Origin of the sequence: Actinokineospora bangkokensis, from assembly GCF_001940455.1 — a bacterium.
Taxonomy (GTDB): domain Bacteria; phylum Actinomycetota; class Actinomycetes; order Mycobacteriales; family Pseudonocardiaceae; genus Actinokineospora; species Actinokineospora bangkokensis.
In genome coordinates this window covers 1-43,410 of sequence record NZ_MKQR01000003.1, presented here as the reverse complement: position 1 = coordinate 43,410, position 43,410 = coordinate 1, and the positions used below count along the sequence as shown (strand labels likewise).

42 protein-coding genes and 1 tRNA gene are annotated in these 43,410 nt (G+C 72.0%); 22 read left to right on the top strand and 21 right to left on the bottom strand.

The window, feature by feature from the left end; genetic code table 11:
• Positions 1-221: 221 nt before the first annotated feature.
• The 4 genes from qcrB to ctaE form a co-directional block, all read right to left on the bottom strand.
• Complete coding sequence (qcrB, locus tag BJP25_RS01785; RefSeq protein ID WP_075972996.1) at positions 222-1,904, bottom strand: cytochrome bc1 complex cytochrome b subunit; 1,683 nt, start codon at positions 1,902-1,904, stop codon at positions 222-224.
• Positions 1,901-3,037, bottom strand: coding sequence for a cytochrome bc1 complex Rieske iron-sulfur subunit (gene qcrA / locus BJP25_RS01780; protein WP_075972995.1), 1,137 nt, complete (start codon positions 3,035-3,037; stop codon positions 1,901-1,903). Before qcrA ends, qcrB begins: the two co-directional genes overlap by 4 nt.
• Complete coding sequence (qcrC, locus tag BJP25_RS01775; protein WP_075972994.1) at positions 3,034-3,831, bottom strand: cytochrome bc1 complex diheme cytochrome c subunit; 798 nt, start codon at positions 3,829-3,831, stop codon at positions 3,034-3,036. Before qcrC ends, qcrA begins: the two co-directional genes overlap by 4 nt.
• A 61-nt stretch (positions 3,832-3,892) precedes the next feature.
• Positions 3,893-4,519 (bottom strand): aa3-type cytochrome oxidase subunit III, encoded by a 627-nt coding sequence (gene ctaE / locus BJP25_RS01770; RefSeq protein WP_075972993.1) that lies wholly within the window; start codon positions 4,517-4,519, stop codon positions 3,893-3,895.
• Positions 4,520-4,625: 106 nt separating this feature from the next.
• On the opposite strand from ctaE, the gene BJP25_RS01765 reads away from it, so the two are divergent.
• From BJP25_RS01765 to trpD, 3 genes are read left to right on the top strand one after another with little or no spacing between them, the layout of a single operon-like run.
• A complete protein-coding gene (locus BJP25_RS01765) occupies positions 4,626-5,054 on the top strand; it encodes a hypothetical protein (RefSeq protein ID WP_075972992.1) in 429 nt (142 codons plus the stop codon).
• Between the two features lie 50 nt (positions 5,055-5,104).
• Positions 5,105-5,515: a response regulator gene (locus BJP25_RS01760; protein WP_075972991.1), complete on the top strand. Its 411-nt coding sequence runs from the start codon at positions 5,105-5,107 to the stop codon at positions 5,513-5,515.
• A complete protein-coding gene (gene trpD / locus BJP25_RS01755) occupies positions 5,515-6,567 on the top strand; it encodes an anthranilate phosphoribosyltransferase (RefSeq protein WP_075972990.1) in 1,053 nt (350 codons plus the stop codon). The genes BJP25_RS01760 and trpD overlap by 1 nt, the downstream gene beginning before the upstream one ends.
• 64 nt (positions 6,568-6,631) lie before the next feature.
• Here trpD and BJP25_RS01750 read toward each other — a convergent pair whose 3' ends face one another.
• Both BJP25_RS01750 and ctaC read right to left on the bottom strand, forming a co-directional pair.
• Complete coding sequence (locus BJP25_RS01750; protein ID WP_075972989.1) at positions 6,632-7,033, bottom strand: cytochrome c oxidase subunit 4; 402 nt, start codon at positions 7,031-7,033, stop codon at positions 6,632-6,634.
• 35 nt (positions 7,034-7,068) lie between these two features.
• Positions 7,069-7,965, bottom strand: a complete 897-nt coding sequence (ctaC, locus tag BJP25_RS01745) for an aa3-type cytochrome oxidase subunit II (RefSeq protein ID WP_198943310.1) — start codon at positions 7,963-7,965, stop codon at positions 7,069-7,071.
• Positions 7,966-8,343: 378 nt separating this feature from the next.
• Here ctaC and asnB point away from each other — a divergent pair, with 378 nt between their 5' ends.
• Positions 8,344-10,272: an asparagine synthase (glutamine-hydrolyzing) gene (gene asnB, locus BJP25_RS01740; RefSeq protein ID WP_075972988.1), complete on the top strand. Its 1,929-nt coding sequence runs from the start codon at positions 8,344-8,346 to the stop codon at positions 10,270-10,272.
• Positions 10,273-10,398: 126 nt separating this feature from the next.
• On the opposite strand, the gene BJP25_RS01735 is transcribed toward asnB, so the two are convergent.
• Both BJP25_RS01735 and BJP25_RS01730 read right to left on the bottom strand, forming a co-directional pair.
• Positions 10,399-10,662: a helix-turn-helix domain-containing protein gene (locus BJP25_RS01735; protein WP_075972987.1), complete on the bottom strand. Its 264-nt coding sequence runs from the start codon at positions 10,660-10,662 to the stop codon at positions 10,399-10,401.
• A gap of 63 nt (positions 10,663-10,725) precedes the next feature.
• A complete protein-coding gene (locus tag BJP25_RS01730; RefSeq protein WP_075972986.1) occupies positions 10,726-11,655 on the bottom strand; it encodes a carbohydrate kinase family protein in 930 nt (309 codons plus the stop codon).
• Between the two features lie 256 nt (positions 11,656-11,911).
• Between BJP25_RS01730 and BJP25_RS34480 the strand changes: the two genes are divergently transcribed.
• Positions 11,912-12,082 (top strand): hypothetical protein, encoded by a 171-nt coding sequence (locus BJP25_RS34480; RefSeq protein WP_198943309.1) that lies wholly within the window; start codon positions 11,912-11,914, stop codon positions 12,080-12,082.
• An 81-nt stretch (positions 12,083-12,163) separates the two neighbouring features.
• Here BJP25_RS34480 and BJP25_RS01725 read toward each other — a convergent pair whose 3' ends face one another.
• On the bottom strand, positions 12,164-12,526 hold the full coding sequence (locus tag BJP25_RS01725) for a HesB/IscA family protein (protein WP_075972985.1): 363 nt from the start codon (positions 12,524-12,526) through the stop codon (positions 12,164-12,166).
• A 161-nt stretch (positions 12,527-12,687) separates the two neighbouring features.
• A complete protein-coding gene (locus tag BJP25_RS01720; protein ID WP_075972984.1) occupies positions 12,688-13,722 on the bottom strand; it encodes a glycerate kinase family protein in 1,035 nt (344 codons plus the stop codon).
• Positions 13,723-13,787: 65 nt separating this feature from the next.
• On the opposite strand from BJP25_RS01720, the gene BJP25_RS01715 reads away from it, so the two are divergent.
• The gene (locus BJP25_RS01715; protein ID WP_075972983.1) at positions 13,788-14,435 is read left to right on the top strand and encodes a DUF3043 domain-containing protein; all 648 of its coding nucleotides are present in this window, start codon (positions 13,788-13,790) and stop codon (positions 14,433-14,435) included.
• A gap of 47 nt (positions 14,436-14,482) precedes the next feature.
• A complete protein-coding gene (locus BJP25_RS01710; protein WP_075972982.1) occupies positions 14,483-15,472 on the top strand; it encodes an aldo/keto reductase family protein in 990 nt (329 codons plus the stop codon).
• A 57-nt stretch (positions 15,473-15,529) separates the two neighbouring features.
• Here BJP25_RS01710 and BJP25_RS01705 read toward each other — a convergent pair whose 3' ends face one another.
• Entirely contained in the window at positions 15,530-15,727 is a 198-nt protein-coding gene (locus BJP25_RS01705; RefSeq protein WP_075972981.1) for a hypothetical protein, read from the bottom strand.
• A gap of 24 nt (positions 15,728-15,751) precedes the next feature.
• On the opposite strand from BJP25_RS01705, the gene BJP25_RS01700 reads away from it, so the two are divergent.
• From BJP25_RS01700 to BJP25_RS01690, 3 genes are read left to right on the top strand one after another with little or no spacing between them, the layout of a single operon-like run.
• On the top strand, positions 15,752-16,288 hold the full coding sequence (locus tag BJP25_RS01700; RefSeq protein ID WP_075972980.1) for a bifunctional adenosylcobinamide kinase/adenosylcobinamide-phosphate guanylyltransferase: 537 nt from the start codon (positions 15,752-15,754) through the stop codon (positions 16,286-16,288).
• 31 nt (positions 16,289-16,319) lie between these two features.
• On the top strand, positions 16,320-17,408 hold the full coding sequence (gene cobT, locus BJP25_RS01695; protein WP_075972979.1) for a nicotinate-nucleotide--dimethylbenzimidazole phosphoribosyltransferase: 1,089 nt from the start codon (positions 16,320-16,322) through the stop codon (positions 17,406-17,408).
• A gap of 1 nt (position 17,409) precedes the next feature.
• Positions 17,410-18,111 carry an adenosylcobinamide-GDP ribazoletransferase gene (locus BJP25_RS01690; RefSeq protein ID WP_075972978.1) on the top strand — a complete coding sequence of 234 codons (702 nt, stop codon included), beginning with the start codon at positions 17,410-17,412 and terminating at the stop codon, positions 18,109-18,111.
• Positions 18,112-18,253: 142 nt separating this feature from the next.
• Here BJP25_RS01690 and BJP25_RS01685 read toward each other — a convergent pair whose 3' ends face one another.
• The gene (locus BJP25_RS01685; RefSeq protein ID WP_075972977.1) at positions 18,254-19,336 is read right to left on the bottom strand and encodes a branched-chain amino acid aminotransferase; all 1,083 of its coding nucleotides are present in this window, start codon (positions 19,334-19,336) and stop codon (positions 18,254-18,256) included.
• Between the two features lie 69 nt (positions 19,337-19,405).
• Positions 19,406-20,587, bottom strand: coding sequence for a hypothetical protein (locus BJP25_RS01680; protein WP_075972976.1), 1,182 nt, complete (start codon positions 20,585-20,587; stop codon positions 19,406-19,408).
• A gap of 177 nt (positions 20,588-20,764) precedes the next feature.
• Between BJP25_RS01680 and BJP25_RS01675 the strand changes: the two genes are divergently transcribed.
• Positions 20,765-22,279, top strand: a complete 1,515-nt coding sequence (locus tag BJP25_RS01675) for a leucyl aminopeptidase (RefSeq protein ID WP_075972975.1) — start codon at positions 20,765-20,767, stop codon at positions 22,277-22,279.
• Positions 22,280-22,612: 333 nt separating this feature from the next.
• Here BJP25_RS01675 and BJP25_RS01670 read toward each other — a convergent pair whose 3' ends face one another.
• Positions 22,613-22,942 carry an oxidoreductase gene (locus BJP25_RS01670; RefSeq protein ID WP_075972974.1) on the bottom strand — a complete coding sequence of 110 codons (330 nt, stop codon included), beginning with the start codon at positions 22,940-22,942 and terminating at the stop codon, positions 22,613-22,615.
• 206 nt (positions 22,943-23,148) lie between these two features.
• Here BJP25_RS01670 and lpdA point away from each other — a divergent pair, with 206 nt between their 5' ends.
• The 5 genes from lpdA (at position 23,149) to lipB (ending at position 28,874) form a co-directional block, all read left to right on the top strand.
• Entirely contained in the window at positions 23,149-24,522 is a 1,374-nt protein-coding gene (gene lpdA, locus BJP25_RS01665) for a dihydrolipoyl dehydrogenase (RefSeq protein ID WP_075972973.1), read from the top strand.
• 104 nt (positions 24,523-24,626) lie between these two features.
• A complete protein-coding gene (gene sucB / locus BJP25_RS01660; RefSeq protein WP_075972972.1) occupies positions 24,627-26,432 on the top strand; it encodes a 2-oxoglutarate dehydrogenase, E2 component, dihydrolipoamide succinyltransferase in 1,806 nt (601 codons plus the stop codon).
• A 166-nt stretch (positions 26,433-26,598) separates the two neighbouring features.
• Positions 26,599-27,483 (top strand): TIGR01777 family oxidoreductase, encoded by an 885-nt coding sequence (locus tag BJP25_RS01655; RefSeq protein WP_075972971.1) that lies wholly within the window; start codon positions 26,599-26,601, stop codon positions 27,481-27,483.
• A complete protein-coding gene (locus BJP25_RS01650) occupies positions 27,480-28,127 on the top strand; it encodes a phosphatase PAP2 family protein (protein ID WP_075972970.1) in 648 nt (215 codons plus the stop codon). Before BJP25_RS01655 ends, BJP25_RS01650 begins: the two co-directional genes overlap by 4 nt.
• Before the next feature lie 9 nt (positions 28,128-28,136).
• Complete coding sequence (lipB, locus tag BJP25_RS01645; protein WP_075972969.1) at positions 28,137-28,874, top strand: lipoyl(octanoyl) transferase LipB; 738 nt, start codon at positions 28,137-28,139, stop codon at positions 28,872-28,874.
• A 47-nt stretch (positions 28,875-28,921) separates the two neighbouring features.
• Here lipB and BJP25_RS31975 read toward each other — a convergent pair.
• The 3 genes from BJP25_RS31975 to BJP25_RS01625 all read right to left on the bottom strand — a co-directional run bounded on the left by BJP25_RS31975 (position 28,922) and on the right by BJP25_RS01625 (position 31,614).
• Positions 28,922-29,801, bottom strand: a protein-coding gene (locus tag BJP25_RS31975; protein ID WP_143218829.1) for an IS5 family transposase whose coding sequence is annotated in 2 segments (ribosomal slippage) — positions 28,922-29,435 and positions 29,434-29,801 — 882 coding nt in all. Because the reading frame shifts where the segments join, the coding sequence is not laid out codon by codon here.
• A 50-nt stretch (positions 29,802-29,851) separates the two neighbouring features.
• Complete coding sequence (locus tag BJP25_RS01630) at positions 29,852-30,937, bottom strand: hypothetical protein (protein ID WP_075972968.1); 1,086 nt, start codon at positions 30,935-30,937, stop codon at positions 29,852-29,854.
• A 77-nt stretch (positions 30,938-31,014) separates the two neighbouring features.
• Positions 31,015-31,614 (bottom strand): TetR/AcrR family transcriptional regulator, encoded by a 600-nt coding sequence (locus tag BJP25_RS01625; RefSeq protein ID WP_075972967.1) that lies wholly within the window; start codon positions 31,612-31,614, stop codon positions 31,015-31,017.
• A 131-nt stretch (positions 31,615-31,745) separates the two neighbouring features.
• Between BJP25_RS01625 and BJP25_RS01620 the strand changes: the two genes are divergently transcribed.
• The 5 genes from BJP25_RS01620 (at position 31,746) to BJP25_RS01600 (ending at position 37,934) form a co-directional block, all read left to right on the top strand.
• The gene (locus BJP25_RS01620) at positions 31,746-32,270 is read left to right on the top strand and encodes a hypothetical protein (RefSeq protein WP_075972966.1); all 525 of its coding nucleotides are present in this window, start codon (positions 31,746-31,748) and stop codon (positions 32,268-32,270) included.
• An 84-nt stretch (positions 32,271-32,354) separates the two neighbouring features.
• The gene (locus BJP25_RS01615) at positions 32,355-33,275 is read left to right on the top strand and encodes an oxidoreductase (protein WP_075972965.1); all 921 of its coding nucleotides are present in this window, start codon (positions 32,355-32,357) and stop codon (positions 33,273-33,275) included.
• A 36-nt stretch (positions 33,276-33,311) separates the two neighbouring features.
• The gene (gene lipA, locus BJP25_RS01610; protein WP_075972964.1) at positions 33,312-34,313 is read left to right on the top strand and encodes a lipoyl synthase; all 1,002 of its coding nucleotides are present in this window, start codon (positions 33,312-33,314) and stop codon (positions 34,311-34,313) included.
• Between the two features lie 187 nt (positions 34,314-34,500).
• Positions 34,501-35,169, top strand: coding sequence for a DedA family protein (locus BJP25_RS01605; protein ID WP_075972963.1), 669 nt, complete (start codon positions 34,501-34,503; stop codon positions 35,167-35,169).
• Between the two features lie 236 nt (positions 35,170-35,405).
• The gene (locus BJP25_RS01600) at positions 35,406-37,934 is read left to right on the top strand and encodes a BsuBI/PstI family type II restriction endonuclease (protein ID WP_198943308.1); all 2,529 of its coding nucleotides are present in this window, start codon (positions 35,406-35,408) and stop codon (positions 37,932-37,934) included.
• A 199-nt stretch (positions 37,935-38,133) separates the two neighbouring features.
• Here the strand turns inward: BJP25_RS01600 and BJP25_RS01595 are convergent.
• The 3 genes from BJP25_RS01595 to BJP25_RS01585 all read right to left on the bottom strand — a co-directional run bounded on the left by BJP25_RS01595 (position 38,134) and on the right by BJP25_RS01585 (position 39,194).
• Positions 38,134-38,205 (bottom strand) — tRNA-Val (locus tag BJP25_RS01595).
• A 7-nt stretch (positions 38,206-38,212) separates the two neighbouring features.
• Positions 38,213-38,671: a peroxiredoxin gene (locus BJP25_RS01590; RefSeq protein ID WP_075972962.1), complete on the bottom strand. Its 459-nt coding sequence runs from the start codon at positions 38,669-38,671 to the stop codon at positions 38,213-38,215.
• 91 nt (positions 38,672-38,762) lie between these two features.
• Entirely contained in the window at positions 38,763-39,194 is a 432-nt protein-coding gene (locus BJP25_RS01585) for a DUF3052 domain-containing protein (RefSeq protein WP_075972961.1), read from the bottom strand.
• A 288-nt stretch (positions 39,195-39,482) separates the two neighbouring features.
• On the opposite strand from BJP25_RS01585, the gene aceE reads away from it, so the two are divergent.
• Complete coding sequence (gene aceE / locus BJP25_RS01580; RefSeq protein ID WP_075972960.1) at positions 39,483-42,251, top strand: pyruvate dehydrogenase (acetyl-transferring), homodimeric type; 2,769 nt, start codon at positions 39,483-39,485, stop codon at positions 42,249-42,251.
• A 66-nt stretch (positions 42,252-42,317) separates the two neighbouring features.
• On the opposite strand, the gene pnuC is transcribed toward aceE, so the two are convergent.
• Positions 42,318-42,953: a nicotinamide riboside transporter PnuC gene (gene pnuC, locus BJP25_RS01575; protein WP_075972959.1), complete on the bottom strand. Its 636-nt coding sequence runs from the start codon at positions 42,951-42,953 to the stop codon at positions 42,318-42,320.
• Positions 42,954-43,410 lie beyond the last annotated feature (457 nt).

Below are 43,410 nucleotides of genomic sequence, written 5' to 3'. Positions count from 1 at the left end.
CGACCGCCGAGGGGTTCACCACGGGGGCGGGGGCCGGGGGCGGCTGCTGCTCCTCGCACGCCGCCGCGGTGACGACGAGGAGGGTGAGCGCCGCCGTGCTCGCCGTCCTGCGCACCCTGGCCCCGATCACCGCGGCAGGCTACCGCACGGCGGCCGGGACCCCCAGGGACGCCGCAGGGGCGGCACCCGTTCGGGTGCCGCCCCTGCGGAGGTCGATCTGGTCAGGCCGGGCCGATGGAGCCGGTCTGGTCGCTGGTGGCGGTGTGCTGCCCCGCCTCGCTCGGACCGGACTCGATCTCGGCGTGGTCGCCGTGCTGGGCCGCGCGGGCCCTGGCCAGCGCCGCGGTCTCCTCCGGGGGGTCCGGGGTGAGCCAGGAGCCCTGCACCGGGGCGCCCGCCGAGCCGAGCTTGTTCATCTTCTTCGGCACCGAGGTGCCCTGGTACTCCAGCGGGATGGGGTGGCCGTGGTCGTCGACCGGGCCCAGCGGCTGGTGCACCTCGATGAACTCGCCGTGCGGGAGGCGCTTGATGATGCCGGTCTCGACGCCGTGCTCCAGCACCTCGCGGTCCGAGCGCTGGAGGCCCAGGCAGATCCGGTAGGTGATGTAGTAGGCGATCGGGGGCAGGATCAGCAGGCCGATGCGGCCCATCCAGGTGGTCGCGTTCAGCGAGATGTTGAACTTGTCCGCCAGGACGTCGTTGGCCGCCGACAGCAGCGACACCATGAAGTAGGTGATCGCCATCATGCCCAGGCTGGTGCGGACGGGGACGTCGCGCGGGCGCTGGAGCAGGTTGTGGTGGGCGTAGTCCTTGGTGAACTTGCGCTCGACCCACGGGTAGACCATCGCCACGCCGCCCAGCAGGGGCAGGCCCAGGATGAACGGGAAGAACGCGGCCGGGATGGTGTACGGGCCGAGGTAGACCTCCCAGGAGGGCCACAGCCGGATCAGGCCGTCGGTCCAGCCCATGTACCAGTCCGGCACCGTGCCCGCCGAGATGTGCGCGGCGTTGAACGGCCCGAAGTTCCAGTACGGGTTGATCTGGAAGAGGCCGCCCATGACGGCGGTGACGCCGACGACGACGGCCATGAACGCGCCGCCCTTGACCGCGAACACCGGCATGATGCGCACGCCGACGACGTTGGTCTCCTTGCGCCGCACGCCCGGGAACTGGGTGTGCTTCTGGTACCAGACCAGCGCCAGGTGGGCGCCGATCAGCGCCAGCAGGATGGCCGGGACCAGCAGGATGTGGATCGAGTACAGCCTGGGGATGATGTCCTGGCCGGGGAACTCGCTGCCGAACAGCAGCCAGTGCACCCAGGTGCCCAGCACCGGGATGGACAGGATCAGGCCGGACATGATCCGCAGGCCCGCGCCGGAGAGCAGGTCGTCGGGCAGCGAGTAGCCCGCGAAGCCCTCCAGGGCGCCCAGCAGGAACAGGTTGACGCCGATGACCCAGTTGACCTCGCGCGGGCGGCGGAACGCGCCGGTGAAGAACACGCGGAACATGTGGGTGACCATGGCGGCCATGAACAGCAGCGCCGCCCAGTGGTGCATCTGCCGGGCGAACAGGCCGCCGCGCACGTCGAAGGCGATGTTGAGCGCGGACTCGTAGGCCCGCGACATCTCCAGGCCGCGCAGGTTGTCGAACGACCCGTTGTAGACGACCTCCTCCATGGAGGGGTCGAAGAACAGCGCCAGGTAGGTACCGGTCAGCAGCAGGACGATGAAGCTGTAGAGGGCGATCTCACCGAGCAGGAACGACCAGTGCGTCGGGAAGACCTTGTTGAGCTGCTTGCGCAGGCCCGCGGCCGGGTGGTACCGGTCGTCCGCCCACTTCGCAGCGCCCCCCGCCGCGCGCAGCGCGGCGTTGTTGGGCTTCGTTGGCGATGTGATGGCACTCATGACTTCCGCTCCCAGAAGGCAGGCCCGACGGGCTCGATGAAGTCCCTCTTGGCATAAAGGTAACCCGTCTCCTCATCGACCGCGATGGGGAGCTGGGCCAGCTTGCGGGTCGCCGGACCGAAGATGGGCTTGGCGTACGTGAGCGCATCGAATTGCGACTGGTGGCACGGGCAGAGAATCCTGTTCGTGCGCTGCTCGTACAGTGAGGTGGGGCACCCCAGGTGGCTGCAGATCTTCGTGTACGCGTAGTAGTCGCCGTAGTTGAAGTCCTCCTGGCCCTCGTGCTTGACGACGCGCGCGGCGTCCTCGGGGCGCAGGCGGATGAGCATCACCGGGTTGTCGGAGCGCTTGAGCGCGGCCGACAGGGCCTCGTGGTTGTCGCGCTCGGACTCGCGGAACGGGAACACCGTCTCCATGGCGCCCGCGTCGAGGTCCTCGGGCTTGACCAGCACGACGGCCTCGGGGTCACCGGTGGCGCGGCGCAGGAACACGCGCTCGCCGTCGGTGGACATCCAGCCGGTGTGCCAGAGCGAGTCCTTCGAGTCGGTCTGCGCCCACGGGTCGCGGACCAGGCCGCCGAGGGCGAACACGCCCAGGCCCAGGCCCATCGCGCCCGCGCCGAGCCCGGCGCTGCGCTTGATCAGCGAGCGGCGGCCGATGGTGGAGCGGACACCGGCGTCGGCCAGGTGGGCGACGAAGGTGGCCTGGTCGACCGGGTCCGACCCGCCGTCGTGGCGCTGCTGGACCGAGACCTCGTGCGGGATGAACTTCTTGGTGTAGAGCAGCGCGCCGACGCCGATGCTGGCGATCGACAGGCCCAGGGTCGCGCCGAGCACCGGGGTGTACAGCGAGTACCAGAAGTGGCCGGGCTGGTCGGGGGCGACGTACTCCGACGGCCACGCCACGAACGCGACCACGAACGCCAGGCCCGCCAGCGCGGCGAGCAGGAACCAGAACGCCACCAGCCGCTCGGCGCGCTTCTCCGCGCGGGTGCCCTTGACCGGCCACGGGTCCGGGTACTCCACGATCTCGACGCCGTCGAGCTTGCCGCCGAGCTTGACCAGGTCCTCGCGGGACATCTCAGCGAGCTCGGCCTCGCTGGGGAGCTTGTGCTCCTGGTCGGACGAACTCATGCCTTTGCCCCAATCCAGAGGGTCACGCCGACCAGCGCGGCGATGCCCACGATGAATGCGATCAGGCCCTCCGACTGCGGCCCCAGCCCGCCGATGGCGTTGCCGCCGGGGTTGTTGTTGCCGTCGGTGACCGACTTGACGTACGCGACGATGTCCTTCTTCTCCTCCGGCGAGAGCTGCCGGTCGGAGAACTTGGGCATGTTCTGCGGGCCGGTGAGCATGGCCGCGTAGATCTCGGTCTCGGTGACGCCGTCGAGCGCGGGCGCGTACTTGCCGGAGGACAGCGCGCCGCCGCGGCCGGTGAAGTTGTGGCAGCTGGCGCAGTTGAGGCGGAACAGCTCGCCGCCGCGGGCGGGGTTGTCGCCGATGAGCTCGCTGGCCGGGCCGCTGGGGAGCTGGACGCCACCACCGTGTGACTGCACGAAGGCGCTGACGGCGTCGACCTCCTCCGGGGTCAGCTTCGGGGGCTTGCGCTGGGCCTGGGCCTCCTGGCGGACCGCGGGCATGCGCCCGGTCGCGGTCTGGAAGTACACCGAGGCCTGGCCGATGCCGACCAGCGCGGGGCCGCGGTCCTTGACCCCTTCGAGGTTGGCGCCGTGGCAGGAGATGCAGGTGTTGTTGTAGACCTGCTCGCCCTTGCGGACCAGCGCCGCGTCGTCCTGGGCCTGGGCCACCGGGGGCTGCGGCGCGAGCGCGGAGTAGGCGAAGCCCACCGACAGGAGACCGAAGCCCAGGGCCAGGAGTCCGGCCAGGCGCCTGCGGAACTTGCCACGACTGCGTGGTTTCTTGGTCATTGAACGGCAACCCTTGCTGTCAGTGCGGGCTCGGCGGAGCTGTGGTGGGGGGCCCGGTCCGTCATGGCACGAGGTAGATGACCGCGAACAGGCCGATCCAGACGACGTCGACGAAGTGCCAGTAGTACGAGACCACGATGGCCGAGGTGGCCTGGGCGGGCGTGAACTTGCTCAGCCGGGTGCGGATGAGCAGGAAGACGAACGCGATGAGCCCGCCGATGACGTGCAGGCCGTGGAAGCCGGTGGTCAGGAAGAACACCGTGCCGAACGGCCCGGACGGGATGGTCAGGCCCTCGTTGACCAGCGTGTAGTACTCGTAGGCCTGCCCGCCGACGAAGATGGCGCCCATGATCAGCGTCAGCACGTACCAGCGCCGCAGCCCGAAGACGTCACCGCGCTCGGCGGCGAAGACGCCGAGCTGGCAGGTGAACGACGACGCGACCAGGATGATGGTGAACGGCAGCGCGTAGGGGACGTTCAGGTGGAACGCCTCGCCGCCCTCCTCCAGCGGCGGCGGCCAAGGGCCGGTGTTCTGCGCCTTGACGGTGAAGAACATGGCGAAGAGCCCCGCGAAGAACATGAGCTCACTGGACAGCCAGACGATGGTGCCCACGCTGACCATGTTCGGCCGGTTCAGCGAGTGCACGCGCTGGCCAATGGAGGGCGCTGCAGCAGTCACGCGTCGCATTATGTCCTGCGGTAACCCACCACGCCCGGGCGGGGCGCGCATGGAGCGCGTCACACCGCCGTCACGCGCGCGATATGCGCGCGGATGCGCAATTCAGGAGGTGCTGATGTCCCTTCTCGACCGGGTCCGGGCGCTGTTCGGCCGCGCCCAGCCCGAGCCGCTCTCACCCGACGACCCCGCGCTGGTGGTCGTGGCGGAGAACTTCGACCCGTCACGGGCCGCGTCCACCGTCCTGGCCGATTCCCCCGGCTGGGCGTCCACCGACCAGGTGGTGCTGCGGCACGTGCTGCTCCTGCCCGCCGACCGGGTCGACGAGGCGGCAGGGTTGATCGGTCAAGACGGCTACGAGCTGCGTGGACCGGTGGCCGGGCAGGACGGCCCCCTGCCGGGCTACCACGCCGTGCGCACCCAGGTGGTGACCCCGCTGGACTGCTCCCGGGAGCACTCGCGGATGGCGAGCCTGGCCCAGCGGCTCGGCGGCGACGCCCCGGGCTGGCAGCTGATGCAGCCCCGGCCCGAACCCCCGGCGGGGTGAAACCGATAACATCGCGGCGTCCCGATCGACCGAGCGTGAGGACGCCGAGCATGAGCACTCAGCCGCTGAAGATCCTGGTGTTCAGCCACCGGCCCGAGGTGCGGGAGAGCATCGTCACAGCCGTGGGCCGCCGCCCCGCCGCCGACGTCGGCCGGGTCGCCTACCTGGAGGTCGGCACGGTCTCCGAGGTGCTCATGGCGATGGACGAGGGTGGCGTCGACCTGGCGATCCTCGACGGCGAGGCGCAGCCGACCGGCGGCATCGGGCTGTGCCGCCAGCTCAAGGACGAGATCACCGACTGCCCGCCGATCGTCATCGCGGTGCGCCGCCGCGACGACCGGTGGCTGGCCACCTGGTCGCGCGCCGAGGGCGTGCTGGTGCACCCGCTCGACCCGCTGACCGCCGCGGAGACCGTCGCCGACGTCCTGCGGTCGCAGCGCCTGCCCGCCACCCGCGGCTGATGCCCGCCCCCACCTGGCCCGGCCTGCTCAACCGCCTCATCGACGGCACCGACCTCAGCACGCCGGACACCGCGTGGGCGATGGGCGAGATCATGTCCGGCACCGCCACCCCGGCCCAGATCGCCGGGTTCGCGGTGGCCCTGCGGGCCAAGGGCGAGACGCCCGAGGAGATCGCGGGCATGGCCGAGGGCATGCTCGCGCACGCCCGGCTGGTGGACGTGCCCGGCCGCGCGGTGGACGTCGTGGGCACCGGGGGCGACCAGGCGCACACGGTCAACATCTCCACCATGGCCGCCCTGACGACCGCCGCGGCGGGCGTGCCGGTGGTCAAGCACGGCAACCGCGCGTCGTCGTCGCAGTGCGGCACCGCGGACGTGCTGGAGGAGCTGGGCGTGGCGATCGAGCTGCCGCCCGCCGCGGTGGCCGCGTGCGTGCGCGAGGTCGGCATCGGCTTCTGCTTCGCGCCGGTCTTCCACCCCGCCTACCGGGTCACCGGTCCCCCGCGGCGCGAGCTGGGCATCCCGACGGCGTTCAACGTCCTGGGCCCGCTCACCAACCCCGCGCGGACGTCTGCGGGCCTGGTGGGGTGCGCGAACCCGCGGATGGCGCCCACCGTCGCCGCGGTGTTCGCCGGGCGCGGGGCGAGCGTGCTGGTGGTGCGCGGGGACGACAACCTCGACGAGATCACCACCACGACCACGACGCGGGCCTGGGTGGTCTCCGGCGGCGCGGTGCGCGAGGACGTCATCGACCCGGCCCGGCTGGGCATCGCCCCGGCCACCCCCGCCGACCTGCGCGGCGCGGACGCGGCCTTCAACGCCCAGGTCGTGCGCGACCTGGTGGCGGGCAAGCCCGGCCCGGTGCGCGACGCGGTGCTGCTCAACGCCGCGGGCGCGATCGCGGCCCACCGCGGGTTCACCCACGACCTGCACGCCGACCTGGAGCAGGGCTTGGCGCAGGCCGCCGGGGCCCTGGACTCGGGTGCCGCGGCGGCCCTGCTGGAGCGCTGGACCGCGGTGTCGCAGCGGCTCAAGCGGGCCACCCCCGCCTGACCCCCGGAACGCGACGAGGCCCCCGCTGCGGTGCAGCGGGGGCCTCGGTCGTCAGGGGAGCGCGTCAGTCGGTGCTGCTCGGGCGGGTGTGGTACTCGAACACCAGGCCGCCGACGGTGAACAGGATCAGCACGATCGCGATCACCAGCAGCCACACCTGCCAGAACGCCGTGGCGAACCCGGCCAGCGCCGCGGCGGCGGCCAGGCCGACCGGCCAGTACGAGCCCGGGGAGAAGAAGCCCAGCTCACCGGCGCCGTCGGAGATCTCCGCGTCCGGGTTGTCCTCCGGGCGCTGCTCCAGGCGGCGGGCGATGAAATGGAAGTACGAGCCGACGATCAGCGACAGGCCGCCGGTGAGGATGAGCGCGACCGTGCCGACCGCCTCGCCCGCCCACAGCCCGTAGACGATCGCCGACAGGAAGAAGAACCCGGTCGTCACGTCGAAGAGCCTGGCTTCGACCTTCATGCTGTCCTCGCAATCAGCGGTGGTGCCGCACGGTCTCAGTTGGACGCGGTGCGCAGGGTGCGGTCGGTGTTGAACGGCGTCGTGGTGACCGCGGTGGGCGTGCACAGCTCGCCGCAGTTCAGCTCGGACAGCGCCTCGGCGGCGGTGTAGGCCTTGCCGGTCTGCTTGTTCGTCTGCTCGCGCAGGTCGACGTACTTGTCGAACAGGTCACCCGGCAGCGCGCGGACCTCGAAGTTCATCCCCGAGTGGTAGGTGCCGCACAGCTCGGCGCAGCGGCCGACGAACGACCCCGGCTTGTCGATGCTGTTCTGGAAGGTGCTGTCCTGCTCGTTCTTCTCCGGGTGCGGGAAGACGTCGCGCTTGAACAGGAACTCCGGCACGAAGAAGGAGTGGATGACGTCCCGGGAGCGCAGGTTGTACTGGATGGTGCGCTCGGTCGGCAGCACCAGCAGCGGGATCTCGGCGGAGCTGCCGACGGTCTTGATGCGCTGCGGGTCGTCCTGGGCCCACTGGCGGGTCTGGCCGCTGGCCGGGTCCTTGATGGCGGCGTAGTCGAACTGCCAGTTCCACTGGAACGCCAGCACGTCCACGGTGACATCCGGGTCGGACTTCTCCTCCTGGATGTAGTTCTGCGTGGTGGCGGTGAAGTAGAACAGCACGACCACGATCACGACCGGGATGCCGGTGTAGATCAGCTCCAGGAAGTGGTTGTACTGGAACTGCTTGGGCAGCGCGTCCCCGCGCTTGCGGTGGGCCACCACCGGCCACAGGATCAGCGCCCAGGTGATGACGCCGATGACCAGCGCGGCGATGACCGACCAGGTCCAGAACTCCCGCATCGCGTCGGCCTGCGGGGTCACGCCCTCGGGCCAGCCGAAGCGCAGCACCTCGTTGGTGGAGCACCCGGAGGCGCCCAGCACGACCAGCGCCATCAGCCCTGCGACCTTGGCCAGCCGTCCCGGCGTGCGGTTCCCGTGCCCTGCGGCACCGGAGGCAGGTGTGCCCACTGCGCGACTCCTCCTGAAGGCGATCTCCCGGTGGCCCCACCCCGGCGCGGGTGCCGCCACCTGGGCAGCGGTGGTCCGCACTCGTCGTGGAGCCAAGCGGGAGCCTAGCCCAGCGACCCGGGCCACACCCTGCGAGGGGTGAGCGGATGTCGGTCACACCCCGGCGTGGGCACGACCTTGTCACGGGGGCGCAACCGCGCCCGGCATACTGGCGTCTTCCGGGACGAGCCGGAGCCTCCCCGCCCGACCCCCTGCCTCGGTTCGTCCCCTGCCCCAGTGCGACACGAGAGGTGCGCGAGAAGCGTGTGCGGTCTGCTTGGCCTTGTCTGCCCCTCCGAGATGGACGCCGCCGCCGCCCGCGCCGCGGTGGGCGCGGCGATGCGCTGCCAGCGCCACCGCGGCCCGGACGAGAGCGGCACCTGGACCGGTGGTGAGGCCGTCTTCGGCCACAACCGCCTGTCGCTGATCGACCTGGAGAGCTCGCACCAGCCGCTGGTGTGGGGCCCGCCGGAGAACCCGCAGCGCTACTCGCTGCTGTTCAACGGCGAGATCTACAACTACCTGGAGCTGCGGGCCGAGCTGGCCGAGCGGCACGGGGCCCGGTTCTTCACCGACGGCGACTCCGAGACCATCGTGGCGGCCTACCACCACCTCGGCGAGGCCTCGGTGACCCGGCTGCGCGGCATGTTCGCGTTCCTCATCTGGGACTCCCAGCGCGGCACGCTGTTCGGCGCGCGCGACCAGTTCGGCATCAAGCCGCTGTTCTACGCGGCGGGCCCGGGCGGGGTGGCGTTCTCCAGCGAGAAGAAGTCCATCCTGGAGCTGGCACCGGTGATCGGGGTGCGCCAGGAGCTCGACCGCAAGTCGCTCCAGCACTACCTGACCCTGCAGTACGTGCCGGAGCCCGCGACCATGCACACCCAGGTGCACCGGGTCGAGTCCGGGCACGCGTTCACCCTGGTCCCGGGCGAGCGGCCGGTGTTCAAGCGGTACTGGACGCCGCGGTTCAACCCCACCCCGGTGCACGGCCCGGCCGACGCCGAGGCGCTCTACGGCCGGATCGTGGACGTGATGGCCGACTCGGTCGCCAAGCACATGCGCGCCGACGTCACGGTCGGCTCGTTCCTCTCCGGCGGCATCGACTCCACCGCGATCGCCGCGCTGGCCCGCAGGCACAACCCGGACCTGGTGACCTTCACCACCGGGTTCGAGCGGCAGGGCTACTCCGAGGTCGACGTGGCGGCCGAGTCCGCGGCCGCGATCGGCGTCAAGCACGTGGTCAAGACGGTGTCGCCGCAGGAGATGATGGACGCCCTGCCGCTGATCACCTGGTACCTCGACGACCCGGTGGCCGACCCGGCGCTGGTGCCGCTGTGGTTCATCGCCCGCGAGGCCCGCAAGCACGTCAAGGTCGTGCTCTCCGGCGAGGGCGCCGACGAGCTGTTCGGCGGCTACACGATCTACCGCGAGCCGCTGTCGCTGGCGCCGTTCGAGCGGGTGCCCGGGTCGCTGCGCAAGTTCATGGGCAAGGTCTCCACCCGCATCCCCGAGGGCACCCGCGGCAAGGACCTGCTGCGCCGCGGCTCGCTGTCGCTGGAGGAGCGCTACTACGGCAACGCGCGCATCTTCCGCGACGACCAGCTCCAGCAGGTGCTGCGCACCTTCGACCCGTCGGTCTCGCACCGCGACGTCACCGCCCCGGCCTACCGCGAGTCGGTCGACCTCGACCCGGTCACCCGGATGCAGCACGTGGACCTGTTCACCTGGCTGCGCGGCGACATCCTGGTCAAGGCCGACAAGGTCACCATGGCCAACTCCCTGGAGCTGCGGGTCCCCTTCCTCGACCCCGAGGTCTTCCGCGTCGCGGCCACCGTGCCGCTGGAGCAGAAGATCACCAAGGAGACGACGAAGTACGCCCTGCGCCAGGCGCTGCGCCGGGTGGTCCCCGCGCACGTGCTCAACCGCCGCAAGCTCGGCTTCCCGGTCCCGATCCGCCTCTGGCTCAAGGACGAGATGTTCGACTGGGCGCGCGACATCATCGTCGCCTCCCAGACCGACGCCCTGATCGACAAGAACGCCGTCCTGCGGCTGCTGGAGGACCACCGCGCGGGCGCGCTCGACCACTCGCGGCGGATCTGGGCGCTGCTGGTGTTCATGCTCTGGCACGGGATCTTCATCGAGCGGCGGATCTCGCCGCGCGTGCCGGAGCCGCACTACCCGGTCCGGCTGTAGTCCTCCCGGCCGCGCCCCGGTGCGCCGGGTGCGCCGGCTGGATCACGAGAACGAGTGAAGGACGGGTGCGAGGAGGCTTGCTCCTCGCACCCGTTCTTCTCGTTGGGGTCCCCGTTCAGCGGGGTGTCAGGCCGACAGGCGGGAGTCGGTGTCGCTGGTCCGCGCGACGAGGTCCTCCAGGGGGAGGTCGACGGCGCAGGCGATGGCGGCGACGGTGAAGAAGGCGGGGGTGGGGATGCGGCCCCGCTCGATCTTGCGGAGGGTCTCCACCGAGATGCCCGCGGCCGCGGCCACCTCGGCCATGCTGCGGTCGGCGCGGGCCGTGCGCAGCAGGGCGCCCAGCAGTTCGCCGCGTTCGCGTTCGTGCTGGGTGAGGGGTTGGCGGACCATGGGGCGATGGTACCCCGCCCGGGGCGGGTGGCCTGCTGGTCGACGGCAGGCCACCCGGGTGCCTCAGGGGAGGATGGCGTCGATCTCGGCGGCGGCCTCGGGGCCGAAGGCGGCGGCGAGGCGGGTGAGGGCGGCGGCCTTGTCGAACTTCCACTCCTGGGGGCCGTCGGCCTCCAGGACGAGGGTGGCGATGAGGGAGCCGAGCTGGGCGGAGCGCTCGTGCGACAGGCCCTGGCTGAAGGCGGCGAGGAAGCCCGCGCGCAGGCCGTCGCCGACGCCGGTGGGGTCGAGCTTGCTGGTCTCGGGGACGGCGGCGACGGTGACGACCGAGCCGTCGCGGCCGTGGATCTCCACGCCCTTGGCGCCCAGGGTGGTGACCCGGTAGGCGACGTGCTCGAGGACGTCGGCGTCGGACCAGCCGGTCTTCTTGCGCAGCAGCTCCCACTCGTAGTCGTTGGTGAACAGGTACTGCGCGCCCTCGACGAACTGGCGGATCTGGGCGCCGTCCATCCTGGCCATCTGCTGGGAGGGGTCGCAGGCGAAGGTGATGCCGCGCTGGCGGCACTCGTCGGCGTGGCGGACCATCGCCTCCGGGTCGTCCGGGCCGATGAGCATCAGGTCGATGCCCACCCGGTCGGCGATCGGACCCAGCTCGATGAGCCGGGACTCCGACATCGCGCCCGCGTAGAACGAGGCGATCTGGTTCAGCTCGTCGTCGGTGGTGCAGACGAAGCGGGCGGTGTGCCGGGTCTCCGACAGGTGCACCCCCGAGCAGTCGACCCCGTGGCGCTCCAGCCAGGACCGGTAGTCGGCGAAGTCGCCGCCCGCGGCGCCCACCAGCACCGGGCGGCAGCCCAGCACGCCCATGCCGAAGGCGATGTTGGCCCCGATCCCGCCCCGCCGCACGACCAGGTCGTCGACGAGGAAGCTCAGCGACACCTTGTGCAGCTGGTCGGCGACCAGCTGCTCGGCGAACTTCCCGGGGAAGTGCATCAGGTTGTCGTTGGCGATACTTCCGGACACTGCGACGGGCACGCGGCCTCTCCCTGCGTGGGCCCGGTCGACGGCCCGTCGACCAGGTCTGGTTTGCCTGCTTCGGTCACCTGATCGATCAACCAGGCGGAGGGGATTCGACCAGCCGCGGGACCGGGTCGGCAACCGCTGGTGGGGTCAGTCGACCGCGAACCGCGGGAAGACTACCGATCGGTACCCCTGGGAAGTGACCTTGATTACGTTTACCGTCGAGGGCATGAGCACCCCCGAAGCCGACACCATGGCCGAGCTGATCGCCGACTGCGCCGACGTGCCCAGCCGCCTGACCAGCGTCCCCGTCACCGTGCCGACCGCGCGCGCGGCCGCGGCGTGGCGGGTCACCGAGGCCAACGCCGCCCAGGTCACCGACCTGGACGAGTACGTCTGACCCGATCACGCCGCGAGGGCCACGACCTGCCGGTCGTGGCCCTCGCGCGGGTCCGGGGCCTGCTCGGCGCCGGGCTGCGGCTCAGTGGAACGAGTCGCCGCAGGCGCAGCTGCCGCCCGCGTTGGGGTTGTCGATGGTGAACCCCTGCTTCTCGATGGTGTCCACGAAGTCGATGGTGGCGCCGTCCACGTACGGGGCGGACATCCGGTCCACGGCGACCTTGAGGCCGCCGAAGTCGCGGAACAGGTCGCCGTCGAGCGTGCGCTCGTCGAAGAACAGCTGGTAGCGCAGGCCCGCGCAGCCACCGGGCTGCACGGCGATGCGCAGGTGCATGTCGTCGCGGCCCTCCTGGTCCAGCAGCGCCTTCGCCTTGCTGGCTGCCGCGGCGGACAGCTGCACGCCGTGGGTCGCCGCGTCGGTGCCGTTCTCCTGGGCGGTCGTCATGGTTCTCCCTTGGCTGGTCCTACGCCGGTGTTGGCGTGCCCCGCCGGATGGCGGGACCTGCTAACCGGGGCAACGGGCGTAGGCGCGGATTTCTTCCCACACCCATGGTGACACAACCACGCGGCGATGTGACCCGTCCCGCCCGTCGGACCTGCGGCTGATCACCGCCACTGCCGGGCGACGTGCTCGGCCAGCGCGGACAGCGCGCGGGCGGGCTCGGCCACGGCCGCCTCGACCGACCCGGCGTGGTCGGCGACCGCGTGCGCCTCCGCGACCCCGATCGAGGCGGCCCTCCTGCGCCCGACAGCGACCTGACCTGCGAGGACGATGCACGGCACCGCCCGCTCGGCGGCTGCGGCGGCCACCGCGGTGATCAGCTTCCCGCGCAGGGACTGCCAGTCGAAGCTGCCTTCCCCGGTGACCACCAGCCCCGCGCCGGCCACCGAGTCCGCGAGCCGGGTGGCGCGGGCCACCAGCGCGGACCCGGACGTGCTGGTCGCCCCCAGCGCGAGCAGCGCGAAGCCGAGCCCACCGGCGGCCCCCGCGCCGGGCTCGTCCCGGGGGTCGCGGCCGGTGCGGGCGGCCAGGTCATCGGCGTGTGCGGCGAGCCTGCGCTCCAGCCGGGCGACGGCGGCCGCGTCGGCGCCCTTCTGCGGCCCGAACACCGCCGCGGCGCCGTGCGCGCCGAGCAGGGGGTTCTCCACGTCGGCGGCGGCGACCAGCCGCACACCGCCCAGGTCGACGCCCGCCAGCGCCTCGACCAGCCCCGCTCCCCCGTCGGTGGTCGCGGAACCGCCCAGGCCGATGACGACCTCGCGCGCACCGGCGGCCACCGCCGCGGCGACGAGTTCCCCGACACCCCGCGTGGTCGTCGACTCGCACACGCGGGGGCGCAGCTCGGCGTGCACCAGGTGCAGGCCCGCCGCCTCCGCGGACTCGACGTAGGCGGTCTCCCCCACCAGCAGCCAGCGCGCCCGCACGGGCTCGCCCGTGGGGCCGGTGACCGGGGAAACCCGCAGGTCACCGCCCAGGGCGGTGTGCAGGACGTCGACGAAACCGGGGCCGCCGTCGGCCAGCGGCCGCAGCAGCAGCTCGTGCGCGGGGGCCCCGCGGCGCCAGCCCGCGGCGATCGCCGCCGCCGCCTCGGGCGCGCTGAGCGTGCCGCCGAACCCGTCCGGAGCGATCACGACCCGCATGCCGGGAGCCTATTCACCCAGGACCGGGGGCGAGGACCGCACCGGGTTTGTCCTACGCTGTCCTGGTGAGGTTCCTTCGCCGCAGCGCCGACAGCCCCGACACCGAGCAGGTGGAGGAGTCCGCCGTCACCGTGGAGGAGCTGGCCAGGGGCCGCACCGCGGGCAAGGGCCGCCCCACCCCCAAGCGCCGCGAGGCCGAGGGCCGCAGGCGCGGCCCGGTCGCCCCGCCGCCGAAGACCACGCGCGAGGCCATGCGCCGCGCCCGCGGGTCGAAGGAGGAGCGCGCCGAGCTGGCGGCCAAGCGCAAGGCCCAGCGCGTCGAGCAGCGCCAGCGGATGAACGAGGGCGACGACCGCTACCTCATGCCGCGCGACCGCGGCCCGGTGAAGGCCTACGTGCGCGACCTGGTGGACTCCAAGCGCAACCTCATGGGCCTGTTCATGCCGCTGGCCGTGCTGGTGTTCGTCTCGATGCTGCTGCCGTCGCTGGCCGCCCAGCAGATCGCCCAGCTCATCTGCATGGTGATGCTGCTGATCATGGTCGTCGAGGGCGTGCTCAACGGCCGCCGGGTGGCCAAGGCCACGCGGGCGAAGTTCCCCAAGGAGAACATCCGGGGCGCCTCGGTGGGCTGGTACGCGTTCATGCGCGCCGCCCAGCCGCGCAGGCTGCGCGTGCCCAAGCCGCGGGTCGGCCCCGGCGCCGTCGTCGCCTGACCGGTCGCCGGGCGCGCTCCTGCCCGCCCCGGCCTAGGCTCGGTGGCATGGAATTCCGCCGCCTGGGCCGCAGTGGCCTCACCATCTCCGAGATCTCCTACGGCAACTGGCTGACCCACGGCTCGCAGGTCGAGGAGGACGCCGCGCACGCGTGCGTGCGGGCCGCCCTCGACGCGGGCATCACCACCTTCGACACCGCCGACGTCTACGCCAACACCAAGGCCGAGGCCGTGCTCGGCCGCGCGCTCAAGGGCGAGCGGCGCGAGGGCCTGGAGATCTTCACCAAGGTCTTCTGGCCGACCGGGCCCGGCGCGCACAACGACAAGGGCCTGGGCCGCAAGCACATCCTGGAGTCCATCAACGGCTCGCTGTCGCGGCTGGGCACCGACTACGTCGACCTCTACCAGGCGCACCGGTTCGACCGGCACACGCCGCTGGAGGAGACGATGCTGGCCTTCGCCGACCTCGTCCGCCAGGGCAAGGTGCTCTACGTCGGGGTCTCGGAGTGGACCGCCGACCAGATCACCCGCGGCGCCGCGCTGGCCCGCGAGCTCAAGGTGCCGTTCATCTCCAACCAGCCGCAGTACTCGATGCTGTGGCGGGTCATCGAGAAGCAGGTCGTGCCCGCCTCCGAGCGCGAGGGCCTGGGCCAGATCGTGTGGTCCCCGATCGCGCAGGGCGTGCTGACCGGCAAGTACGCGCCGGGTGCCGAGCCGCCCGCGGGCTCGCGCGCCACCGACGAGACCGGCGGCAAGAACATGATCAGCCGCTGGATGCAGGACGACGTGCTCACCGCCGTGCAGAAGCTCAAGCCGCTGGCCGAGCAGGCTGGCCTGTCGATGGCGCAGCTCGCGGTGGCGTGGGTGTTGCAGAACCCGAACGTGTCCTCGGCCATCATCGGCGCCTCGCGGCCCGAGCAGGTGCACGACAACGTCGGCGCGGCGGGCAAGAAGCTCGACGCCGACCTGCTGGAGGCGATCGACAAGGCCCTGGAGGGCGTCGTCATCTCCGACCCGTCGCTGACCGTCAGCCCGTGACGCGCGGGGGCGCGCCCGCGCACCGCGGGCGCGCCCCGGCCGACCGGCCGGGGGAGGTCACTGCGCGCTGAGGGGCATCGGGCCGTAGACCTCGGTGCCGTCCTCCAGCAGCGTCACCTGCACGACCCCCGCGTGGTGCAGGTCGGGCCACACCGAGCTGAACCACTCCTCGGCCTCGGACTGGTCGTCGAACCGCTCTGCCGGGCCGTCGACGGGCTGGCCGTCGCCGTCCTCGTAGCGCCAGGTGAAGGTCACGCCCAGGACGGTAGCGTCCCCCGCATGCGCACGCTGGTCCTCGGGGGCGCGCGGTCGGGCAAGTCCGCGCACGCCGAAGGGCTCCTCGACGACGGGCCCGCCACCTACCTCGCCACCGCCCGCCGCCTGCCCGGCGATTCCGACTGGGACGCCCGCATCCAGGCCCACGTCGACCGCCGCCCGCCCGCGTGGCGCACGCTGGAGGTCCCCGACACCGCCTCGGTGGTCGGCGCGCTGGCCCGTGCGGGCGCGGGCGACCCGCCGCTGCTGCTCGACGACGTGGCGACCTGGCTCACCGGCGCCCTGGACGACGCGGGCGCCTGGGACGAGCGCGCCCCGCGGGTGTCCACCGCGCCCGAGCGGGCCCGGCTGGTCGAGGCCGTGGCGGGGTGCCGGGCGCGGCTGGTGGTGGTGTCCGCCGAGGTCGGGCTGGGTGTGGTGCCCGCGACGCGCTCTGGCAGGCTCTTCCGCGACGAGCTCGGCGCGGTGAACGCGGACCTGGCCGCGGTGTGCGACGAGGTGCTGCTGCTGGTGGCCGGGCTGCCGCTGCGCCTGAAGTGATGCCCGCGCCTGGAGTGATGGAGGTACCCCGGTGAGCACCGATTTCCCGCACGTCGAAGCGCCCGACGCGGACGCGCGGGCGGCGGCGCGGGCGCGGCAGGGGCGGCTGACCAAGCCCGCGGGCTCGCTGGGCCGGTTGGAGGAGCTGGGCGTGTGGGTGGCGGCCTGCCAGGGGCAGTGCCCGCCGGTGCCGTTCACCCGCCCGCGGGTGGTGGTGTTCGCGGGCGACCACGGCGTCGCGGCGCACGGCGTCTCGGCCTACCCCAGCGAGGTCACCGGGCAGATGGTGGCGAACTTCGTCGCGGGCGGTGCGGCGGTGAACGTGCTCGCCGGGGTCGCGGGCGCCACCGTGCGGGTGGTGGACCTGTCCGTCGACTCCGACGGCGCGGGTCTGCCCCCGCAGGTCACCGCGCACAAGGTGCGGCGCTCGTCCGGGTCCATCGACCGGGAGGACGCCCTCACCGAGGACGAGGCCCGCGCCGCGCTGGCGGCCGGGCGCGCGATCGCCGACGACGAGGTCGACAGCGGCGCGGACCTGCTGGTCGCGGGGGACATGGGCATCGGCAACACCACCCCGTCCGCGGTCCTGGTGGCCGCCCTCACCGGCGCGGAGCCGGTGGCGGTGGTCGGCCGCGGCACCGGTGTCGACGACCAGGGCTGGATGCGCAAGGCGGTCGCCGTCCGCGACGCGCTGCGCCGGGCCCGCCGGGTCTCCGGCGACCCGCTGGCGCTGCTGCGCACGACCGCGGGCGCGGACATCGCGGCGATGGCCGGGTTCCTCGCCCAGGCCGCGGTGCGCAAGACCCCGGTGGTGCTCGACGGCGTGGTGTCGGGGGCGGCCGCCCTCGTGGCCGAGGAGCTGGCGCCGGGGGCGTCGGCGTGGTGGGTCGCCGGGCACCGCTCGGTGGAGCCCGCGCACACCCTGGCCCTGGAGCAGCTGGACCTCGAACCGCTGCTGGAGATGGGCTTCCGGCTCGGGGAGGGCTCGGGCGCGGTGGCGGCGCTGCCGCTGGTGCTCATGGCGACCCGGGTGCTGGCCGAGATGGCGACCTTCGAGGGCGCGGGGGTCAGCGAGCGGGCCGCGGACGGGGAGCAGGCCGCGGCCGAGGCCACCGGCTGACGTGCGGCTGGCGTTCTCCTGGCTGACCGTCCTGCCGCTGCACGTCGCCTCGGTCGACGGGCGCGCGGCGGGGCGGGCGATCTCCTGGGCCCCCGTGGTGGGGGTCGTGCTCGGCTTCGCCGCCGCGGGCACCCTGCTGCTCCCCCTGCCGCCGCTGCTGGCGGGGGTGCTGGCGTTCGCCGTGCTGGCGGTGCTCACCCGCGGGATGCACCTCGACGGCGTGGCCGACACCGCTGACGGGCTGGGCTGCTACGGGCCGCCGGAGCGGGCGCTGGAGGTCATGAAGCGCGGCGACGTGGGCCCGTTCGGCGTGGTGGCGCTGCTGGTGGTGGCCGGGGTGCAGGTCACGGCCTTCGCCGCCGTCCCGTGGCAGGCCGCGGTGGTGGCGGTCGCCGCGGGGCGGGCCGCGTTCGCCGGGTGCTGCGCGCGCGGTGTGCGGGCCGCTCGGCCGGAGGGGCTGGGCGCGCTGGTCGCGCAGACGCAGCCGTGGTGGGTGCCCACGGTGTGGGGTGTGCTGATCGCGGCGGGCGGGTGGTGGTCCGTCGGTGTCCGGGTCGCGATCGGGGTGGCCGTCGCCGCCGTGCTGGTGGCCGCGCTGGTGTGGCACACGCGCAGGCGCTTCGGCGGGATCACCGGGGACGTCCTGGGCGCGGCCTGCGAGATCGCCACCTGCACCGTGCTGATCGCCTGCTGCTGGGGTTAGGGCCTGTCCTCGAAGCCTGCTCCGTGCGAGTCGTGATCAGAACGGACGTCGCTGCGCGGGGCTGTGAGGACAGGCCCGGCGAACGGCGCCGCCCGGCGGCCCGCGTCGTGGGCGGGCTGCCGGGCGGCGGTGGTGCCGGGGGTCAGAGGGTGGTCATCCAACCCCGGGTGTCCTCGGCGTGGCCGTACTGGAGCGCGGTCAGCGCCTCGCGCAGCGCGCTGGTCACCGGGCCGGTGGCGCCGCCGGAGACGGAGAACTCGCCCCCGGCGTGCTTGACGTGGCCGACCGGGGTGATCACCGCGGCGGTGCCGCAGGCGAACACCTCGCTCAGCTCACCGGTCTCGGCCTTCTTCTCCCACTCCTCGGTGGAGACGGGGCGCTCCTCGACCTCGAAGCCGTGGTCGGCGGCCAGGGTCAGCAGGGAGTCCCGGGTGATGCCCGGGAGCAGGGCGCCGGACAGGGCCGGGGTCACGACCTTGTCGCCCATCACGAAGAACAGGTTCATCCCGCCCATCTCCTCGACCCAGCGGCGCTCGGCCGCGTCGAGCCAGACCACCTGCTCGCAGCCCTGCTCGGCGGCCTGGGCCTGGGCGAGCAGCGAGGCGGCGTAGTTGCCCGCGAACTTCGCCGCGCCGGTGCCGCCGGGGGCGGCCCGGATGTACTCGGTGGAGAGCCAGACGGTGACCGGCTTGACCCCGGAGGCGAAGTAGGCCCCCGCGGGCGAGGCGATCAGCAGGTACAGGTACTCCGCCGCGGGGCGCACGCCCAGCCCGACCTCGGTGGAGATCATGAACGGGCGCAGGTAGAGCGACTCCTCCGGCCGGGTGGGGACCCAGCGGCGGTCGACCGCCAGCAGTTCGTGCAGCGAGTCGACGAACAGCTCGTCGGGGAGTTCGGCCATGGCCATGCGGCGGGCCGAGGCGCGGAAGCGCTCGGCGTTGGCGCGCGGGCGGAAGGTCTTCACCGAGCCGTCGGGCTGGTGGTAGGCCTTGAGCCCCTCGAAGATGGCCTGGCCGTAGTGCAGCACCATGGTGGCCGGGTCGAGGGGCAGGGGCTGGTAGGGCTGGACCCGCGCGTCGTGCCAGCCCTTGTCGGTGGTGTGGCGGATGGTCACCATGTGGTCGGTGAAGTACCGCCCGAAGCCGGGATCGGCGAGTACCTCCGCGACCCGCTCCGGGGTCGCCGGCGACGGGTGCGGGGTGCTCTGGAACGGCGTGGTCGTCATGGGGCGAAACGGTATCCGGGTTTCGGCCGCGAAACCATCGGCATCCCGAAGCTCGGACCTCCGACTACCTCAGGTCACCGGCCGCCTGCCCAGCGCCCACCACGCGACCCCGCCGAGCAGCGCGACCCCGGCCGCGGCGGCCAGCCCGACCAGCGAGGTGTTCACCCCGACGACGACGCTGAGCACGATGCCGCAGCAGCCCGTGCGGACCCAAGTGGACCGTTGCGCACGGGTCAGCGAGCGGGCGGCGGCGTTGAGCAGGGCAGCGTGGCCGAGCAGCAGGCAGGCCGCGACCTCGGCGGCGAGGGCGGTCGGCAGCGCCACCACCAGGGCGGCGCAGGCCACCACGAGCGCGGCGAGGTGGTGGCGGGGGCGTCCGGGCAGCTCACCGTGCGCGGCCAGCTGCGCCGCGGCCGAGCCCGCGCCGACCAGCAGCGCGCGGACGGCCAGCAGGGCGCCGAGCGCCAAGCCCGCGGTGAGCGCCGGGTCGAGGCCCGCGCCGTCGGCGGCGACGAGGGCGTCGCGCAGGGGGGCGGTCGACAGCGCCGCGCGCGGCCCGCCCAGTTGGTGCAGCACGGTGAACACCGCGGCGCCCATGAGCACCAGCACCCCGAGCACCGACCCCGCGGCCGCGCGGGCGCTCGGGCTGCCACCGGTCCCGGTGAACCCGAGGGTCAGCACCCCGGCGGCGACGAGCACGCCGGTGGGGTCGTCGACACCGGGCACGCCGGCCGGGGCTGCCACGGCGGGCAGGGCCGGGGCGATGCCGAGCCCCACCACGACGAACCCGACGACTGTGAGGATGGCCACAACCCGGGCTGCGGTGCCGGTGCTCGGCGGCAGCTCCACCCTGGCCACCAGGGAGACCGCGGCGACCAGCAGGACGACCCCGGCCCCGTACAGCGGACGGGGTGGCCAGAGGTAGGCGCCCGCGGCCCCGGCGACGGCCGCGGCGGCGACCACCCGGCCCGCGAGCGCGAACACCTCGGCGATGCGGCCCGGCCCGCCGCCGAAGCGGGCCCGGACGTGCGCATCCTCGCCGGTCGCGGGGAACCGGGCGTGGAGGTCGGCGCGGGAGACGGCGGTCAGCAGGGCCACCACGCCCGCGAGGCCGAGCGCGGGCAGCGCCCACCAGCCCGCCGCGGCGATCGACGGCCCGGTGGCCACGAGCACCCCCGCCGCGAGGGCGGCCGCGGCGGCGGGAAGGGCCGCCGCGCGGGCCCCGACCGGGGCGTGTCCGACCGCTGTCACGGGCACAACCGTGCCAGATCAGGGGCCCCCGCACCATCCGGCCACCGGTGTCCCGGCGCGCCGGGCCGGCTAGCATGCCTCACCACCCGGGCCGCACGACCCGGCCGAGGCGGGTGCGCGGCCCACGAGGACGTCCCCCGCCGGACGACACCGCAGCACAGCCGAGGAGCCCGCACCGTGACCGCCCCCAAGCTCGCCATCGCCACCACCCCGGTGGTGCAGGCCCCCGTCGACGCCCTCGTGATCGGCACGACCCAGGACGGCGCAGGCGGCGCAGGGCAGGGCGGGCTCGCGCTGGCCCCCGGCAGCGAGGCCGTCGACGCGGCGTTCGACGGCGGGCTGGTGGAGCTGCTGACCGCGCTGGGCGCCACCGGCAAGGCCGACGAGGTCGTCAAGCTGCCGTCGCTGGGCAAGCTGCGGGCCACCGTGGTCGTGGCCGCGGGCCTGGGCAGGACCGCCGCGGACGGGTCGGTGACCGCCGAGCAGGTGCGCCGCGCCGCCGGTGCCGCCGCGCGGGCGATCGGGTCGAGCGCGCGGGCGGCGACCACGCTGTCCGCGATCGACCTCCAGGCCACCGTCGAGGGCCTGCTCATGGGCTCCTACACCTTCTCCGCGTACAAGTCCGCCGCCACCGAGCGCGCGCTGGCCAAGGTCGACCTGGCGGCCCCCGCCGAGGGCGCGGCCAAGGACCACAAGGCCACGCTCAAGGCCGCCACCGCCATCGCCGAGGCCGTCACCACCACCCGCGACTTCATCAACACCCCGCCGAACGACCTCTACCCCGCCTCCTTCGCCGACCGCGCGGTCGCGCTGGCCCGCGAGGTGGGCCTGGAGGTCGAGGTGCTGGACGAGAAGGCGCTCAAGAAGGGCGGCTTCGGCGGCATCCTCGGCGTCGGCGGCGGCTCGGCCCGCCAGCCGCGGCTGGTCCGGCTGCGCTACAAGGGCCCGCGGGCCAAGGCCAAGGTGGCCCTGGTCGGCAAGGGCATCACCTTCGACACCGGCGGCATCTCGATCAAGCCCGCGGCGGGCATGGAGGCGATGACCTCCGACATGTCCGGCGCGGCGGCGGTCGTGGCCACGGTCGTGCTCGCGGCGAAGCTGAAGTACCCGCTGGAGGTCATCGCCACGGTGCCGATGGCCGAGAACATGCCCTCCGGCAGCGCCTACCGCCCCGGCGACGTGCTGTCGATGTACGGCGGCAAGACCGTCGAGGTGCTCAACACCGACGCCGAGGGCCGCCTGATCCTGGCCGACGCGATCGTGCGCGCCTGCGAGGACGGCCCGGACTACCTGGTGGAGACCTCGACGCTGACCGGCGCGCAGGTCGTGGCCCTGGGCAACCGCACCGCGGGCGTGATGGGCTCCGAGGAGTTCCGCGACCGGGTGGCCGCGATCGCGCAGGGCACCGGGGAGGGCGGCTGGCCGATGCCGCTGCCGGAGGAGCTGCGCGACGGCCTGGACTCGCGCCTGGCGGACCTGACCAACGTCAGCGGCCAGCGCTGGGGCGGCATGCTCACCGCGGGCGTGTTCCTGCGCGAGTTCGTCGCCGAGGGCACCCCGTGGGTGCACCTGGACGTGGCGGGCCCGGCGTTCAACACCGGCGGCCCCTGGGGCTACACCACCAAGGGCGGCACCGGCATCCCCGTGCGCACCCTGGCCGCGGTGCTGGCGGACATCGCCGCGAACGGCTGATCGGACGCGCGGGAGGGGCGGCCAGGCTGTCCCTCCCGCCCGCCCGGGTGGGGCCATCGTCCACAAGGGCCGCTCAACCACGTCGAACGCCGCGGACCTCGGGCAGCACCGTCCACTCCGCACACCGAGCGGCCCGTCAGCGCGCTCGATGACCAGCGGCAGGCCTCCGACGGTCGAGCCGGCGGGCGCCACGGCCGGAGTCGATCACGCGCAGGCGGCCCGGCGCGGGGTGTCCGACGGCACACGCGGCGTGATCCACTCCCCCGTCCGGGCGACACCCGCGCCGGGCCGCCCTCCGGGTCCCACCCCGTACCCGGACGCGGCGGGCACCGGTCAGGCGCCGCCCTCGCGCTTCTTGCGGGCGTTGTAGTCGCGCATGCGCTGCGGCAGGCCCACCCGGTTGGCCTCGTACACCGGGATCGAGCGCTTGCGGCCGAAGGCCATCGCGGCGTCGAGGTCGGCGATGCGCCTGCGCGTCCACTCCCCGTCGTGGGCCACCAGCACCACCGTCGTGTCGGTCACGTTCGTCTTCGGCTCGACGAACGCCTCCACCCCGTGCCTGCTCGACGCCCACTCGTCCAGGTGCGAGGTGTCGGCCTTGCTGGCCCCGCGCAGCTGCCCGGCCTGGCCCCGCTTGCGCCGCAGCGAGTCGAATATCCCCACGTCACACTCCTCTCCGCCGGTGCGGCCCGCCCCCGGTCCCCGGGGTACTGGGGAGTAACCCGGAACGGGCGCACCGGACACCCGACCACCTCGCAAGCCTGCCCCACGAAGTGACAAGATGGCGTGTGGTGGCTGCCGCCGAACGTGTGACCAGCGCGCCGCCCGGCTCGAAGGACTCAACGCTGTCGCACGTCGAGGAGATCCCTGTGACTGACACCTCCGCTGACCTCGTGATCCTGGGTGGCGGTTCCGGTGGCTACGCCTGCGCCTTCCGCGCCGCGGAGCTCGGCCTGTCCGTGGTCCTGGTGGAGAAGGACAAGGTCGGCGGCACCTGCCTGCACCGCGGCTGCATCCCCACCAAGGCGCTGCTGCACGCGGCCGAGGTCGCGGACAACGCCCGCGAGGGCGACCAGTTCGGCGTCAAGTCCTCCCTGGAGGGCATCGACATGAACGGCGTCAACTCCTACAAGGACTCGATCGTCGCGGGCCTGCACAAGGGCCTGCAGGGGCTGTTCAAGGCCAACAAGGTCACCGTGGTGGAGGGCACCGGCACCTTCGAGGCGCCCAACCGGGTGCGCGTGGGCGGGGACACCTACACCGGCAAGAACGTCGTGCTGGCCACCGGCTCCTACGCCAAGACGCTGCCCGGCCTGGAGATCGGCGGCCGGGTCATCACCTCCGACCAGGCGCTCAACCTCGACTACGTGCCGGAGAAGGTCGTCGTCCTCGGCGGCGGGGTCATCGGCGTGGAGTTCGCGAGCGTGTGGCGCTCCTTCGGCGCCGACGTCACCATCGTCGAGGCGCTGCCGCGCCTGGTGCCGCTGGAGGACGAGTGGGCGTCCAAGCAGCTGGAGCGGGCGTTCCGCAAGCGCGGCATCACGTTCAAGACCGGGGTGCGCTTCACCGGCGCCACCCAGTCCGACACCGGGGTCAGCGTCTCCCTGGAGTCCGGTGAGACCCTTGAGGCCGACCTGCTGCTGGTCGCCGTCGGCCGCGGCCCCAACTCCGCGGGCCACGGCTACGAGGAGGCGGGCGTGGCGATGGAGCGCGGGCTGGTCACCACCGACGAGCGGCTGCGCACCAACCTGCCCGGCGTCTACGCCGTCGGCGACCTCGTGCCCGGCCTGCAGCTGGCCCACCGCGGCTTCCAGCAGGGCATCTTCATCGCCGAGGACATCGCGGGCCTGGCGCCGAAGGTCATCGACGAGACCGGCATCCCCAAGGTCACCTACTGCAAGCCCGAGGTCGCCTCCGTGGGCCTGACCGAGGCCCAGGCCAAGGAGAAGTACGGCGCCGACGTGCAGACCCTGGTCTACGCGCTGTCCGGCAACGGCAAGAGCCAGATCCTCAAGACCCAGGGCGGGGTGAAGCTCATCAAGGCCCCCGACGGCCCGGTGGTCGGCATCACCCTGGTGGGCGAGCGCGTCGGCGAGCTGATCGGCGAGGCGCAGCTGATCTACTCCTGGGAGGCCCACCCCGAGGACGTCGCCCCGCTCGTCCACGCCCACCCGACCCAGAACGAGTCGCTCGGCGAGGCCTTCCTCGCCCTGGCGGGCAAGCCCCTGCACGTGCACGGCTGAGACCCCCCTCCCGCCGCCCCCGCGCGACCGGGGGGCGGCCGGGAGGTCGCGCCAGCCGCACCCCGCTCAGCCTTTGCAACAACGCACGAGGAGTCCAAGCAACCATGGCGTTCTCCGTTGAGATGCCGGCGCTCGGAGAGAGCGTCACCGAAGGAACCATCACCCGCTGGCTGAAGCAGGAGGGCGACACCGTCGAGGTGGACGAGCCCCTGCTGGAGGTCTCCACCGACAAGGTCGACACCGAGATCCCCTCCCCCGCCGCGGGCGTGCTGCAGAAGATCCACGCCCAGGAGGACGACACGGTCGAGGTCGGCGCCGTGCTGGCCGAGATCGGGGACGGCTCGGGCTCGGCAGGCTCCTCCGACTCCTCCGGGTCGTCGGAGCCCGCCGCGCAGGAGGCCGAGCCGGAGCCCGAGCCCGCGCAGCAGGAGGCGCCGAAGGCCGAGGCCGCCCCCGCCCAGGGTGGCGGCGCGCAGGGCGGTGGCGCGCAGGGTGGCGGCTCGGCGCAGGGCACCGAGGTCTCCATGCCCGCCCTGGGCGAGTCGGTCACCGAGGGCACCGTCACCCGCTGGCTGAAGTCGGTGGGCGACGCGGTGGAGGTCGACGAGCCGCTGCTGGAGGTCTCCACCGACAAGGTCGACACCGAGATCCCGTCGCCGGTGGCGGGCACCCTGCTGGAGATCAGCGCGGGCGAGGACGAGACCGTCGAGGTCGGCGGCAAGCTCGCCGTCATCGGTGACGCCGACGCCGCCCCGGCCCAGGAGCCCGAGGCCGCCCCGGAGCCGCCGAAGCAGGAGGCCCCCAAGGCCGAGCCGAAGCCCGAGCCCAAGCAGGAGGCCCCCAAGGCCGAGCCGAAGCCCGAGCCCGAGCAGGAGGCCCCCAAGGCGGCCCCGCAGGACGCCCCGCGCCAGCAGGCCCCCGAGGCCAAGCCGGAGCCCGCGGGCGAGTCCAACGGCGCGAGCCCGTACGTCACCCCGCTGGTGCGCAAGCTGGCCGGGGAGCACGGCATCGACCTGAGCACCGTCAAGGGCTCCGGTGTCGGCGGCCGCATCCGCAAGCAGGACGTGCTGGCCGCGGCCGAGGCGAAGAACAAGCCCGCCGAGGACACCCGCCCCGACCTGACCGCCGCCGCCGCGACCGCCTCCACCCCGGTGGCGCCGAGCAAGCCGGTGCAGGCCGACACCACCCTGCGCGGCACCACGCAGAAGATGTCGCGGCTGCGCCAGACGGTGTCCAAGCGCATGGTCGAGTCGCTGCAGACCGCCGCGCAGCTCACCCAGGTCGTCGAGGTCGACGTCACCAAGATCGCCAAGCTGCGCAAGCGGGCCAAGGCGGCGTTCGAGGCGGGCGAGGGCGTCAAGCTGACCTTCCTGCCGTTCTTCGCCAAGGCCACCGTCGAGGCGCTCAAGCAGCACCCGAAGCTCAACGCCTCCATCGACGAGGACGCCAAGGAGGTCACCTACCACGGCGCCGAGCACCTGGGCATCGCGGTGGACACCGAGCGCGGCCTGCTCACCCCGGCCGTGCGCGACGCGGGCGACCTGAGCCTGGCGGGCCTGGCGCACCGCATCGCCGACCTGGCCGAGCGCACCAGGGCGAACAAGGTCACCCCGGACGAGCTGTTCGGCGCGACGTTCAACCTGACCAACCTGGGCTCGCAGGGCGCGCTGTTCGACACCCCGATCATCCAGCTGCCGCAGGTGGCGATCCTGGGGGTCGGTCTGGTCGTCAAGCGCCCGGTGGTGATCACCGACGACAACGGCGACGACACGATCGCGGTGCGCTCGATGGTGTACCTGGCGCTGACCTACGACCACCGCCTCATCGACGGCGCGGACGCGGGCCGCTTCCTCACCACGATCAAGAACCGCCTGGAGGAGGGCGCCTTCGAGGGCGACCTCGGGCTGTAGCACCGCAAGGCCACCCGATTGGGTGAGCTGCGGGGTGCGCGGCGGCCGTTAAGGCAGCACGCACGGGAGGGGCCGTCCAGGCTGGACGGCCCCTCCCGCCGTCCGCGGTGGGTAACCGCCATCACGCGGGCGTGCGCGGTGACCGGATCTTGGGGACGATCACCCCATGCGCGTAGTCGTCGCCGGTTCGTCCGGCCTCATCGGGACCGCCCTGGTCGCCAAGCTCCGCAACGGGGGCGACGAGGTGCTGCGGTTGGTCCGGCGCGAGCCGCAGGCGCCCGACGAGCGCCAGTGGGACCCGCCGTCCGGCGCGGTCGAGGAGGGCACCTTCGCGGGCGTGGACGCGGTGGTCAACCTGTGCGGGGCGGGGATCGCCGACCGCCGGTGGAGCCAGGCGCGCAAGCAGGAGCTCATCGACAGCCGGATCGAGCCCACCGAGGTCATCGCCGCCGCGGTCGCGGAGTTCGGCGTGCCGGTGCTGCTCAACGGGTCGGCGGTGGGCATCTACGGGACCATCCCGGCCGGACCGGCCGACGAGACCGAGCCCGCGGGCCGGGGCTTCCTGGCCGAGCTGTGCGTGCGGTGGGAGGCCGCCACCGCCGCGGCGGCCGCCGCGGGCGCCCGGGTGGTGCTGGCCCGCACCGCGCAGGTGCTCTCGCCCAGCGGCGGGCTGCTCGGCCCGCTGCGCCCGCTGTTCGCCCTGGGCCTGGGCGGCAAGCTGGGCAGTGGCAGGCAGTACATGCCCTGGATCCACCTCGACGACGAGGTGGACGCGCTGGCGTTCCTGCTGCGCGAGGACATCTCCGGCCCGGTGAACCTGGCCGGGCCCACCCCGGCCACCAACGCCGAGTTCACCCGCGCGTTCGGCCGGGCCCGCAACCGCCCGGCGCCGTTCCGGGTGCCGCAGGTGGCGCTGAAGGTGGCCCTGGGCGACTTCGCCGAGGAGATCCTGCGCAGCCAGCACCTGGTGCCCAAGGTGCTGCAGGACCACGGCTTCCCGTTCCGCTACGACACCGTCGACGACGCGTTGACCGCGATCGAGCAGCGGTGACCGCGCGGGCGGTGTGGGGGGCGGCGCTGCTCGCCTGCTTCGCCCTGCTCGGCGCACTGGTCTCCGGCGCCCCCAACGCCGTCGACGAGTGGTTCGCCGCCCACCTCGGTGGGGACTACCTGGGCCTGCCCGGTCAGGTCGCGGGGGCGGTCAGCGTGGTGCTGGGGCCGGTCCTGCCGGTGGCGCTGGGCGTCGGGCTGGTGGTGGCAGCGGGCATCGACTACTACGCGGGCCGGGTGTGGCGGGCGCTGCTGCTGGTGCGCGTGCTGGTGGTGCTGATCGCCTGCCGCGTGGTGTCGTTCGTCAAGCCGTTGTTCGGGCGCGAGCGGCCCCGGGACTACCCGGACTTCAGCTTCCCCAGTGGACACGTGACGTCGGTGGCCGCCGTGGCGTTCGCGGTGGTGCTGCTGTGCGTGGCGCTGGCCCCGGCCAAGGTGCGCCTCGCGGCCGTGCTGGGCGGGCTGGGGGTGGTGGTGATCGCGGTGTGCCGGGTGGTGCTGGACGTGCACTGGTTCACCGACACCGCAGGTGCCGTGGTGGGGGTGCTGGGGGCGGGGTTGCTCGCCTCGGCGGCGGTGGGCCTGCCGCTGCGCCGCGGGGGTGTCGCCGCGGAGGGCTCGGACGAGGTGGCCGAGGAGGCGTAGGGTCGTGCCGTGAGCGCCGCCGAACTGCCGTGCCGAGCCAGTGCCGAACCGGTCCAGATCCGTCCGATCGGGACGGTGGAGTACCGCAGCACCTGGGACCTGCAGCGCGAGCTGGCCACGGCCCGCGCCGACGACCGGGGCCCGGACGTGCTGCTGCTGCTGGAGCACGAGGCCGTCTACACCGCGGGCAAGCGCACCGCCGACGACGAGCGCCCCGACGACGGCACCCCGGTCGTCGACGTCGACCGCGGCGGCAAGATCACCTGGCACGGGCCGGGCCAGCTCGTCGGCTACCCCATCGTCAAGCTCTCCGACCCGGTCGACGTCGTGCAGTACGTCCGCCGCGTCGAGGAGGCGATGATCGCCGTCTGCGCCCACTACGGCCTGCAGACCGGGCGCGTCGAGGGCCGCTCCGGCGTCTGGCTGCCCGCCACCGCCACCGCGCCGGAGCGCAAGATCTCCGCGGTGGGCATCCGGGTGCAGCGCGGGGTCACCATGCACGGCTTCCAGCTCAACTGCGCCAACGACCTGGCCGCGTTCGACCGCATCATCCCCTGCGGCATCCGGGACGCGGGTGTCACCTCGCTGAGCGCGGAGCTCGACCGCGAGGTCCCCGTCTCCGAGGTCCTGCCGCTGGCCCGCGACGCCGTCCTCGCCGCGCTCGACGGCGAGCTGACCGTCCAGGACCACTGGCTGCACAAGGACGAGCCGTCGCTGCCGGGCGTCACCTTCGCCCTGCGCAACTGACCGGGACGCGGTCGCCCGACGCCCAGACCGGCCCCTAGGGCGTGTCCTCAAAGCCAGAGTGTGAGGGTGGCGAGGTCGATCATGGCCTGGAAGGACAGGGCGGTCTTGTCGTAGCGGGTGGCGATGGCCCGGAACTGCTTGAGTCGGTTGAAGCAGCGCTCGACGACGTTGCGTCGCCGGTAGGCGACCGGGTCGAAGACTGGTGGGCGGCCGCCTGCTCGGCCTCGTCGTTGTCGTCCGGCCTGTTGGTCGCGGCGTTCGGGGATGGTGGTGGGGATGCGCCGGGCCCGCAGCCAGGCGCGGATGGCGCGGGAGGAGTAGCCCTTGTCCGCGAGCACCCTGCGCGGGCGGGCGCCCGAGCGTCCCCGGCCGGGGCGTCGGAACCGAATCCCGTCCATGACCTGGGTGAACATGGTGCAGTCGTTGACGTTGCCGCTGGTCAACACCACCGACAACGGACGCCCGTGCCCGTCACACGCCAGATGGATCTTGGTCGAGGGCCCGCCCCGAGAGCGGCCGATGGCATGATCACCTGGTTCGCCCTGCCCGCCGCGGGATCGCCCCGCCCCCCGCGCCGGGGTCGACGGCGTGACGGGCCCCGGCCGCGTGCTGGTGCGCCCGCACGATCGAGGAGTCGACCGAGACCTCCCGGTCCAGCTCGTCGACCGCCTCGGCGACGACCCGCACCCTGGCGACCAGCGCGGCCAAGGTCCCGTTGCGCGACCACCGCCAGAACCGGTTGTAGACGGTCTTCCACGGCCCATACCGCTCCGGCAGATCACGCCACGAGATCCCCGTCTTGGCCTTGAACAACATCCCGTTCACCACCCTGCGGTCATCCACCCTCGGACGACCCCTCACACCCGAAGGCGGCAACAACGGCTCCACGACCTGCCATTGCTCATCGGTCAACTCATGCCTGCGCACCACGGGACAAGATCAAAGCAGATCAACCACACCCACTTTGAGGACAGGCCCTAGGGCCTGTCCTGGACCCGCTCAGACACCTCGACCCGCTCGACGCGGGCGACGGCCACCGGCCCGTACCCGGGGTGCCCGACGGCCACCCACGCGCCCGCGGCCAGCTCCCCCGACACCCACGCCGCGCCGGTGTCCCAGATCGTCCCCAGCAGCTCCACCGACGCGGCGGGCAGCCGCAGGCGCGCGTCGCCGCCGCCGTGCACGGTCGCCGCGGCCCTGGCCGTGCCGTCGGCGCGCGCCTTCCACGGCGCCAGGCTCAGCTCCACCCGCTGCCACCGCGCCCCGGCCACCAGCGCGGGCAGCCGCAGGTTCACCCGCAGATGCCACAGCGCGGGCGTGATCAGCAGGGCCACCAGGGTGAGCGCGCCCAACCCCACCAGCAGCGCCTTGCCCACCGCGTAGTCCACGCCCAGCGACATCACCCCGACGAACAGGTACCCCGCCAGCAGGAACCACGCCGCGAACAGCAGGTCGGCCCGCAGCTCCCGCGCCGCGCACACCTCGGGCGGGGCGAAGGCGGGCTCCGGCTTCGCCGCGGGGACGCGGTGCAGCGCCTTGGCGGGCAGGGCCTCGTGCGTGCCGTCGACGCGCAGGGCGGCCCACCCGGCCTCGTCCGGGCCCACGACCCACGCCCGACCGGTGCGCGCGAGGACGGCCCGGTGGGCGCGGGACAGGGCGGTCACCCGGACGGCGGTGCGCACGCCGTCCTCCTCGACCTGCACCACCGACGCCCACTGCCGGGTGCGCCCGCGCACCACCAGCGCGGGCAGGGCGCGCCAGGGCCGGTCGTGCACCAGCCGCGGCCCGCGCGCCGGGCGCAGCCAGCGCCCCCACAGGTGGTGCTTGGCCCACAGGGCGAAGACCAGCGACAGGGCGGCGGCGAAGTGGCCGATCACGTACTCGGAGACGCCGACCGCGGCGACCAGCAGCGCGCTGGTGAGGCAGAAGGCGAGCAGCACCGCCACCACCGCCAGGCCGGTGCTCTGGTCGGCGCGCAGCCGCAGGATGATCGCCGTGGTCGGGTCGGCCAGGGCCGGGCGGTCGGGGGCGGGGTCGCGCACGACCGGGGCGGTCGACTCCATCAGCGGGGCTCCCCAGGGTCAGGCCCGGGGCGCACACCCGGGTCGAGATCGGCCCATCGTCCCAGGCGCCGCCGGGGTCAGCGAGACCCGGGCACCCGCATGCCCTCCAGCACCCGGGTGATCGTCAGCGCCACCTCCGCGCCCGCCCGCTCGGGGTCCTCGGCACCGGCGATGATCGTCGCGCCGGTCGACAGCGCGCCGAAGAGCACCCTGGCCGTCACCTCCACCGGCAGCTCGTCGATCTCCCCCGCGGCGATCAGCGACTCCAGGGCGGTGCGCACCAGCCCGTAGCTGTAGTGCTCCTCGGCCTCGCGCCAGCGCTCCCAGCCCATCACCACCGGGCCCTCGTGGATGACGATGCGCTGGTAGGACGGCTCCAGGCAGACGCCGATGTAGCCGCGCAGGCCGTCCACGGCCCGCTCCCAGGCCGACCCGGGGCCGATGACGACCTGGCTGAGCCTGCCCACCACGGTGGTCTCCACGGCGTCGAAGGCGGCCTCGAACAGCGCCTGCTTGCCGGGGAAGTGGTGGTAGAGCGCACCCTTGGTGACCCTGGCGCGCTTGGCGATCGCGTCCAGGGAGGTCGCGGCGTAGCCGTGCTCGGTGAACAGCGCCACGGCCGAGTCGACCAGGGCGCCCCTGGTCGACTCGCTGTAGTCGACCCGCCTCGACTGCACTGTCGTCATCACCACACCGTACTTCAGGTTCGCGCCCCGTACCGGGGGTATGTCCGCTGCTAGGCTGGGATCATACCGCCGGTATGCCGCAAACCCACGGTACGGCGGAGGTCACGGGGAGGGACCGAGGGATGAGCTGGGACGACCACTACCGCAGACAGGCCGCGCTGGACGCGGTGCTCGCGCACGCCCGCCACGCACCGGGCGAGCCGATCCCCTTCGAGCAGGTGCCGGTCGCCCGCGCGGCGTTCCGCGACGCCGAGCAGGTGCTGCTGGCGCTGCACCACCGGTGGCTGCGCAGGCTGACCGGCCACGTGGGGGTGGCCGACGCCGAGGCGACCGCCGACCCCGCGCTGGACCGGGTCGACGCCGTGTCCGCGGCCTACCGCCGCGCGGCGCAGGCCTCGCCCGTGCTGCACCACCTGCTGGTGGCGCACGAGTCGGAGCTGCCCGCGCCGGTGCGCGAGGCCGAGCAGCGCCTGCTGGCGCACGCCTCGGGCCTGGCCGCCGAGGACGAGCCCGCCGACGAGGCCGCCCGGGTGGGCGCGGCCTACCTGGCGCTGCTGCGCGCCGACGAGCCCGAGGAGCAGCCGCGCCAGCGCGCCCGCCGCACCTCGCCGGTGGACCTGCTCCGCAGGCTGGTCGCCAGCGCCTGACCCGCCCCCGCGGCGGCTACCCTCGCGGGGGCGGTCCCGATCCACCCCGCCGGGGCGACGGGACCCGACCGAGGAGGCCGTGCGGTGAGCTGGGGCGAGAGCGACATCCCCGACCAGTCGGGGCGCACCGTCCTGGTCACCGGGGCCACCTCCGGCCTGGGGCTGCGGACCGCGCAGGTGCTCGCGGGCAAGGGGGCCCGCGTCCTGCTCGGCGTCCGCTCGCTCGACCGGGGCCGGGCCGCGCAGGCGGCGATCCCCGGCGACACCGAACTGGTCCACCTCGACCTGGCCGACCTCGCCTCCGTGCGCACCGCCGCGGCCGAGGTCCGCGAGCGCACCGGCGACGCGCTCGACGTGCTGGTCAACAACGCGGGCGTGATGGGCCCACCCCGGGGCACCACCGCCGACGGGTTCGAGCTCCAGATGGGCACCAACCACCTCGGGCACGCCGCGCTGACCTGGCTGCTCGTGCCCGCCCTGCGCGGGCGCGTGGTGACCCTGTCCAGCCTCGCCCACCGCAACCCCGGCTTCGACGTCGACGACCTGGGCTTCGACCGGCGCCCGTACAAGCCGATGGCCGCCTACAGCGCGTCCAAGACCGCCAACCTGCTGTTCGCCTTCGAGCTGCACCGGCGGCTGACCGCGGCGGGCTCGCCCGTGCTGAGCGTGGCCGCGCACCCGGGGATGACCGACACCGAGCTGGCCATCAGCTCGGTCAAGGCCCGCCTGGGCACCGGCCCGCTGAGCCGGGTGGCGCTGGCCGCCGCCCGCCTGGGCAACAAGGCGATCACCCAGTCCGTCGAGCGCGGCACGCTGCCCCAGCTGCGCGCGGCGACCGACCCGGGCGTGCGCGGCGGCGACTACCTGGGGCCGACCGGCCCGCTGGAGGTCTTCGGGGCCCCGGGCCGGGCCCGGCCGAGGTCTCTGGCGTCGAACCCGGACATCGCCCGGACGTTGTGGGTGCGAACAGCGGATCTCACCGGCGTTTCCCCGGACCCCGCGTGATGTCGCGGTGAGCCGGGCAGGCGTAGCCTGGGGGGCGTGACGGTAGCGCCTGAGGGTCGGAAGATGCTGCGCCTCGAAGTGCGCAACTCCCAGACCCCGATCGAGAAGAAGCCCTCCTGGATCAAGACCCGCGCCAAGATGGGCCCCGAGTACCGCGAGCTCAAGGGCCTGGTCAAGCGCGAGGGCCTGCACACCGTGTGCGAGGAGGCGGGCTGCCCCAACATCTTCGAGTGCTGGGAGGACCGCGAGGCCACCTTCCTCATCGGCGGTGAGCAGTGCACCCGCCGCTGCGACTTCTGCCAGATCGACACCGGCAAGCCCGCCGACCTCGACCGCGACGAGCCCCGCCGGGTCGCCGAGTCCGTGCAGGCCATGGGCCTGCGCTACTCCACCGTCACCGGCGTCGCCCGCGACGACCTGCCCGACGGCGGCGCCTGGCTCTACGCCGAGACGGTCCACCAGATCCACGCGCTCAACCCCGGCACCGGCGTCGAGCTGCTGATCCCGGACTTCAACGCCGTGCCCGAGCAGCTGGCCGAGGTCTTCGAGTCCCGCCCCGAGGTCCTGGCCCACAACCTCGAAACCGTCCCCCGGGTCTTCAAGCGCATCCGCCCGGCCTTCCGCTACGAGCGCTCGCTGGCGGTCATCACCGAGGCCCGCGAGTTCGGCCTGGTCACCAAGTCCAACCTCATCCTCGGCATGGGCGAGACCCCCGACGAGGTGGTCGCCGCCCTGCGCGACCTGCACGAGGCGGGCTGCGACATCATCACCATCACCCAGTACCTGCGCCCCTCGCTGCGCCACCACCCCATCGAGCGCTGGGTGAAGCCCGAGGAGTTCCTGGAGCACAAGCAGGCCGCCGAGGAGATCGGCTTCGCGGGCGTGATGGCCGGACCGCTGGTCCGCTCGTCCTACCGCGCGGGCCGCCTCTACGCGCAGGCCGTGGCCCACCGCGGCGAGGTCGTTCCGGAGAACCTCCGCCACCTGGCCGAGGCGGGCGAGGCCTCCCAGGAGATCGGCGCGCTGATGCAGCGCTGACCCGTCGCCACCGCACCGGCCCGGCTGGTCCCACCAGCCGGGCCGTGCCGTGTCCGGATGGGGTGACGCAGCGTGATCCAGGGGCGGGGTTACGTCTTCCAGGTGACGGCGATATACACATAGCGGGGAACCGGAACAATCCGGGCGCCCTCTGACGAGCGAGACCAACGCCGCCCTAGGGGGACCCGTGGCACTGATGACCGATGTCCTGGACTGGCTGCAAGCGCTGCCGCAGCCCGCGCTCGTGGCCGCCACCGGCGGCCTGGTGCTGGCCGAGTGCACCATCGGCCTGGGCTTCATCGCCCCCGGCGAGGCGGGCCTGCTGATCGGCTCCACCACGGCCAACACCCTGCCGAGGTTCCTCATCCTGTGGCTGGTGGTCACCATCTGCGCCACCAGCGGCGACTCCCTGGGCTACGCCATCGGCAAGCGCTTCGGCCCCCGCCTGCGCGAGACCAAGCTCATCCAGCGCTACGGCGCCGAGGGCTGGGACAAGACCACCGACCTGCTCCGCAGGCGCGGCGCCTGGGCGGTCTTCTTCGCCCGCTTCCTCCCCGTCGTCCGCACCCTCACCCCCGCCGCCGCGGGCACCTCCGGCCTCCCCTACCGCAAGTTCCTCCCCGCGGCCTTCGCCGGAGCGGCCTGCTGGTCCCTCCTGCACATCTCCATCGGCGCCGCCCTCGGCGAAGCCGCCAAGCGCCTGGAGAGCGCCATGAGCACCGGCGCCCTCGCCGTCCTCGCCGCGGTCGTGCTGGCGGTCGTGGCCGTGCACCTGGTCAAGAAGCGCCGCAAGAAGTCCGCCGCCCCGGTGCCGCAGCAGTCCGGCCAGGACGAAGACCTGGAGCCCGTGGCCTGAGGGCCAACCAGGAGCTACCCATTACCGGTGCTGTGTGGAGGACAGAGAGTGCGGTCGGCAGCGATACGCAGGCGTAGCTGATCGCGAACCTCCCGAGATGATCAATCGCGTGCGCACGGGACAGCACTCGACAGTGCGAGCGAACGGCGAGATCACGTCTAACCAACCCTCTATCTCTCGAATGCCGAGGTCAGACCGGGCGCCTCGAAGTCGTCGACAGCAGATAGGCTGCGCTGATGATGACCAAGGCCGCCAAGGCGTCAGATGCGGTCGCCGCGCTGCTGACCAAAGTAGAAGCGCGTCGTCAGCAAGCCGGCGGCTCGCTCAACGCCGACATGCAGCGCAAGCTGGGACAATTCTTCACTCCGAGCGGAGTTGCTGAGATCATCGCGGCCCAGCCACGGCTGGACGGCTGCGGTCCGTTGAAGATCCTTGACGCGGGGGCGGGGATCGGGGTCCTGACCGCCGCGCTCGTCGGTAGAATACTTGAAGAGCAACCGGGCCGATCAATTCAGATCACAGCTGTTGAAATCGACCGTGCTCTTCGAGCGCAATTGGAAGGAACGCTGAGCGACTGTCAACGGGTTGCTCGCGAACTCGGCACCGAACTCGAATACGAAGTCATCTTCCAGAACTTCATCCACTGGGGAATCGACCGAACAGGCAGCAGTCTGTACAGCGATGCGAGTTCGCCCCGATTCGACATCGTCATCCAGAACCCCCCGTACGGAAAAGTTGGGCGCGCTTCAGACACGAGAAGGCACCTTGCCCAAGTCGGGGTAGAGGTGCCAAATATGTACGCAGCATTCCTCGCGGTTGGCGCATGCCTCCTGGGAGACGCAGGCCAGCTCGTGGCCATCACGCCGCGCAGCTTTTGCAACGGCGCCTACTTCAAAGATTTCCGTCGCTTCCTCCTGTCGCGGATGTCCTTGGACAAGATCGCCGTTTTTCACGAGCGTGGCACACTTTTCTCCGACTCGTCGGTGTTGCAAGAGACGATTATCTTCAGCGGCACGTCGGGACGACTGCCCGACAAGACGACAATCACGACCTCCCGGGCACACCTCGACGGATTCCATGAGCGCGTCTTGCCGTATGAAGATTTGGTCCACCCCACCGATGCCGAAATGTTCATACGCATTCCCACCGATGCGGATGACGACAAGATCAGTCAAGTGATCACCACTCTGGATGCGACGCTGACAGACCTCGGGATTCAGGTTTCCACGGGTAAGGTTGTGGACTTTCGCGCGACAGAATTCATCCTCGATCCCCCTGCCGACGACGTCGTTCCACTTCTGTATCCGAGGCACCTGCGCGAAGGGCGAGTGGCCTGGCCCGTTGCAAAACCGCGCAAACCCGACGGAATCAAGAACATTCCTCAAACCAGGAAGCTGCTTCTTCCGCCAGGGACCTACGTTGCAGTGAAGCGCCTCAGCGCCAAGGAGGAGGTTCGCCGGGTGGTGGCATCCGTCTATCGACCCTGCGACGTGACAACAGGGCCAGTAGCTTTCGAGAATCACTTGAACGTTTTTCATTCCGACAATCGCGGATTGAAAGAAGATCTAGCAGTCGGCCTTGCAATCTGGCTGAATTCATCTGTGCTGGACTTGTACTTCAGACAATTCAGTGGGCACACCCAGGTGAATGCTACCGACCTGCGCACCATGCGCTACCCGGCAGCCGATCTTCTTGCTAGCCTTGGTCGAGCTGTTGATGTTGCGCGCTGGCCCGAACAGGCCGAACTCGATGAACTCATCGAAAAGCACATCCTCGGTACGATTGACGCAACTTCCGACAGGGTCGAGGGGACTGAAGACGTGAACGCTCTGGTTGGCGAAGCACGCCATTTGCTCAGCACACTGAACTTCGACTCAGAACGAAGCAACGAGCGATCAGCGCTTGTGCTTCTCGCGTTGGCAAACCTGAATCCTTCGCAACATTGGCGCGATGCGTCCAACCCGCAACTTCGCACCGTCGAAATCATGGACTTCTTGCGTAACCACCACGGTCGAGATTACAAGCCCAATACTCGTGAAACCATCCGACGGCAGACATTGCACCAATTCGTTGAAGCCGGACTGGTTGCCTTGAACCCAGATCAACCGGATCGGCCGATCAACTCACCGAAAACATGTTATCAGGTCACAGATCGCGCACTCGAAGTGCTCAAGGAATTCGGCACAACCAACTTTGACGCAGCATTGCACCGCTATTTGAGCGACCTCCCCGGGTTGCAGAGCAAGTACGCAGCGGAACGCGAAGTGAACCGAATTCCCGTACTACTGCCCGGAGGGATCAAGATTGACATCAGCCCGGGCGGTCAGAATATGCTGATAAAGCAGATGATCAAAGACTTTTGCGCTATCTTCGCACCGCATGGGAATATTCTTTACATCGGCGACGCCGACAGCAAGTGGAAGCACTTTGACCAGCAAGGCTTGAGTAGTCTTGGCATTCATGTGGACAAACACGGAAAGATGCCTGACCTCATCGTTCACATGCCCGACAGGAACTGGCTGATTTTGCTCGAAGCGGCGAGCAGCCATGGTCCCGTGGACGCGAAGCGGCACAGTGAGCTCAACACGCTTTTCGCGGGAAGTACGGCCGGGTTGGTCTTTGTATCTTGTTTTCCAGACCGAGTCACCATGCGGAAGCACCTCGCCAACATCTCGTGGGAGACCGAGGTCTGGTGCGCCGACGCACCTACCCACATGATCCATTTCAATGGCGAACGATTCCTAGGCCCTTACGATTCCAAGTAGGATCGGAAACTCGCCCCACACATTTTGATCGGCAAACCATTTCGCAAATCGCTGAAGCGTCACACTTGATCACCTGAGCTTTCACACTCACGCCAGCAGGCCCCGGAACCAACTTGACGACGAGCATCTTCAAGCACATGGCCAGAAGTCTGGACTGCCATGAGTGCGCGAGAAGCCGCAGCTTTGCACATTGACGCTGTGGGCGCAGCAGGGTTCGAACCTGCGACCGCTCGGGTGTAAGCCGAGTGCTCTTCCGCTGAGCTATGCGCCCCCCGCCGCTACAGGGCGGCGATGGCCTGCTTCCAGGCCTGCTGGTCGCGGGCCTCGCCCGGGCCGTTGACCTCGGCGAAGCGGAGGGTGCCGGTCTTGTCGACGAGGAAGGTGCCGCGGGTGGCGAAGCCCGCCTGCTCGAAGAAGCAGCCGTAGGCCTTGGCGACCTCGCCGTGCGGCCAGAAGTCCGAGAGCAGGCGGAAGGTGTAGCCCTGCTGGTCGGCCCAGGCGCGCAGGGCGTAGGGGGTGTCGACGGAGACGCCGAGGACCTCGACGTCGTTGTCGGTGTAGGCGGCGAACTCGTCGCGGACCTGGCAGAGCTCGCCCTGGCAGATGCCGCTGAAGGCGAACGGGTAGAAGACCAGGAGCACGTTCTTCTCGCCGCGGAACGACGACAGCGAGACCGGCTGGTTGTCGAAGTCCTTGAGGGTGAACTCCGGTGCCTGCTGACCGACCTCGACCGCCATGGCAACCTCCCGCACGGGGCGCCGCCGGACCGGCTCCGGGGCGCGCGCGACCAGCGTAGGCCACCCGGGCGGGCGCCCGGGTGGCGGACGGTCAGCGGCGGACCTTGGCCGACTTCGGCGAGACCAGCCGGGTGCCCGACCAGTCCGGGGCCACCGAGACGCTGGAGGTCTGGGCCAGGCCCGCGGTGGACGAGGCCTCGGCGATGTCGCTGGCCTCGACGTGGCCCTCGCGGCCGGTCTTGGGGGTGAGCACCCAGATGACGCCGTTGTCGTCGAGCGGGGTGAGGGCGTCGACCAGGGCGTCGGTCAGGTCGCCGTCGTCCTCGCGCCACCACAGCAGCACGACGTCGATGACCTCGTCGGCGTCCTCGTCGAGCAGGTCGGCCCCGATGCGCTCCTCGACGGCGGCGCGCAGGTCGTCGTCGACGTCCTCGTCCCAGCCGATCTCCTGGACGACCTGGTCGGTCTCGATCCCCAACTTGTCGGCGATGCCGGGGGTCCCGGCATCTCCCGCGGCCACCACGGTGTCGCTCCTCCATCTGCCCGTCGCGGCGGCGCAACCAGGGCGCCCGCCGCGTTCTGCCTGTTCGTTGGGCAACAGCGAACACTGGCAGTGCCCACCTGCGCAACCGTCACGTGCCCGACACGCCGTAATCCGTGACCGTCCTGAGCCCTGCGACCGGGCGATCGCAGGGCTACCGACCAGTAAGGATGACGGCGGGTTCGATTCAGACGAACATGGCAGAGTGAGACGCGCGCACACACGCGCGCGCGTTGCAAACCCGCCCACTACCCAGGCTGGAGCTCCACCGTGGCCACCCACAACGACAGGTCAGGCGCCCCCGAGCGGGTCCGCGTCATCCGCGACGGCCTCGCCGCGCACCTCCCCGACATCGATCCGGAGGAGACCGCGGAGTGGCTGGAGTCGTTCGACGCCGCGCTGGAGGAGGGCGGGCAGCAGCGCGCCAGGTACCTGATGCTGCGCCTGCTGGAGCGCGCGCGGGAGAGCCACGTCGGCGTCCCGTCGCTGACCAGCACCGACTACGTCAACACCATCCCCACCGAGCGCGAACCGTGGTTCCCCGGTGACGAGGAGGTCGAGCGCCGCTACCGCGCGTGGGTGCGGTGGAACGCGGCGATGACCGTGCACCGCGCGCAGCGCCCCGGCGTGGGCGTCGGCGGTCACATCTCCACCTACGCCTCCTCCGCGGCGCTCTACGAGGTCGGCTTCAACTGGTTCTTCCGCGGCAAGGACCACCCCGGCGGCGGCGACCAGATCTACGTGCAGGGCCACGCCTCCCCGGGCATCTACGCCCGCGCGTTCCTGGAGGGGCGGCTGTCCACCGACCAGCTCGACGGGTTCCGCCAGGAGCTCTCCCACGCGGGCCCCGGCGGCGGCCTGCCCTCCTACCCGCACCCGCGGCTGATGCCGGACTTCTGGGAGTTCCCGACCGTCTCGATGGGCCTGGGCCCGATGAACGCGATCTACCAGGCGCGGTTCAACCGCTACCTGCACGACCGCGGCATCAAGGACACCGCCGACCAGAACGTGTGGGCCTTCCTCGGCGACGGCGAGATGGACGAGCCGGAGTCGCGCGGGCTGATCCACGTGGCGGCCAACGAGGGCCTGGACAACCTGACCTTCGTCATCAACTGCAACCTGCAGCGCCTCGACGGCCCGGTGCGCGGCAACGGCAAGATCATCCAGGAGCTGGAGTCGTACTTCCGCGGCGCGGGCTGGAACGTCATCAAGGTCATCTGGGGCCGGGAGTGGGACGCGCTGCTGCACGCCGACCGCGACGGCGCCCTGGTCAACCTGATGAACCAGACCCCCGACGGCGACTACCAGACCTACAAGGCCAACGACGGCGCGTTCGTCCGCGAGCACTTCTTCGGCCGCGACCCGCGCACCAAGGCCCTGGTCGACCCGATGAGCGACCAGGACATCTGGAACCTCAAGCGCGGCGGCCACGACTACCGCAAGGTCTACGCGGCCTACCAGGCGGCGACCGCGCACAAGGGCCAGCCGACGGTGATCCTGGCCAAGACGATCAAGGGCTACAACCTCGGCCCGCACTTCGAGGCGCGCAACGCCACGCACCAGATGAAGAAGATGACCCTGGACGACCTCAAGGCGTTCCGGGACACCCTGCGCATCCCGATCGCGGACGCGGAGCTGGAGAAGGACCCGTACCTGCCGCCCTACTACCACCCGGGGCAGGACGACGAGGCCATCCAGTACCTGCAGGAGCGCCGCCGCCAGCTGGGCGGGTACCTGCCCGAGCGGCGCGGCAAGGCCAAGGCGCTGGTGCTGCCCGGCGACAAGGTCTACGACGTGATCCGGCGCGGCTCCGGCAAGCAGGAGGTCGCCACCACCATGGCGTTCGTCCGGCTGGTGCGCGACCTGGCCAAGGACAAGGAGCTCGGCCCGCGGCTGGTGCCGATCATCCCGGACGAGGCGCGCACGTTCGGCATGGACTCGATGTTCCCGACGCAGAAGATCTACAACCCGAACGGGCAGCTCTACACCTCGGTCGACGCGTCGCTGATGCTCAGCTACAAGGAGTCCGAGCAGGGCCAGATCCTGCACGAGGGCATCAACGAGGCGGGCTCCACCGCGTCGTTCACCGCGGCGGGCACCTCCTACGCCACGCACGGCGAGCCGATGATCCCGATCTACATCTTCTACTCGATGTTCGGGTTCCAGCGCACCGGCGACGGGCTGTGGGCCGCGGCCGACCAGATGGCGCGCGGGTTCATCCTCGGCGCCACCGCGGGCCGCACCACGCTGACCGGCGAGGGCCTGCAGCACAACGACGGGCACTCGCTGCTGCTGGCGGCGACCAACCCGGCCGTGGTGGCCTACGACCCGGCGTGGTCGTTCGAGATCGCCCACATCGTCAAGGACGGGCTGCGCCGGATGTACGGCGAGCAGGCCGAGGACGTCTTCTACTACCTCACGGTCTACAACGAGCCCTACCAGCAGCCCGCCGAGCCGCAGGACCTCGACGTGGAGGGGCTGCTGCGCGGCCTCTACCGCTACCGCGCGGCCGCGTCGCAGACCGGGCTCAAGGCGCAGGTGCTGGTCTCGGGCGTGGCGATGCCCAACGCCCTCAAGGCCCAGGAGCTGCTGGCCGCGGACTGGAACGTCAACGCCGACGTGTGGTCGGCGACGTCCTGGTCGGAGCTGCGCCGCGAGGCCGTGGAGGTCGACCGGCACAACCTGCTGCACCCGCAGGCCGAGCCCCGGGTGCCGTACGTGACCAGCGCGCTCAAGGGCCACCAGGGCCCGGTGCTGGCGGTGTCGGACTGGATGAGCGCGGTGCCGGACCTGATCCGCCCGTGGGTGCCCACCGACATGACCACCCTGGGCACCGACGGCTTCGGGTTCTCCGACACCCGCCCGGCCGCGCGCAGGCACTTCCTGGTCGACGCCGAGTCCATCGCCGTCGGCGTGCTGGCCGCCCTCGCCCGCCGCGGCGAGGTCGACCGGTCGCTGGTGGCCGAGGCCGCCCGCCGCTACAAGATCGACGACGTGATGGCGGCAGGCCCCCAGGTTGGCGACCCCGGCGTCGCGTAGCAGCAGGTCACGAGCGCGGAAGGGCCGGGCGGGGACTCCCCCACCCGGCCCTTCCGGTGTCCCGGCTCAGGCGTGGACGGCGCTCGTGGCCCCCGCGCTCTGCTGCTTGGCCGACCGGTGCCAGCTGACCCACCCGTAGACCACCAGCCCGGCGAACACGGTGTAGATGAGCGCGCTGAAGTACAGCCCGCTGCCCAGCTGGAGCGGGACGCCGATCGCGTCCACCAGCAGCCACACGATCCAGAACTCCACCAGCCCGTAGGCCTGCAACCCGAACGCCAGCACCGTCCCGATGAAGATCGCCGCGTCCGGCCACGGCGCCCACGAGGCGTCCAGCGCGTCCAGGACCAGCGCGAACACCACCGTCCCCGCCACGAACGCCACCCCCGTCGCCAGCAGCTCCCACCCGCTGGCCCGCCGCACCGCCACCCCGAACACCGGGTCCCGCCGCCGCGCCCAGGCCCACCACCCGTACAGCGCGATCACCCCCACCGCCAGCTGCCGCACGGCCAACCCACCCAGGTGCGCGGACAGGTACACCGCGAACAGCAGCACCACCGACACCAACTGCACCGGCCACGTCCACAACGTCCGCCGCTGCGCCAGGAACACCACCGCCAGGGCGAACACCTGCCCGATGAGCTCAGCCCACCCGATGTGCTGCCCGAACACGGTCACCCCTTGGTCCACCAGGACGTGCATCGAGGCCCCCTTTCCCTTGTCCTAGCAAACCCTGCACCGCAACTCGTTTGTTCCACCCCCGGTGTGACGCGCGACCCAGCCCCCCGCCGTCGCACGTTCGAGGGAACTACGCCGTTCCACGTAGCCCCGATACACCCGAGGGGTCCATAGTGGAACCACCGGTGGGGACCGGGGAGAAGGCCCGCCCAGCATCGAGCGCACCGACATGCTGGGCGGGCCGTTCCGGCCTCCACCCTGTTCGCGCTTCGCGCTCCCGGGGGCCGGAACGTCATTTCACCCGGGGGGCGACCCCCCGGACCCCCACGGTGCGGTACCTCGCCCTGGCGAGCGGCGCGGGTTGGGGGAATCTGGCTCGCCTTCGGCTTCGGATCTCTGGGCTCGCCTTCGGCATCGGGTGGGGTGGGCTTGCCTGCGGCATCGGGTGGGGTGGGGTGGGCTTGCCTGCGGCATCGGGTGG

What these genes read in the sequence shown, in the direction of transcription:
- BJP25_RS01750 (WP_075972989.1), bottom strand. Translation starts at nt 7,033, where the DNA reads ATGAAGGTCGAAGCCAGGCTCTTCGACGTGACGACCGGGTTCTTCTTC.
- trpD (WP_075972990.1), top strand. Translation starts at nt 5,515, where the DNA reads ATGCCCGCCCCCACCTGGCCCGGCCTGCTCAACCGCCTCATCGACGGC.
- qcrA (WP_075972995.1), bottom strand. Translation starts at nt 3,037, where the DNA reads ATGAGTTCGTCCGACCAGGAGCACAAGCTCCCCAGCGAGGCCGAGCTC.
- BJP25_RS01655 (WP_075972971.1), top strand. Translation starts at nt 26,599, where the DNA reads ATGCGCGTAGTCGTCGCCGGTTCGTCCGGCCTCATCGGGACCGCCCTG.
- BJP25_RS01730 (WP_075972986.1), bottom strand. Translation starts at nt 11,655, where the DNA reads ATGCACTTCCCCGGGAAGTTCGCCGAGCAGCTGGTCGCCGACCAGCTG.
- BJP25_RS01760 (WP_075972991.1), top strand. Translation starts at nt 5,105, where the DNA reads ATGAGCACTCAGCCGCTGAAGATCCTGGTGTTCAGCCACCGGCCCGAG.
- BJP25_RS01725 (WP_075972985.1), bottom strand. Translation starts at nt 12,526, where the DNA reads ATGACGACCGCCCAGGAGAACGGCACCGACGCGGCGACCCACGGCGTG.
- BJP25_RS01720 (WP_075972984.1), bottom strand. Translation starts at nt 13,722, where the DNA reads ATGCGGGTCGTGATCGCTCCGGACGGGTTCGGCGGCACGCTCAGCGCG.
- qcrB (WP_075972996.1), bottom strand. Translation starts at nt 1,904, where the DNA reads ATGAGTGCCATCACATCGCCAACGAAGCCCAACAACGCCGCGCTGCGC.
- BJP25_RS01700 (WP_075972980.1), top strand. Translation starts at nt 15,752, where the DNA reads ATGCGCACGCTGGTCCTCGGGGGCGCGCGGTCGGGCAAGTCCGCGCAC.
- BJP25_RS01630 (WP_075972968.1), bottom strand. Translation starts at nt 30,937, where the DNA reads ATGGAGTCGACCGCCCCGGTCGTGCGCGACCCCGCCCCCGACCGCCCG.
- BJP25_RS01685 (WP_075972977.1), bottom strand. Translation starts at nt 19,336, where the DNA reads ATGACGACCACGCCGTTCCAGAGCACCCCGCACCCGTCGCCGGCGACC.
- ctaC (WP_198943310.1), bottom strand. Translation starts at nt 7,965, where the DNA reads ATGGCGCTGGTCGTGCTGGGCGCCTCCGGGTGCTCCACCAACGAGGTG.
- BJP25_RS34480 (WP_198943309.1), top strand. Translation starts at nt 11,912, where the DNA reads ATGAGCACCCCCGAAGCCGACACCATGGCCGAGCTGATCGCCGACTGC.
- BJP25_RS01765 (WP_075972992.1), top strand. Translation starts at nt 4,626, where the DNA reads ATGTCCCTTCTCGACCGGGTCCGGGCGCTGTTCGGCCGCGCCCAGCCC.
- qcrC (WP_075972994.1), bottom strand. Translation starts at nt 3,831, where the DNA reads ATGACCAAGAAACCACGCAGTCGTGGCAAGTTCCGCAGGCGCCTGGCC.
- pnuC (WP_075972959.1), bottom strand. Translation starts at nt 42,953, where the DNA reads ATGCACGTCCTGGTGGACCAAGGGGTGACCGTGTTCGGGCAGCACATC.
- sucB (WP_075972972.1), top strand. Translation starts at nt 24,627, where the DNA reads ATGGCGTTCTCCGTTGAGATGCCGGCGCTCGGAGAGAGCGTCACCGAA.
- BJP25_RS01600 (WP_198943308.1), top strand. Translation starts at nt 35,406, where the DNA reads ATGATGACCAAGGCCGCCAAGGCGTCAGATGCGGTCGCCGCGCTGCTG.
- BJP25_RS01735 (WP_075972987.1), bottom strand. Translation starts at nt 10,662, where the DNA reads ATGGTCCGCCAACCCCTCACCCAGCACGAACGCGAACGCGGCGAACTG.
- ctaE (WP_075972993.1), bottom strand. Translation starts at nt 4,519, where the DNA reads ATGCGACGCGTGACTGCTGCAGCGCCCTCCATTGGCCAGCGCGTGCAC.
- BJP25_RS01590 (WP_075972962.1), bottom strand. Translation starts at nt 38,671, where the DNA reads ATGGCGGTCGAGGTCGGTCAGCAGGCACCGGAGTTCACCCTCAAGGAC.
- BJP25_RS01710 (WP_075972982.1), top strand. Translation starts at nt 14,483, where the DNA reads ATGGAATTCCGCCGCCTGGGCCGCAGTGGCCTCACCATCTCCGAGATC.
- BJP25_RS01620 (WP_075972966.1), top strand. Translation starts at nt 31,746, where the DNA reads ATGAGCTGGGACGACCACTACCGCAGACAGGCCGCGCTGGACGCGGTG.